The sequence below is a fragment of the Rhodococcus globerulus genome, assembly GCF_019334125.1.
GTDB classification, from domain to species: Bacteria; Actinomycetota; Actinomycetes; order Mycobacteriales; family Mycobacteriaceae; genus Rhodococcus_F; species Rhodococcus_F globerula.
On sequence record NZ_CP079698.1, the window covers coordinates 4,406,041 to 4,462,538 of the forward strand.

The following is a 56,498-nucleotide window of genomic DNA, read 5'->3' on the forward strand; positions in this document are numbered from 1 at the left end:
TCAGGATTGAGCGCCAACTCATCTACTGCGGCAACCCGAATCGCTTCCAACCGAAGGATTTCCGCAGACACACAGACAGCGACATCCCGAACCTCGGACGGACGCAACCGCCACAACCTGCCACGCACACCCGCCGCCGGACCGGCTACAACATCCCCCACCACAGTTGAATCGAAAACCGTCGTCATCAAGGCCTCCCCACCCGTGACCTCAATTATACTCGAACACCTATTCGAATCAAGAGGCATTTCGGACAGGTTAGATCGAGCCCAACTCCCGAGCCCGGGCGACCGCGGAGGTTCGTGACTTCACGCCCAGCTTGCCAAAAATGTGGACCAGGTGAGATTTGACCGTAGTCTCGCTGAGAAACAGTTCCTTGCCGATTTCGCGGTTCGACTTTCCGGCCGCTACCAGCTTCAGAACCTCGATTTCTCGTGGACTGAGGCTGGTTTCGGGTTTTCTGACCCGGGTCATCAACTTGGATGCGATTGCGGGAGAAAGAACGCTGTCGCCCGCAGCGGCAGAGCGGACCGCCGCGAGGAGTTCTGGCGGCGGAGTGTCCTTGAGTAGGTATCCGCTGGCTCCGGCTTCGACGGCGCTGAGGATATCCGCATCGGTGTCGTAATTCGTCACCACAAGTACGTGAGGTGGGTCAGGCAGTGCGCAGACACTTCGGGTGGCGTCGACGCCTGATTTTCCAGGGCCGAACCGTAAATCCATGAGTACCAAGTCGACTGGTGTGGTGGCGCAGAATGCGATGGCCTCTTCGGCGGTTCCCGCTTCACCGATCACTTCGATGTCGGGTTCACTCTCGAGGAGAGCGCGCAAACCGGCTCGTACGATGGCGTGATCGTCGGCCAGCAGTAAACGGATCATTCGTCGCCGATCTCGAGGGGGAAGGTCACGGTGACTGCAGTGTGCCCTGGCTCCGACTCGATGTCGAAAGTGCCGCCTTGCAGTTGGACACGTCGCCGAATTGCGTTGAGTCCAAAAGATTCGGCGGGCCCGCGATCCAGGACCGAGATGTCGAAACCGACACCGTTGTCGACGATGTCGAGGCTGACGGTGTCCGTGGAATACGTGAGTGTCACGGCCATTCGAGTGGCGTGGGCGTGGCGCAGAACGTTCGCCACCGCGCCCTGAGCGATCCGGACGAGGGTTGCCTCGAGCGGCATCGGTAGCGCGATCGGCTCGCCTTCGACTACGGCACGGGCCTCGATGTGAGCGCTGGACGCGCGCTCGCAGATTCGGCCAAGTGCGTCGGACAGTGACTGACCATCCAGCGCTGCGGGTGTCAATTCCGCTATCAGTTGCCGGGTTTCGGCAAGGCTGTCTGCTGCAGCTTCGCGGGCGAGGCTGATCTGACGCACGGCGGGACTGTTCGGATCGGCGCGTTCTGCGGCATGCAGCAGCATCTGGATGCTCGAAAGACCTTGTGCAACAGTGTCGTGAATTTCGGCGGCCAGTCGCTCGCGTTCTGCAAGTTTGCCGGCATCTCGTGACGTCGACGCCAATTCCTCACGCGTGTTCATCAACTCGTCGATCAGGCGACCGCGCTCGGCGGCCTCCCGGTACAGCGCTTGATAGCCGAGTCCGATGGCAACCGCGACAGCGGCGCCGATCATCGGACCGATTGCCCCCGCGATGGACCATCCCCGGTGCAGACCTGTTCCGATCACCGCGACCGACGTCGCGCTCACGACCGCAACCAGGCTCCACGGGCGTCGTAGCAGATGAACGTAGAGGAAGAACAGACCGAAAACGAGGTAGGCAGCCTCGGCGGACAGCGCCATCAGAACTATCCACACGAGGGTCAGCAGGGCCAGCCACCAGCGCGCGGCATTCCCGCGCAGGCGCTTGACCACCCCGAACAGGTAGATCGCGGTGAAGATCACCGTCAAGGCGATGATGTACGGCGTCGCCGCGGTTTCGTCGACGATCGCCCTCAGAAGAACAACGCCGGCCAGCGCAACAACCAGTATGTGCAGGCCGAGTTGGAGGCCGGCAAAGACAGGTGTGAGCGGTGATCGGTGCATCTCGCCCAGCTTAACCAGGTTCGGCGCCGCGCCATCCATCAAAAGTTGTAATCGCGGGTCCTACTTCGGTTGGCCGCGATGTCCGTCCGAGGTGCGATGGAAAGAGTGTGGATCAGCGGGAGTGTAGAGGCAAGCACAGGAAAGGAATTCACAGTGTTTGTCGCAATGAAGGACTTACGGGCAGCGCGAGGTCGTTTCGCGCTGATCTCGGCGGTGGTTCTGTTGGTTGCACTGCTGGTCAGCTTTCTCAGCGGTTTGACCGCCGGGCTACGCCATCAGAATGTTTCTGCCATCGAGTCGATGACGGCGGATACCGTCGTGTTCGCCGATACCGGGGCGGGTGCGTCGTTCGACGAATCGGCACTCACCGCTGATCAACTCGCAGCCTGGACGGCAGGCGCACAGACTGTGGATCCCGTCGGCATCGGCCGCGGTAAGGCCGGTGTGGTGGGCTCGAACCAGAAGTCGGTGGCGCTGTTCGGCGCTGACGGCGGTTTCGGCAACCGGACGCCCGACGCTCCGGGAACGGTGGTCCTCAGCGAGGGCGCCGCCCGGGACTTGGGCGCAGCCGACGGTGACCGAGTCAGCATCGGCTCCGGGGAGTTCACCGTCAGCGCAGTTCGCGGCGATGACTGGTACAGCCACACTCCCGTCGTCTGGACGACACTCGCGGATTGGCAGGACCTGAATCCGCGCGGCGGGGTAGCAACAATTCTGGCTGTATCCGGCGCGTCGGATCCTTCGGCAATCGACGATGCGGCATCAACAACGTCGACGACGGTGACCGGCTCGCTCGATGCCATCGGGTCGTACAAGTCCGAGAACGGGTCGTTGACCTTGATGACGGTGATGTTGCTCGCGATCTCGGCTCTCGTGATCGGCGCATTCTTCACGGTGTGGACGATCCAGCGCATGCCGGATATCGCAACGTTGAAAGCGCTCGGCGCGACGTCGGGTTCCTTGGTCCGCGACGCGCTTGGCCAGGCGTTCATCGTGCTTGTTGTCGGCGTTTCGCTCGGAATCGGCTTGACTGCGATCGCCGGTTCGGTGATCGGCGATTCGATGCCTTTCGTATTGGACGCGTCCACAACTCTGGTGCCCGCAGTGGCGCTCATCGGGCTCGGCCTGCTCGGCGCCGCGTTTGCTCTTCGATTCCTCTTCACCACTGATCCGCTCACAGCACTAGGGAGTTCGCGATGACCTCTGCAGCCGGAAGCACCGTTCTCGACATCCAAAACGTCAACCTGACATTTCCCGACGGACAATCCCGCGTCACCGCTCTCGACGACGTGTCCCTGCGGCTCGATCGCGGGGAGATTGCCGCGATCACCGGCCCGTCGGGTTCGGGAAAGTCCAGCCTGCTCGCGGTGGCGTCGACGCTTATTCGCCCGGACTCGGGCCACGTCTACCTGCGCACCGGCGGCGAAGCCACGGATCTTGCGACACTCGGCCGCCGCGACGCGTCCGAACTTCGACGCACGTCCATCGGCATCGTGTTCCAGCAATCCAATCTGGTGTCGTCGTTGACGGCCCTCGAACAGCTCGAGGTGATGGCGCATCTGGGGCAGTCCGTGTTCACGTCGCGGGCGCGTCGCAAAGCTGCGAAAGCGAAAGCGATGGATTTGCTCGATGCGGTTGGATTGGCAGATCACAGCGGGAAGCGTCCAGGGCAACTGTCCGGTGGTCAGCGTCAGCGGGTGAATCTCGCGCGCGCCTTGATGAACGATCCGCAACTGTTGGTGGTGGATGAGCCCACGAGCGCGCTCGATCAGGAACGTGGCGCGGCGGTCATGGATTTGATCATCGGAGTCGTGCGAGAACACAATGCTGCAACTCTTCTCGTGACACACGACCGCGGACACCTGCATCGGATGGATAATGTTTATCGTGTGGTTGATGGATCCCTGACAGTCGATCGGGAGGTATTCGCGGCCTGACTGCGGGGGCGTGGTCTCCAGTGACCGTCGAAATTCCCCAACCGGAAGTCAACCGACAGATAGCTGGGACGCTAGACTGTTGCGACTGGGCAACATGAGAGGACGTGTTATGGAACGCCGCCGCAATGTTGCGCCGCCGACGCAATCACCGATCGCAGATCTCGAGCAGATGCCGCCGTTGATCCTGCTGGACAGATTGCCGGTCCCGGTGGTGGCTGTCCACCGCGACGGCAGCATTGTTTTTGCCAATCCGTCCTTTGCCGACATGCTCGGCTACCCGAAGAAAGCCGTCGCCGCCTTGCGTCTGCAGGACATCATGTACGACAAGGATGCCGACGACGTCAGTGCGGAGCAGGCTCACCGCGAGTTGAGTTCCGAGCCGGGTTCGATCAAGGAGTTTGTCCACGCCGACAGCACTTTGGTTCGCGCGACGGTCAGTCAATCGTTGCTTCGGCGTGACGACGACACAATCACTCTGGCAGTTTTCCACGACCTGACAGAGCGATTGTGGAACAACCCGCGTCATACCTTGGACAAACCAAACGCCTGATCACACGCGGCGCGGCCTGGACTTCTTCGCTTGGTCCAGGCCGAGGGTGGAGGCAAGTGTGCCGACCACCCATTCTTCGTATTGCTCGCCGGTCCACCCCGACTCGACCACGAGATCGGTATAGGTTTCGGCACTCGTCAAAGTGAGCGCGACGTTGATCGCGGTCTCGAGATCGACGGACGGGTCTTTCTCCACGAGCCCGATCATGAGGTGCTGTTGTACGGTTCTCCGCTGAGCGAGATTGGTTTGCCACAGCAGTGCCGCGTCCTCGTCAGCGGATGCGGCGGCGCGCAAGGCCAGCAGGATGTCTGCGGTTCGTTCGAGGATGAGTCGCCCGTGATGAACCTGAATGCGTAGTTGTCCGAGGGGATGTGGCGCACCGAGTGCCGCCGCCACCCACGGCCGATCCAGAGTGCTTATCCGAGCCTCGTCGCCGGCGACCTCGACTTCCAGCAGCGCCGACAATACGCTCGGCTTGTTGCCGAACACGAAGTAGACGCTTTGGACCGAAACGTCGGCCGCGTCGGCCAGTTGTTTGATAGTCGCTGCCGCGTATCCCGGATTGACGAAGACATGCCGCGCCGCCGCGATGATCTTCGATCGTGCGGTCGCCTGTGCCACTGTTTCTACCCCCACCATGCGCTGGAGTTTAGCTCTAGAGTGAAGCTCCAGCTACTCGGAGGGAACAAGTAAATGAAGGTCCTGGTTCTGGGCGGCTATGGCGCAGTGGGTGTCCCGTTGATGGAGGAGTTCCGTACGAACTCCGCCGTGTCAGCGTTTTCTGCCGGGCGCAACGCTTCTCGCGCCGATGTGGCTGTCGATCTGACCGATCAGAACGTCTACTCTCGGGCCGTATCGGGCTACGACGTGGTGGTCAACGCGTCGGGATTCGAAGACGTCCGGTTGGCGCAGCAAGCAGTTCGCGGTGGAGCTACCTTTGTGGACATCACCGCGACGTCGGAGTACTGCGATGCATTGGAAAACGTCGACGGTCCCGTGCTGCTGGGTGTCGGATTAGCGCCGGGATTGACCAGTGTTCTTGCGGCGGAGGCACATCGACTCGGCAGCGGACCGGTGGACATCATGGTAGGTCTTGGCGGCGGCGAACTTCACGGCCCCGCGGCCACGGCGTGGACGTACGGAATGTTGGGCACCAGATTTCGTGATCCGAGCGGTGAACTCGTCCGCAACTACACGGGAATGAAGGTATTCGACGTCCCGGCCGAGGCGCCTGGCTACCGCAAGGGTCCAGCGGTGCGCGCGGACTTCTCCGATCAACATGCTTTGACGCGTGATCTCGGCGTGCCGGTGAGAACCTACTTGCGTCTGGATACCTCGGCGGCGACGCTCGGTTTGGCCGCGATGACGTGGGCACCGCCCTTGCAGAAAGTAGTTCCCAAGAAGATGTGGGGTTCGGATCGCTGGATTGTCATGGCCCGCACCGAAACCGGCCCGACGCTGTGGGCGTCCGGCCGGAGTCAATCGGCTGCGACAGCCATGATCGCTGCGCGCGCCGTGGACGTCATTCGTCAGTCTCCGATTGCGCGACCGACGTGGCTTCATTCGGTGGAGTCGATTGAGTCGCTACAGGCGGGTATTCCAGCATTGGTGGTCAGGCAGACATAGTAATGGAAATGATTTCCATTACTATGTCGCTGTGCAAACTACGCAATCAACTGCTGCGCCCGGTCAATTCCCTCCGCTTCGCGAGTGGCGTTGTGGAGAACCACCGCTTACAGCTCCGGGTCAGGGTGCTCGGTTCGGAATAGCCAAGTTGCCGTGACACTGCGGAGACCGGGACGTTCGGGTTGGCGAGAAGGCTGAGAGCGAGTTCGCGCCGCGAATCATCGACGAGTGATTCGAAAGTTCTGCCTTCAGAGGCCAGCCGTCTCTGCAGTGTTCGCGGGTGCAGCATCATCAATGTCGCGACTTGCTTCAGTGTGGCCACGCCTGCGGGCAGGGACCGCACGATCAACGCGGACACCGCGTCGTAAAACGCCACATTCGGATCTCGACCCGCCATGAAACGCACAGCAACGCCGTACGCCAACGGATCCACCCGGGGCAGCTGACGATGCATGACTCCGCGCGGAAAGGTCAACAGATTCCGGTCTGAGCCGAACTCGACCGAGCACCCGAAATATTCGATGTACCTGTGTAGTTCGGAGATGCGCGGATGCTGGAATGAGATGTGCGTCGGATGAAAATCCGGGCCCGCCATCATCCTGAACGTCTGGAGCGTCACTCCCATCGCCAGTTCCACGACGTGCGAACGGTACGGCAGTCGATGCAGCACGGTGTCGAGTCCATAGGACACGTCGGTGTCGCCGATCGTCAGATCGACGGCCAACGCCGGGCTGTACACGTGGGCATAACGGGCCACGTCGTGCAACGCGTCGCCGATCGTCTCGGCACTGCGGGCCGCGATGGCGACCGGACCGAGGATGTCCGGGTCTTGTCTGCTTGCAAGCCTGAGGGCGAAATCCGGAACCCCAAGCTCCTGTGCGCATTGTCCGAGCAAGGTGGACAACGCACTGAACGGAACGAAGCTGTCGTAGGTGCCGATCATGGCCGGATCGATGCCCACACGGTCACAGAACTCGTGGGGATCACCCCCGAGTTCGGAGATCAACTCGGGCAATCGTGTCAACGACGAAGCACTGATGAGATCCGCCATGTGTCGAAATGTAAATAAATTGGCGCGTGAAGTCAATTTAATCCTCGCGTGGGCAGTGATGATCGACACAGATGAGTTGTTCAACGTCGAACGCCATCCTCGGAGGAGCCAGAAAATGACATCGCGCACCGACCACACCGCTCTGTTCATCGACGGAGCGTGGAGGACACCGGACAGTTCGGAAACCATCCCGGTTGTCTCACCTCTCACCGAGCAGGAGATAGGTTCGTTCCCCGCATCCACGACGACGGACGTCGACGCGGCAGTGACATCGGCTCGAAACGCGTTGCGGCGGAGCGACTGGGCGGAACTTTCCCCCACCGAACGTGCAGACGCCATTCGCAGATTCGCCGACGAACTCGAGAAACGAGCCGAGGACCGCGCGACGACGGTCACTCACCAGAACGGCATGCCCATCGAACTCGCCCGATTCGCCGAGGGCGCCGCACCCGTCCAACTCTTGCGCTATTACGCAAACCTCGCCGAGTCGACGCCCCCCGAGGAACGACGCGTCAGCCAACCGATGCCGGGCACGACGATCGTGCGACGCGAGCCCATCGGCGTCGTCGCTGCCATCGCGCCCTGGAACTTCCCTGCGGTGCTGTCGATGTTCAAGATCGCTCCGGCTCTAGCGGCGGGTTGCACCGTCGTATTGAAGCCGTCGCCCGAAACTACTTTGGACTCTTACGTATTGGCTGAAGCTGCCATTGCGGCCGACCTTCCTGCGGGCGTCATCAACGTCGTGACGGGTGGACCGGAGATCGGCCGGTATCTCGTGGCGCATCCTGGGATCGACAAGGTCGCGTTCACCGGATCCACCGCAGCCGGTCGACACATCGGCGAGGTGTGTGGCGGAATGCTTCGCCCCGTCACCCTGGAGTTGGGCGGTAAGTCGGCAGCCCTGGTTCTGGACGACGCGGATGTCGAGCAGACGGTAACCGGTCTCGCGACGGCATCTTTGCTCAACAGCGGGCAGACCTGCTACATGTCGACTCGAATCTTGGTCCCGCGCAGCCACAGTCGGACCTACATCGATGCCATCACTGCCATGGCGGCGGGCCTGCAGGTCGGCGATCCGATGGACCCGTCGACGTTCGTCGGCCCCATGGTGAGCGCAAGGCAACGCGATCGCGTGCTGTCCTTGATCGAGCAGGGTCGTTCCGAGGGCGGAACCATCACAACCGGTGGTGGACGTCCTACCGACCTCGACACGGGATTCTTTGTGGAGCCCACCGTGTTCGCCGACGTGAACAACGCCAGCACAATCGCACGGCAGGAGGTATTCGGGCCGGTGCTGTCCGTCATTTCCTATGACGACGTCGATGATGCGCTCGCACTTGCCAACGATTCCGAGTACGGCCTCGGTGGGACGGTGTGGACCTCCGACGAGGAACGCGGAATCGAAATTGCCCGACGCGTCGAGACAGGCTCGTTCGGCGTCAACACCTTCAACCTCGACTGGGGTTCACCGTTCGGTGGAGTCAAAGCCAGCGGTGTGGGCCGCGAACTCGGTCCAGAAGGACTCGCGTCGTACCAGCAGCTCAAATCCATCTTCCTCGCATCCTCTTGAGAATCGAGTCACCATGTCCGACGCAGGACTCGCCGGCGCCCGCGCGCTGGCAGAAAACACAGTCAAAATCGCCGAGCAGTTCGGGACCGCCGAATGGGAAGCCGACAGTGCGTGCCACGGCTGGCGCGTTCACGACCTCGTTGGCCACATGGCGTTCTTCTTCAACTTCATCGCCGATCCGGACCTCGTGTTCCCGCCGAACCCCAGTGGAATGTCCGAGCGGCTCAACGACGCTGCTGTTCGCGAGCGCGCAGATCTACCGCACGAGCAGATTCTGGACTACTACCGGGAACAGTCCGCAGCAGGTCTCGCGACGCTAGCCGCGCTGCAGGGCGAAGAGCTTCGCAACAACACACTCGAGATGCTCGACCTCGGGACCTATCGTCTGCATCAGCTCAGCGATGCGGTGTCGTTCGACCATCTCGTTCATCTGACGTCGGATCTTCTGGCACCGTTCGGACCGATCTCTCGCGGGGATGTCGACGTGGCGGCTGCTATCGACCCGGCGATCGACTGGATGGTCTCAGGACTCCCACAGATGTGCGGCGAAGCCGTCGCCGCCGCATTGACATCGCCTGTGGCACTTCGACTTACTGGTGCCACCGAGCGCACTTTCGTCCTGGCTCGTGGCGGCGAAGGAGTCACCGTCACCGAAACCGGTGACGTGCCCGAGAACATCGCGACGACCCAGGCCACCGATTTCCTGCGATGGGGGACCACCCGATCTGCATGGCGGTCCGCGGTCGATGTTTCCGGCGATCGGAGGACCGTCGCGGCGGTCCTCGATGCCATCAACATTGTGTGATCCACACAGAACTTTCGGTGTGATCCACAGAGAACTCAATTTCGAAGAACAGGAAAATTATGTCTCAATACTTGCAGGACAAGGTCATTCTCATCACCGGCGCGGGCGGGGGGTTCGGTCAGCTCATCGCCGAGAAGGTGGCAGCGCAGGGTGCCAAGGTCGTCGGCGTCGACATCAACGAAGCCGGCTTGAAGGCTGTGTTCGACGGTATCGCGGCAGCGGGGTTCACTGGCACCTACAAGGTTGCCGACGTCACCGATATGGACCAGGTCGTTGCTGCAGCACAGCACGGAATTGCGGAATTCGGAGCGCTCGACGTACTTGTCAACAACGCCGGGGTTATGCCTCTCGCCTACTTTGCCGACCACGAGCGTGCATGGCAGAAGTGGCACAAGGCAATTGACATCAACATCAAGGGCGTCGTCAACGGAATCTCCGCCGTCTACGACCAGATGATCGAACAGGGTCGTGGCCAGGTCGTCAACATCTCGTCGATCTTCGGCAACGCGGGCATCGACGGATCCGGCGTCTACAGTGCGACAAAGGCTGCAGTCACCACGATCTCGGATTCGCTGCGAATCGAGGCCAAGGGCAAGATCAAGGTCACCACGGTCAAGCCAACTGGCGTGACAGGCACCAACTTGGCGAGCTGGATCGTCAACGAGAAAGCGATCCTCGGGCTCACCGGTCAGCGCGCCGGCATCTACATGGAGAACGTCGGTCACCTGACCGAGGGCACCATGCGTCCCGAGCAGAAGGACGTCGACTCGATCGAATACTGGCTCATCAAGCCCGACGATCTAGCCGATGCTGTTGTTCACGTCATCGATCAACCGTGGGGCATCAGCATCAGTGACATTACCGTCCGCGCCAGCGGCGAGGACTACTTGTACTGACGGGCGCTCACAACGCCGACAGACCAAATCGATCTGTCTCACCACTGTCACTGACTCGAAAGACGCAGGAAAGCAATGAAAATCGAAGCAGCCGTCCTCCGTGGCGAAGAAGCCCCCTTCAGTATCGAGGACCTCGAGTTGGCCGACCCGACCCCGCATGAGGTCCTTGTCCGGATCGTCGGTGCCGGCCACTGCCACACCGATGTATTACCCAGGGCCGCAGCAGGGTTCGGAACCCCACCGATTGTTCTCGGACACGAAGGCGCCGGAATCGTGGAAGCCGTCGGATCCGCGGTGCAGACCGTCGCAGTCGGTGACCACGTTGTCCTGAGCTTCGACTCCTGCGGCACCTGCGCCAACTGTCTTGACGCTCACCCGGCGTACTGCGACACCTTCCTGGCCCGCAATCTCGTCGGCAACGCCCTCGACGGCTCCACCCCGCTGACCGACACCGCCGGAAAACCCGTCGCCGGAAGATGGTTCGGTCAGTCGTCCTTCGCCACCCACGCGGTCGTCGACGCACGTAACGCCGTGGTCGTCGACAAAGAACTGCCGCTGGAATTGCTCGGCCCCCTCGGATGCGGAATTCAAACCGGCGCCGGTGCAGTCCTCGAAGTGCTCCAGGTGCGTCCCGGTGAAGGCATCGTCATCGTCGGCGCGGGTGCAGTCGGCCTGTCCGCGGTCATGGCCGCCAAGGTCGCCGGCGCCGGACCGATCATCGCTGTCGACTTGAACAGCGACAGGCTCGAACTGGCCCGCGAACTCGGTGCCACGGACACGATCGTTCCCGGAGTGGGTGATCTGACAGAACAGATCCGCGCGATTGCTCCGGCCGGAGTCCGATACGGCCTCGACACCACCGGGCTACCCACCGTCATCGCGGCTACCCTTGATGCCCTTGCTCTGCGCGGCACTCTGGGACTGGTCGGCGTGCAACAGGGCGATTTGATGATCGCACCACTTGCTCTGACTGCCGGTCGCACCATCACCGGCATCCTCGAAGGTGACGCCAACCCGCACACCTTCATCCCCACCCTGATCGCACTGTGGCGGGCCGGACAATTCCCCTTCGACCGCCTCGTCACTACTTTCCCTCTCTCCGAGATCAATGCCGCCGAAAAGCGCGCTCTCGCGGGGGAAATCGTCAAACCGATACTTCTCCCGGGCATCTAGTTCGCTCGCGCATAAGGTCTCGAAGTAAGGGCTGTGCTCATCCCCGCAATCGGCGGGGATGAGCACGATGACGCTCAGTTCCCGAGAACCCGGGCCTTCTGGGTGTCGAACTCGGCGTCGGTGAGGATGCCGGCGGCTTTGAGCTCGCCGAGCTTGGTGAGTTGTTCGATCTTCGCGTCCATCGATGCTGCCGGCGCAACCTGAGGCGGCAGCGGCGGCAGATCCGGGATCGGTGGAACAGCCTGTGCTGCTGCCTTGGCCTGATCTTCTGCTGCCCAGCGAGTTCGCTGGCGGCGCTGAACATTTCCGTGGATGGAGCTCGCGACAGCTACTCGGCTGGCCCGCCTGAGGAAGCTCATTCGTTGTTCTCCGTTTCATTCAAGGCATCGGCCAGTTCGTCGACTGAAATGTGACCTTCGGTGATCACTCGGGCACCGCTGCGAACCCACGCATCCAGAACGGGGAGCACAGTCAACTCCTCGTAGACGAGAACCGCTGCAACACTTCCGGCGGCGATGTCCTCGCCCACGGCGGCGATGTCGCCGGCGTCGAGCAATCCGGACGCGGCACCGTCGAACTGGGACAGATCAAAGTCTGCGAGGTCGAACGTGGATGCCGGAACCACGCGCAGCGAGTTGTCCGCAGCTTTGACAACAAACTCGAGATCGAGAATGCGGATGGTTCCGTTGTCGACGATCTCGAGCAACTGCTCGAAACCGTCGGCAGTTACTGCGCCATCGGGAAACTCGACGGCAACATATTCGATAGGACCGAACTGGTCTTGACTGGCCATCAGTTCTCTTGTTCCTTCTTCGAGGTCGGTGTTCCGGCCTGGTGAAATGATCATCTGCAACTTTAGTCCGACTGTCTGGTTTCTACGCTTTCACGGTTTCGGCAGCGTCGCGATAGACGATCATCTCGCGCTGCAACGCACGACGGAACCGCGGCTGCTCGGCCAGCAGCACTGCCAGCACCGTCAGGAGTAACCACGTCGCGGCGGCGCTCGCAACCAGCATGAGCACCGGAATCCACGGCCCACCCATCTGCTCGAGCAGCGTCGTCTTGGCCCAAACACGCCAGTACAGCATGAGATTGACGACCAACCCGACACCGTACGAGATGGCGAAGGAGAGCATGAAGGGTTTCCACGTGCCGTCGTAGCGACGTTCGAGAATCGGTTCGGCGCGCAACGGCAAGCTCACCGACATGACGTTGGCGACTCCGAGCCACAGCAGGATCATGGTCAGGACCTGCCCGCAGGCTTTCAACAATTCGGTGCTGTTTCCGGCGCGCCATGACAGAACGACGCTGAGAACAAAGCCGGCGGCGCCGACGAGGATCAGCATCACGATGTTCTTGGCGACCAGCACATGCCACAGGCGGGTACCACCGGAGAGCGCGGCGCGCACCCGACCGGCGTCGAAGCTCAGTGCATTGGTGCAGACCACACTGCCGATGACCCCTGACAATGCGTACAGAGCCAGATAGGGCAGTCGGTCTTCCTTGCTGTCCCACTGGAAAAGTCGGATGAACGCCAGATACGCGAACCCTAGCCCGAGGCTCAGGCCCAGACGGAACGCAATGGATCGAGGTTTCCCGTTGAATACGTGTCGGAATTCCTCGCGAATACGGCTGCCGAGGTCCTGCATGTGCCGAACCGCGGGGTTACCGGCCGCGAGCGGGACATAGCCGCGGATCGCAGCGGCAACGTCGTCACTGTCGCCGGCATCGAGGGCGGCGACACGAGCTTCGAGAACTGCGAGATGTGCTGCTTCGAGCGCAATCCGGGCGGTGGTGACCGCTGCTACCGCGTCAGCTTCTGCTTGAGCTGCAGCGCCGATGCTGGCGTCGGCCGGCAGGGGTGGCTGAAGGCGGGTGATCAGTTCGAGTTGGCGGGCCATGTGCGGTGACGGCGAGAGGCCGCTGTACGTCGGTTGGTTCAGTGCCGCTCGATCCTTGTCCAACACATCCCGGGCACCGATCGCAGCCTTTTCCACTGCAGTTCGGCTCTGCCATCGGACCGAACGTACTTCGGCTTCGGCCGCGAGGGCCCGCGACGCCACTTCGGCCAGATCTTCGACCGCGGTCAACTGCTCACTCCACTCGGTAGTTGTTATGGGGAAATCAGCTCTCCTGCGCACTATCTCACGCAAGGGCAGGCATCGGTGCAACACTGACAGGCATGACAAGCGCGCAAGACAAGGACGATCTGCAGCGATACCTTCAGTCGGCACGGGACGCCTTGCTCTGGAAGCTCGAAGGGTTGTCGGAGTACGAGATCCGGCGACCGATGACGCATACAGGCACCAACCTGCTGGGGTTGGTCAAGCACATGATCGGCGTGGAACTCGGGTACTTCGGCCCGGTGTTCGGACGCCGGGTGCCGGACCTGCCGCAGTGGTTGCGCTCGGACGAGCCCAATGTCGATATGTGGGCCCGCGCAGACGAATCCAGGGATTTCATACTCGACACGTACCGTCGCACCTGGGTCTTTTCGGATGCCACGATCAATGATCTGGATCTGGATGCAGCGGGGGAGGTGAAGACGTGGCCGCTGAAACTCCGTGACGTCACCCTGCACCAGGTACTCGTGCACGTCGTCACGGAAATTCATCGTCATGTCGGCCACGCCGACATCGTGCGCGAAATGATCGACGGCGCTGCAGGTCTGCGATCCGACAACGCCAACGTGGCGCCGGGTGATCAGGCGTGGTGGGCCGAATATCGAGACCGCCTCGAACAGGCAGCGCGCAGCGCCGACCACGCCTGACCCATTTCTACTCGAGAACCGCGGCGGCGCCGATCACGACGACCACGATCACGAAGTTGATCAACAGTAGCGGCCAGACGAAGCGCAGGAACTTGTCGTAACCGACCTTGGCCATTGCGAGTCCACCGACAACGACGACGTTGGTGGGTGCAACCATCAGCATCAGGCCGTGGCCCATCTGGAAGGCCGTGATCACCAAAGACCTACTGACACCGGCAAAATCACCCAGCGGTGCGAGCAGTGGCATTGCGAGGGTGGCGTGTCCGGAGCTGGACGGAATCAGGAAGGCCAGTGGAATGTTCACGAGCATCACGAGGATCGCGAACACACCCGCGGACGCGCCGGACACCAACTGTTCCATCGCATTGAGGATGGTGTCGAGTGTTTCGGTGTTGGTCATGATCACGGAGACGCCGCGCGCGAGCAGGATGACGATGGCAGGCCCCACCATGTCGCCGGCGCCACGGGTGATCAGTGAGACGGTCTTCTTCTCGCCCATCTTGGCGACGATGCCGACGAGGACGGCTGCGAGGATGAACAGCATCGCCAGTTGCGGGAACCACCAGTTCAATTCGAACCAGTATGGCTCGGTGGCGGTGACGTGGTACGCGTCGTACTCGGCCGGCCCGGTTGTACCGCCGAAGATGCTCGACCACGGGATGACGGAGAAGATCATCAAACCGAAGGTGAGTCCGGTGATGACGAGGACCAGTTTCTGAATTCCGGTCAGCTTGCTGTCGATGTCGACAGGTGGTGCTGCCTCTTCTTCCTCGTCGTCGATGTCGAATCCGACGAGCGAGGTGGCCGGATCCTTCTTCACCTTGGCGGCGTAGCGAAGTACGAATACCACTGCCACTGCGGTCAATACGATCCACAGGATGACGCGCAGGACGATACCGTCGCCGATGGAGACGCCGGCTTCACCGGACGCGACGCCGATCGAGAACGGGTTGACGGTCGACGCCATATTGCCGACGAGTGCGCCGAGGATGATCATCGTCGCCGCGACCATGCGGTCGTAGCCGAGAGCCGTCATCAGGGGGATGAGGAGCGCGTAGAAGCCGAACGTCTCGACGGAGAACCCCATGGTCGATCCGAGCAGCGAGAACAGCACCATGATGACGGTGATGAGCAGCCAACCCTTGTCGCTGAGCTTGGTAGCTAGTTGCGAGACAGCGGTTTCGAGGCTGCGAGTGGCGAAACTGACGGAGATGAATGCACCGAGGGCCATGATGAACAGAACGACACCGACAGATCCGAAAAGCCGACCGATGTTATCGGTGTCGACAAATCCCGTGAGTGGATCCTGAACACCGTAGAGGCCGTTGACGGGGGAGAGAATCAGCTGCTGGATGCGTTCGAAGAAAGTCAGCGGGGACGTGACGGTTTCGAAGCTACCGGGGACGGGTGATCCGTCGACGTCGACACCGAAGCGTCCGGCCGGAATGAACAGCGCGGCAATCCATACCAGTACCGTGACGATGGCCAGCATCGTGACGGCGCCGGGAAACTCGAACTTCTTCTTCGCCGGGGTGTGCGCGGCGCCTTCTTCGGTCTTGGTGCTCATTTCTTTCCTTCGAATGTGCGGGCGTACTCCTGGAAGAACAGAGCTTTCGCGACAACGGCCTTTTCGAATTCGTCGAGAAGCACACGCTCGTTGGGGCCGTGAATGTTTGCGTACCCGTCGGTTGCGCCGAAGAGCAGTTTCTCGGCGGTGGGCACGGCAGTGTCGAGAGCCATCACGATCGGGATGGAACCGCCGCCGGCCATCTGTCCGGCTTCGCCGTCCCAGGATTCCGAGAGCGCGAACATGGCCGCGTCGAATGCGGGGCCGCCCTGTTCTGCAGCAAAGCCGTCCCCGGTTTCTCCGGCTTTGACGTCGAGTTCGAGGCCGAACGGGCGTAGTGCCTGTAAGTGCCGGACCAGTGCTGCCTGCGCTTCGGATGCAGGCTGACGCGGATGCACGCGCAGGTTGATCACTGCGCGTGCGGTGCTCGCGACGGCGTTGACTGCGCCGTCGACGGGCGGTGCGTCGATTCCGGTGACGGTGATCGCCGGACCGGACCAGATCCGTTCACCGATTCCGCCGGTGCCGAGGAGGGGGAGTCCGTCACGTACTTCGGCGAGGGTGCGGAATTCTTCGTCGGTGTAGCTGCTTCCTGTCCATTCCTCGCGCAGCAGACCGTCGACGGCGACATCACCGTTGTCGTCATGCAGCGATGCGAGTGCGCGGATGAGCGCGAGGCGCGCGTCGGGAGCGGCACCGCCGTAGAGGCCGTTGTGTTTGTCGGCTCCGAGAGTGGTCAGTTCCACGATCACCTGGGCGGATCCGCGCAATGCGACGGTCAGGGTGGGTGATCCGGGGCGAACACTTCCCACATCGGCGATCACCATGGCGTCGGACTGGAAGAGTTCCGGTGCTTCGGGCGGATAATTGTCGAAGGGGCTGCCGAATTCTTCCTGGCCTTCGATGACGAGTTTGACTGTCACAGGCGGTTTTCCGTCGAAGACGCGAAGCGCCCCGATCATGCCGATCACGTTTGCCTTGGAATCCGCCGTCCCGCGGCCGTAGAGCGCGCCTTCGCGTTCGGTGGGCTCGAAGGGCGGTGTGTCCCACAGCTCGAGGTCTTCGGCGGGAACGACGTCGTAATGCGAGTACATGAGAACCGCGGGCGCCCCGACCGGTCCTGGGATGGTCGCAATGATGACGGGTGCCGTCTTGCCTGGAATCTCGAGACGGTCGATCTGGGTGACCCCGGATTTCTCCAAGAGCGACACGATGAAATCGTGGGCCTCGAAGAGTGGTGCTGCGGGATAGCCATCGGTCGCGATCGACGGTATCCGTACCAGTTCGATCAATTCCGATCGAAGCGCAGGCATCAAATCTGCCGCAGCGTTCTTGATCTGAAGAGGCGTCATCGGCCCAGCGTTTTCGGGCATCGCTTGATCTCCTTCTGGAGCAAAGTGGACAGTGGGTACCTAGCTCTGCGACAAGTCGAGCCGAGCACCCTTCAGACCGGTCAGTCCTTAGTCGGAAAGATTACGGTTGTCTGGTTGATTTCGTGCGGTCGGTGTAGACATTGCGCCCGTTCGTGCCGGGCGGCAGCACGCGAATGGTGCGGGTCGAATTGCGTGATTCCATTCATTCTCGGGCCGCGCGCGCTATGGGATCGCGACGCGCCGTGAGTCGATCAACAGATAGTCGTTTGGTCGATTTGTCACCATTCAGCTATCGGGAAGCACAGCTATCGTCTTGTAACTGTGTCGATTGTTGAATTTGTGACGATTTTCTTCCGGGTTGGGAAATCGTTTCGGGAACTGTTCGCCCTTGTGGATAAATACGCAGGTTATCGCCGGTTTCTCCGTGTATCTGTGACAAAGTGTCACATAACAAACCTTTTGGCTGTTTTGCGACGCTATGGGCGCTTTCCTCCGAATAGTGACGTTTGACAGCAAGCGCACAGCAAGTTTCAATCGTCGAACTGTGTTGGCAATCACATGGCTAATGCCATGTTGGCCTGCTGGGTGCCCCAACTGTTACTTCGCGAGGAGATCGTCCATGAACACATCGTCATCGTCATCAGCCGTGGTACGGCGGAAAAAGGTCGGGCTGGCATCCGTGTCCGCTGTGTCGACGCTTGCACTGGTCGGTGGAATTGTCGCCGGTTTGGCAGGGCCGGCAACAGCGGCGCCGGCGTCGGCGGCGGCCGCCTTCACTGCGCCGATGTGCGAAGGCACGCAGACGTCCGCTGACTATCCCTACGCGGACGACATGGTTATCGATGGTGTGCGCCTGGATTACTACAACGCCGGAAATGTGGTGCCGCTGTACTACAACAACGACCAGCGGTCACCTGCGCCTATCTGTGGTGTGCGCGACGTCCCCGAGGCCAGTGGTCCACAGTCGGAGTGGATGTACTGCACCGACATGAAGGAAGAGACGTGCGATGAGATCTCGCCTGATGGCGAGCCTGGCTACAGCGATGGCGGGCAGTTCAACGTAGTAGGACCGACGCTTCCGGTCGGCGGCAACGATCGTCTGACTCAGGAACAGGAACTGCTCATCAGCTACCTGATTCAGAATCCCCACCCGTTCACGCCGGGTGGCGTCGCTGATGATTCGACGGCTGCGAACAGGGTAAATCGCCAGCTTCTTATCTGGTGTGTATCGGACAAGGAGTACCTCGAAGGAACCGACGCTGTAGTCGATTGCGACGCGGATCTCGGTCCGGCTGAGCAGGCTCGGATTCTCGGGGTCATGAATGTGACACCCGCCCTGAGTATTTCCCTCACGGACCCGGCAAGCGGCACTCTTGCCAGTGGCGGCAAGGCAACATTCACGGTGTCCACCAACATGTACGGCAAGCCACTCACCGTGAGCGCTCCCGCAGGCGCAACTCTGGAACTGTGTGAGCCGAACGCAAATGTGAAGCTGACCGGAAACACCCTGGTTGTCACCGGTGAGGGCAATGATCCGACTGATGTGGCGCTGTGCGTCACGTCCCCGGGTGCAGGCGCGGTCAAGGTATCCGTCTCCGGCGCACCCAGCTCGTTCGAGAGCATCCACTGGAACAACGCCGGCGCCGAGTGCCAGGTTTTTGCAACGTTCAACACCGTCACCCCGGCCAAGCTCCAGGGTGATGCGACGGTGACCTTCGATGCGGCTCCGACCACAACGCCGTCCACGACTGTTCCGACCACGACGCCAGGAGCTCCGACCACGACGCCGTCGACGACTGTTCCGACGACAACCACCAAGCCCAACGTGATCGTTCCGATCATTCCGATTATCCCGATCATTCCGGTGATCCCCGGAGTGCCGGTTGCTCCCGCTCCGACCACGGTTGCGGTACCCACCCCGCGTGTGGTCACGCAAACGACCCCGAAGGCTCCGACGGGTGAGCGTCCGACCTCTATCGACGGTGGCGCAGCTGACGAGACTGCAGGTCCGCACGTCGGAATTGCGATTGCGGGACTCGGCCTGATCGGGCTGGCTGCCTGCGGAGCAATCGCCGTCCGCCGCCGCCGCTCGTAGCAGCGGAAATCTGAACCAGTTTCGATCGAGCAGCGTCCGGTGCCGACTCTCCCCGTCAGCACCGGACGATGCTCGTTCACGACAAAGGAACATCTCTGATGACGTCGATGAATCCGAATCCCGTACCGGATGAGCCAGGCACCAGTTCCGCGGAACCTGTGCGCAGGCGCAAGTCTCGCGTATTTGCTACTGCGGCAATAATTATCTCGGTAACTGTGGGCTTACTCATGACATACCTCGGCTCTCGGTCGGGTGAGAGTACGGCGATACCGCCGGCGCCGACGGCCGGCCAATCGGCGCCGGCGGTACTCGCTCCTGCTGATGCGCAGATGTCGCCTGCCACTTTGTCCCTCGATCCGCTCGGGGTGCAGGCACCGATCGTCGACGCGAGTGTCATCGATGGCGCCTTGACCCCTCCCGACGACGTCAGTGAGGTCGGGATCTGGTTGGACGGTGCGCCATTGGATTCGCAGACGGGCACAACACTGATCGCCGGGCATGTGAATCTTGCCGGTCAGGGTAACGGTGCGTTGTTCGATCTCGGGACAGTCGAGCCTGGGCAGGAGATCCGTACGTCGGATGCCGCTGGGAACAGCACACGGTGGCGGGTGACGGCGGTGGTGTCGCGAGCCAAGGCGGACGGAATCGAGGAGAGTGTTCTGGCCGGGCCGGACGGTCCGCGCAAGCTTGCCGTGGTGACGTGTGGTGGGGAGCTGGAGTTCTCGGACGGGGTCGGCAACTACCAGGACAACGTGTATCTCTACGCCGACGTGATCTAGTGGTGCGGGCGATCCCCCATGCTTGACATTGACGTCAACGTCAAAACACACTGTGGCGGTGACTGACTGCGAAACCTCGGAATGAGACTGCTGATCGCCAATCGAGGCGAGATTGCTCTGCGCATCATTCGAACAGCCCGCGAACTCGGGATCGAGACCGTGTCGGTCTACGCCGAAGATGACGCAACAAGCCCACACGTCGAAGCTGCGACAGAGTCGTTTCCACTGCCAGGCAGCGGCGCGTCTGCGTATCTGGATCAAGACTCGCTGTTGTCGATCGCCCTCGATTCATCGGTCACGCATATCCATCCCGGATACGGATTCCTCAGTGAGAATCCGGATTTCGCACGGGCGTGTGCCAGTGCGGGCCTTGTATTCGTGGGTCCGAGCGCTGAGGTGCTCCGTATCTTCGGGGACAAGTCACGCGCGCGTGGCGCTGCTGTGGAATCCGGCGTTCCGGTGTTGCCGGCCACGGCGGGCGATGCAAGCCTCGACGAGGTGCGGGAGTTCTTTGCGCGGCATTCGCGGGGAATCATGATCAAGGCACTTGCGGGTGGCGGCGGTCGGGGCATGCGTGTCGTGCGCGATCTGCCCTCGCTCGACGATGCTTACCGCGTGTGTGCTGCGGAGGCTCGGGCCGGCTTCGGCAGTGCCGAACTGTTTGCCGAGGTGCTCAGTGAACGTGCTCGCCATATCGAGGTCCAGGTTGTGTCGGCGCCCGGCGCGGCGGGTATCTGTGCGACGGCACTGGGAGATCGCGATTGCAGCGTTCAGCGCAGGCATCAAAAACTTGTCGAAATTGCTCCCGCGCAAGGTCTTTCCGAACCACTGCGCGAGCGTTTGCATGCCGCCGCGGCGAGGTTGTGTGCGGAGGTCGGTTACCGTGGGATCGCAACAGTGGAGTTTCTCGTGGAGGAGCGAGGATTCGTTTTCCTCGAGGTCAATCCGCGTATCCAAGTGGAACACACCGTCACGGAAGAGGTGAGCGGTGTCGACCTGGTTGCCGTGCAGTTGATGATCGCCGACGGCGTGAGTTTCGAATCATTGGATCTTCCTGAGGGGATTACCTGTGCAGCAGGAGTTCCTGGGCATCAGGGAACCGTTGCGGCGGCGTCGGGTATCGCAATCCAGATGCGGGTCAACATGGAAACCATGACGCGCGACGGCGGTGCGCGCGCGGAAACCGGAACGCTTGACGTGTTTGCGCCGCCGAGCGGACCGGGAGTTCGAGTCGACACCTTCGGTGCGGCGGGTTTGTCGCCGAGTGCCCGCTACGACTCCTTGCTGGCGAAGGTGATCACACACACCCGTCGGGCAGATTTTGCTGCGGCGGTGCGCAAGTCGATTGCCGCACTCGACGAGTTTGCGATCGAAGGGGTTGCGACCAACCTTCTTTTCCTGCGGGCGATCCTGTCGGAGAAGGATTTCCGTGACGGCGTCGTCGATATCGACTGGCTCGAGGGACGTATTGCCGATCTCGTCCCGGAAGCCAAGGTTTCGGAGCCTCCCGTTGCAGTGCTGGGTGAGACCGTCCTGCGCGCGCAGATGGCCGGAATTGTCGTCGAGATTGCCGCTGCCGGCGATGCCGTTCACCAGGGCAGTCAGGCCGCTGTGCTCGAAGCGATGAAAATGCAGCATGTCCTGGCTGCCGAGTCCGATGTCGAGGTGATTCGCGTACTCGGCAGGGTCGGCAAGGCAGTGGTTGCGGGTGAGCCACTCATGGTGGTGCGCGATGCCACAGCGGCCGAGCGAGTGGAGCGTTCCGAGGACCTCGACCTGGATCTGGTGCGTCCTGACCTCGCGGAAATCCTTGCTCGACATGAGGTGACCTTGGATGCGGCGAGGCCCGAAGCGGTAGCCAAACGGCACAAGCTGGGTCGTCGGACGGCACGCGAAAATGTCGAGGACCTGATCGACGACGGCAGCTTTGTCGAATACGGCGCCTTGACTTTGGCGGCTCAGCGTAGCCGTCGCAGTGAAGAAGACCTGATCGCAAATACTCCCGCCGACGGATTGATCGGTGGCGTGGCAGCAATCAACGGCGGTGAGAGCGTCGTCATTTCGTACGATTACTCAGTTCTTGCCGGCACTCAGGGCATGCGCAATCATGCCAAGACGGACCGACTGCTCGAGCTCGCCGCCCGTAAACGTGTTCCCGTGGTGCTGTTCGCGGAGGGCGGTGGTGGTCGCCCCGGTGATACGGATGCCGGAGCAGGGTCGGGGCTTGAACTGGGTACCTTCCGGGCGATGGCGGCATTGCGCGGCCGAGTGCCGTTGGTGGCCGTCGTATCGGGGCGCTGCTTTGCCGGCAATGCCGCGTTGGCGGGTGCGTGCGATGTTCTGATCGCCACGCCGGACGCCAATATCGGAATGGGTGGACCGGCGATGGTCGAGGGCGGTGGACTGGGTACCTACCGCCCGGAGGACATCGGGCCGATCGACATTCAACGGCGAAACGGCGTTGTGCACGTGGTTGCCGAGAATGACGCTGAGGCAGTCGAATTGGCAAAGAAGTATCTCGGCTTCTTCCAGGGTGCGGCGCAGCAGTGGACCGCGCCTGATCCTCGGCTGGCTCGGCATGTAGTGCCGGAAAACAGGCTGCGTTCGTACGATGTGCGACGCGCCGTCGAGGCGATTGCCGACGTCGATTCGGTGCTGGAGTTGCGGCGCGATTACGGTCGCGGCGTCGTGACGGCGTTGATCCGGGTGGAAGGCGTACCGGTTGCCGTGCTCGCGAACAGTAGTGAGCATCTGGGCGGGGCAATCGATGCGGAAGCAGCGGACAAGGCGTCGGACTTCCTGGAACTGTGCGAGGCACATCGGATTCCGCTGGTTACGCTCTGCGACACTCCGGGATTCATGGTGGGGCCGGATTCCGAGGAACAAGCGACGGTACGGCGATTCGGTCGCTTTTTCGTGGCCGGTGCGAGGCTCACGGTGCCTTTCGGGACGGTGATCCTGCGTAAGGGTTACGGTCTCGGTGCCATGGCGATGGCCGGCGGGTCATTCCACGCGCCCGAGTTCACGGTGGCCTGGCCGACCGGCGAGATCGGGCCGATGGGTCTTGAAGGCGCTGTCCGACTGGGCTTCCGGAAGGAACTCGAATCAGTCGAAGATCCGGCTGCGCGGGAAACCCTGTTCGGTCAGTTCGTGGAATTGGCCTACGCGCAAGGCAAGGCGCTGATGGCGGCAACAACATTCGAGTTGGACGACGTCATCGATCCGGCGGATACGAGGAAGTGGATCAGGCAGCTTCGCTGCCCGTGAGCCTTTTTGGTAGTGGGCGCTACCAAAAAGGCGCACGGGGCCGAAGGCCCTAAGCGGTAGTGGCAAGGGCCGCTGCGAGCCCGAAAGCAACTGCCATGAGCACAACTTCGCCGATTGCGCGGCGAAGCGATCCGTCGGCGCTCATGCGGTGGGCGGCACTCGCGACGACCCACGTACGACGCCACCACCATCCCAACCCGAGGAGCAGGGCAACGGCAACGAGCTTGGCGAGGACGACGCGGCCGTAGGCAGTGTCGACAAACGCGGTCACAGATCCGAGTCGTACGGCTGCGTTGACAACTCCCGTGATGACCAGCGCAAGAACGCATCGCCACGCGAGAGCAGAGTATTTGGGCAGCCAGAGTGCCCAGGCGCCGCGAGCGGGCATGGCGAGCGCGAGTGCGGCGAGGACGCCGAACCATAAGCCGGCAGCGAGTACGTGGATGGCGTCGAGGATGGATCCGAAGCTCTGCTGCGCCATGTGACCGGTGATGGGTCGGGTGGCGAGAGCGAGTGCGGTGACAACCAATGCCGGTGCGACGGGCGCTGTTTCAGGGTTCTTGAATCCGTAGACGCCGTAGCAGACGACGGCAAAAGCGCACACGATGATGGCTGCTCCGACCCGGCCGACATTGACTTCGCCGACAAAAGTTGCGAAGTGGCCGACGGTCAACGCGGTGATCGGCTGTCCGTCGGCGGCAGCGGCACTCAGTGCGAGCAAGGCGATTTCGGCAACCAGCCACACGGCGGCGATGGCAGTGAGTTGTGTCCACATCGCGCTGTTGGGTGAAGCCGGCCGACGCTCGCCCCGGCCCATCCAGGCGAGTGTGGCGATTCCCAGTGTCACGGAACCACATCCGATGGCGAGGACGCGTACCGTGCTGGACGCTTCAGGGCCGGCGGGACTCGCCAATCCCCACGCGATCAGCACTCCCAGCAGTGCTGTGGGTACGGCAAACAGCAACCACCACCTGTTTGCCGTACCGCTCACGGATCAGCTCGACTTCGGCTTGCGGAGCACGAAGAACAGTGCGCCGCCGAAGACGACAACACCGGCGAGGATGAATCCCCACACCGGGATGCTGCTCGACGACGACTCGGACGACGAACTGTCACCAGCCGACGCGGCCGGGGTGACCGGGGTGCCGGGACCGGCCTCGGTGAGTGTGAAGTTCAACGTTCCCTGAACCGGGTGGCCGTCGGCGGACGTGACGCGATACGCGATCGTGTACACACCGGCGGGTCCCAGATCTCCCAGGTCCACACTCACAGTTGCCCCCTCGACTGAGGGCTCGCCTTTGGACCATTGATCGCGGCTGTCGCCGGGGCCCGTGACGGTCAACGCCGCGAACTGGGCTTGCAGTGCTTCGTTGAAAGTGACGGAAACGTTGTCCGGAGGAATCTGGATGGACGCGCCGTTCTCGGGGTTCGACCCGACCACCGCGGAGTGCGCGCTGGCTGTGCTCACCCCGAGCATGGACGCGAGCATGGCAAGTAGGCCGATAGTGACGACCTTCAGTCGTGTGCTCATGAACGCTTGCTCCTCACAAGTGCACCCAGGCCCAGTGCAGCGCCGAGCGCGCCGAGAACCAGTCCGGCTCCTCCGAGCCAGCGGGCGGTGTTGTCGTTCGATGATTCTGTCGCAGTTGTCTCGTTCGTGGCGTGAGTATCGGCGCTGCTTCCGTGCGCGTCGCCCGTCGAAGCTGCCAAGGTCAAGGACGGCGCCGGCTTGTCGGGCTCACTGCCGTCGGCGAGGGCGGCCTGATCCCAGTTGACGACGTTGCCGTCGCTGTACGTCTGCACCGCATTGAACGAGACCTCGTCCTGCGTGGGTAGCGGGCCGGCGGAGAGAACGAACTGTTGGAACTGGCCGGGGCCGACGCCGACACCGGGATCTGCCGTCCAGGTGACGGACTTGGCGACCAACGACGTCGGGTCCTTCTCGACGACGGCAGTCCAACCTGGCATCGGTTCGGTGCGCGCGGACTTGAGGTCGGGCAGTGCCACCGTCACCTTGGTGGTGGACGCGGTGTCGGATTCAGTGGGTACGCGGAAGGTCAAAACGCTGTACCCGCCCTGGGTCGCTCCCGGAGCTACGACGCTGACGTGCGCCGACGCGATTCCGCCGGCGAGCAGGATTGCCCCGCCGGTTGCTGCTGCCGTGATGAGCGCACGCGAAATCAGGGTGTTCTTCATGTGGAATGTGTCCTCTTGGTCTGGTGAAGGGTTTCAGTGCGAGTTCTTCAGACCAGAGCGGGAGGTCCGCGCGGGGAAATGCCGGCGCGAAGGAGTGCGCCATTGGGGCCGAGGTGGTGCGTCGTCGGGAATCGACGGATCAGCGCTGCGACAAGCGTCGCCGGCGCGGACAGCACAACCTGCACGACGCGGGTGACGACTCCGAACAGTCGCTCGGCAGCCAACACGAGGGTCGCGCAGACGAGCACGGCGACTATGTGTGCTCCGAGCATCGCCAGCCCCGGAGAAGGGGAATGAGAATGCACGGAGAGTGTCATGGTGGTGTGCGCTGCCAGTTGGCCGGCGCCGAGAGCCGCAATGAGCGGTAGCGGTCCGCGGGTCGGAACGGGAAGCGTTCCGGTGATCGCGCCCACGGCCGAACACACGGCTATCAGCAGGGTCAGCGCCGACGCCGGCGGTACATCGCCGCCGGCCAGGCCGTGCGCTGCGATGGCAAGAGCGGTCGACACAGCCCCGACAGCACTACCCCGAAGGAGTGCTGTCGTGGGCGCGTCGGTGGACACTCGAGCAGGTCTAGCGGACGCCGAGGCGTGCGAGCAGATCAGCCTCTACGCCGTCGAGTTCGGAGGAAATAGCGTGGTGAGCGGCCTTGCGGCGAGCCTGCGGCATCTGCTCGGCCGCCCGCACCGCGGTGCTCAGGTCGCTCAGACGCTCACGGATGGCTGCGGCAAAACGCTGCGTCTCGGCGTCGTTCGGCTTGTGGCTGAGGATTTCGGTGACCGAGCTTTCCGCTCCCGCAATGCGGGCGCTCAGCTTGGCTCCGTGGCCGGTGTAGTCGCCCAGTTGGTCGACGGCGATGCCCATCTTCTGAGCGCGCGCGGTATCCAACTGACCACGAACCGCGGTTGCCGCTCGATAGATGATCGGCAGCAGAACCGGAGCCAGTAGCCGAGCGACACCCAGGTACTTGCGCACCTTGGCAACGGTCAGGCCCTGATTCACAGCGGCCTTTTCTTGGGCCTTCAGCGTGGCGATCTGCGCCTTTTCGATCTTGTGCGTCGACTCGATCTCAGCCTTTTCCAGCTTCTTGATCGACTTGGTCTCAACCTTGTCGCGCTTGCGTTGGCTCTTGGCGTTGAGTTTCGCCTCGACCTCGGCCTTGTGCTTGAGAGCCTTCGCCTCCGCCTTGCGGGTGGCACGAGACTTTCGCTTCTTGAACAACCCCATCGAAAAGGACCCCGTTTCCAGGTGTTTGTGCGCTGCCAGGTACCTGCGCTTCGGCTTCAGCCTAGGGGAGCACATAATCTTCGTCATCGTGTGTTCCGATAAAAGCCCCGCGCCCTCGCTCCCTCTGATCGATTCAGGGGCGCTCACGCGTTGCCGTCATCGGGTGCGCCTCGACGCATTGTTTCCGGGCAAGTGGGCGTCGGAGCCTCTCGATACGGGCATCAAACAGCGTCAGGAATCGGCAACGGCCAAGCGTGCGGAGATCGCGGAGCTGGTGATCGGCGCCGCTCCGGATCGTTGGGTGCGGATCAACGCCGATCAGTCGACGGCGGCGCAAGCTCGCGACACCCTGGCCGCATGTGAAGCCGGCGCCGACCGCATCTGGGGCGCCGTGTTGCCCGTCGAACGCGACACCGGCCGCAAAGGTCGATGCGAAATGCTGATCCGCGATACCGACGGCGGCGGCTATATCCCGGTGATCGTCGTCAACCACAAGGTCACCGACCCGGGGCAGGGCGCGATTACATCTGGACTGTTCGAGTGGGAGCCTGCAGTCGATCCGAAGCGCAAGGTACGAGGCCAGGTTCGCGACCAGATGCGCGTCGCGCAGGTCTACCGGATGCTCGAGCGCCGGGGACTGGCGAGTCCGTCGTTGCAGGCGGGTGCGATCGGTTACAACGGCGACTGCATCCTCGTTCACGACCTGAGTGCGATTCTCGAGGACTACGACGAGCGCTACGACGACAGGATTGCCGTGGCGCGCGGCGAGGTGCTGACGTCTCCCTCTCAGGTCAGCGAGTGCAAATCGTGCCCGTGGTGGACGGAGTGCAAGGAAGAGTTGGTCCGCAACCGTGATGTGAGTCTGGTTGCGGTCGGCTCCCGGGCCGAGCTTCTGCGTGACGCCGGATGCAACACCATCGATCAGCTCGCGGCCTGGGAGGGCGAGCCGCTCGAGGATTGGCCACACGGAAACTTCGACGACGCCGTCGTTATCGCGAAGGCGTGGCTGGCGGGCGCTCCGTTGGTACGACGGTTCGACAAGATCTCGGTGACGCGCGCCGATATCGAGATCGATGTCGACATGGAGAGTTACCAGGAGCACGGTGCCTATTTGTGGGGAACTTTGCTCAATGTCGGTGGCTTCTCGATGTATCGGGGATTTGCGACGTGGGATCCGTTGCCGACACGGGACGAGGCGCGATCGTTTGCGGAGTTCTGGGGTTGGCTGATGGCAGAGCGTGCGGGCGCAGCGGTGTCCGGTAAAACCTTTGCCGCCTACTGCTATTCACGTTCGGCGGAGGACAAATGGCTTCTGGATTCTGCGCGTCGATTTGCCGGTGAACCGGGCATTCCGACCAAGGAAGAGATCCGGGAGTTTATCGACAGTCCGCAGTGGGTTGACATCTACCAAGCCGTCAGCGATCAGTTCATCTGCCCGGATGGCAAGGGGCTCAAAAAGATTGCGCCCGTTGCCGGATTCCATTGGCGCGACGCCGAAGCCGGTGGTGAAGCGTCGATGGCGTGGTACCGCGAGGCGGTCGGCTACGACGGTGAGCCGGACGAGACGCAACGGACGCGGATCCTGCAGTACAACGAGGATGATGTCATCGCCACCAAGGTCTTACGTGAGTGGATGACGGACCGCGCGGAGAAGGAAATTCCCCTCGCCTCGGACCTGTAATCCGGCTTACTCGACGTATACTTGGCCCGCGTTGCATGAGTCGGGGGGTCTGACTCGTACGTCCGAGGGGGGATCGTGGGTACGTTTGCGGCCGATATTGCTGAATTGAAAAGCTTGGGCGGGGTGCTACACGGGCTCGCGGATGAAGCTGGTCGGCTGAGCGTGGGACCGTCGGCCGGTGCTCCTCCCGCCACTGGTGGCACGTTTGTCCCCATGGCGCCTGGGCCCTTGCTCGGGAATCTCCCTTTTGCGCCTGCGAATACGGTGCTGACCTCTTTTCTCGAAGCATCAGCGATCTCGCACGAGCTTGTCGAGGGTGTGCTGGTTCCCTCATTGCAGGAACGGTTGGGCGAGACCGGCGACATCATGATCAACGTCGCCGAAAAGTTCCGCAGTTGCGACGAGCAGTCTGCGGCCGAACTTGCCACCGCGTACACCGACGCCACAGGCGCCTGGGTCGCCCAGGAACCCACCGCATGACCCCGACGCGTGCACAGATCGAATCGTGGGATCCAGCGTCGCTCACTGCCGTTGCCGACGCGTGGATTACCTTGGGCAGCAAGGCGGAAGATCTGTTTTCCCGGTACCTCAGCAGTGTTACCACCGTCCACGGTGCTTACTGGGAAGGAAAGACCGCGGAAGCGGCTCAGGACAGGGCCGCCGCAGACAGGAAGACTGCCGGCGAGGTTGTCGATGCTCTCGAAGCTCTGGCAAAAACCGCACAGCAAGGCTTTCACGAGATCGACGCTCCCTTGCAGCGGGCCCGAATGGCTGTTCTTGCAGCAGAAGCGGATAGATTTGTGGTCTCGGACGCGCTTCTTCTCACCGACACCGCGGCCGAACCGGACACAGCCCGTGTTGCCCTGATGGTCGAACGGCAACGTGAACTGACCGACGCCGCAAATGCCACCGAGAATGCGGACAACACTGTGCGAAGCTCCCTGGCAGGCGCTCGTGACGGGCTACGTGTGACATTTGTATCCGCAGCTACCTCGGGTGGGGATCAGGGTAAGAGTGATTCTGACGCTCTAGCCACACATCCGGCGTCGATGACGCCGGAACAATTGCAGCGGATCACGGAAACCGGCCACCTGACACCGGAACAGGTCACGGCGTTGGAGCGTGGTGAAACTGCGATAATCCCGGCGTCGCAGATGGAATACCTCAATCAGCTGGGAAGATCACTGGATGGGAAATCGCCCCAGGAGATCGAAGACCTGCTCTCGAAGTTGCCGCCCGATGCGCAGGCTGCGGTCGCAAACTCGCTGCAGATACTGTCCAACGAGAACGTCAGCGCGACGGTCGAGGGTGATCCGGACGTTCCGACCAAGGGCGGTCTGAACCTTCTACCCGACATGATGCGAGAGTCTCTGACTCGGGATGACTTGGTGGTAAACAGCTTTGAAGTAGCTGGCGGATCCGGCCTTCCCAGCATCGCACTCAACGGGGTTGCCGACAATCAGGCGATCGCCGACATCGTTTCGATGGGCGACGATCAGTACAAGAGCGGAAGCACCCTGGACAGTGCGCTTCTCGACGTGGGGCAGAAATACCTGGATGCGCAGGTCGCTCATGAACAGAACCCGGAACACAAGTTCGAGTACTTCATGGTCGATGGGCGTGGTACCCAGGACATGGCTGTCACCGAGCAGATCTTCGCCGCTGTGGGACATGACAAAATTGCCGTCGATGCCGTTGTCAACAATCCAGAGATCGGCAGCGACTTCGTGAAGGATGTGCTGTCCCACAACTGGACTGACGACGGTAAAGCCGCGTCGACGCTCTTCGACTTCCCGGATGGTGATGCCACTGTGGAGAATCCGAATGATCCCACCGATGTGGCCACGGCAACTCGTACCGGCAGCATCATGTCAGCTGTTGGGGAAGCGGTTAGTACTGACGACGCGTGGAAGTTGCTGTCCAATATCCCTGAAGCCGACGGCCAGTCGACTGGCCAGCTCAATCCCGATCTGTTGCAGACAGTTTCGAATAGTATGAGTCCCTACGTTTCTGATCTGGCTGGTGAAGATCCTGAGAATCATCCAGGTTTCAGCATCGGAGGGTGGACTGATCCCGACGGGTTTCGTCACTACACTGGCTCGGCAAACGTGTTCGCTCTGATGAATACCGACGAAACGGCTGGCACGAACTTTACCCGAGCGGCATACCAGGAGATGCTCGCGAGGCAGGGTGCATATGCGCTGAACCCTATGGGGGAAAGTGCAGCCAACAATTTGGATACTGCGGGAAGGCTGGCGGGGCTGACAGACTACGGATTGATGCGTGGCACTCAGGATGGTTACGACGACAAGGCGGCGCAGGCAGCCGAAATATATGCACGCAAGAACAATGCATATGGCGCCTTGATGAGTCTCGGAACCTTGGGAATCGGAAACCTCCCTGGCGGGGATTACATCAACGCCATGATCGGTGCCGGGGGTGATCCGTTGAAGGAGTCGGTAATCGGTGCCCAGCCTTCAGGGCCTGAAACCGCTAAACTCGCAGGTTTCGATTCAGCTAGACAGGCTTACAATATTCTGAATGCGGCACCGGAATTACCACCTGAATTCAAGGAAGTTTACCGGTGGGCATTCGATGATGGAGAATTGAGATCTTGGGATCAAATTAAGGAGGCGACCAACGAAAAACCTTATAGGCTGGGTGATATTGACACAATGTTTTCGACGTTTGGTTCCTCAACTGATTTCCATGCGACGCGGATGCTGGAAAAATATAATGCGGTGGCGTGGAATGCTCCCTAACAGAGCACTTTCGGTGGCGGTAGCGCTGATATGTGTGGCCTCTATTTCAGCGTGTGGCAGCGACAGATCGCCGACGAATTCTGCCGATGTCGCACCGGCGTCGGAGTTTCCGCACACAACGGTGTGGTCGGCTGATCCTGGTGTCGACTTATTCGGTCGCGGTGCTGAATTGATTCGAGCGACTGCCGAAGCCGCTGCGTACACCCATACCGGCGGACCAGAGTTTACTTATCCGGGCTACATCGATGCGATTCGTGACATTTCCAGGGATCGTTCTTCAATTAGTTCGTGGATCGTGAATCAGACTCCCGACTACGATAATAGGTTTACTTGGTTCCGGAATATTGTCGATTTTTCGGAGAGTTCAGATTCGGTGTCGGCAATTGTGTGTGACTATTTGGTTCACGAGAAGCCGTCGAAATTTGACAGCTCGGTTGTTCTCGATGGTTCAGTGCGTATAGTTTTGGAGAATGCTGCTGAACTTGCGGGCAGTTCGGGAATCGTAGACACCGATGTGGGAGGTCATGATCCACGTGCCCAACGCCCACCCTCGTGGAATGTTTTCGGGAACTGGAAAATCGTGGAGGAAAAATCGATTCCGGGCAATGCGATCTCGCAAGGGTGCGTCGATTGGTGGAAACAAGAGTTCCCGACGTTCACCGTAGACACCCAAGGGAGTAGAGCGCTGATTTCGCCTCCCGGGTATGTCATGCCGACTATGCCGATGGCTGTGCAGTATCCGGAGTGGATCGGTCCGTCGCTCGGCGTCGCCTAATTGGACCGTCTTCGTGCGACGGGGATCGCAATTGCGTTGGACGACTTCGGAACCGGCTACTCGTCTTTCGAGAGTTTGAAGAAACTGCCCGTGGGCATTCTCAAAATCGACAGATCATTCATCACTGAGCTCAGTGAAGGTGATTCGCCGGCTGTGAGTTGGTTCAGGGCTATTACATCAGCGAGCCGATACCGGCGGCGGACGTCGCCGAATACCTCAAACGGTCATAGCCCTTGTGCGCCTTTGTTAACCGCGGGCGGTTGACAAAGGCGCACAAGGCAACAGAAACCTACCGCGGTGTCATACGGAGAGCGCCGTCCATGCGGATGGTCTCGCCGTTGAGGTAGTCGTGCTCGACGATCATCTGAGCGAGCTGCGCGTACTCGGACGGCTGGCCCAGACGCGACGGGAACGGAACGCCGGCTTCGAGGCCCTTGCGGTACTCGTCGGTGACGCCCGCGAGCATCGGGGTGTCGATGATGCCGGGAGCGATCGTGTTGACGCGGATGCCGAACTGAGCCAGGTCGCGGGCAGCCGGAACCGTCATGCCGTGCACGCCGCCCTTGGATGCGGAGTAGGCGATCTGTCCGATCTGGCCTTCGAATGCGGCAACAGATGCGGTGTTGATGACAACGCCGCGCTGGCCCGACTCGTCGACAGCCTCGGTCTTGGAGATGGCGTCGGCGGCCAAGCGCATGACGTTGAAGGTGCCGAGCAGGTTCACGGTGATGACCGTGCGGAACAGTTCGAGGTCATGCGGGCCGTTCTTGGACAGGATGCGTCCGGCCCAGCCGACGCCGGCGCAGTTGACGACGATTCGCAGCGGAGAGCCGGATTCGACGATCTGGTTGATGGCAGCTTCGACCTCTTCGCCGCTGGTCACGTCGGTGGGGATGAGGGTGACACCGGCGGGGACGTTGTCGCCGGCGCGTTCGATCGACGCGGGCAGATCCAGGCCGAAGACGGTGGCGCCGGCGTCGGCGAGGCGCTTGGCCGTAGCTGCTCCCAGTCCGGAAGCTGCTCCGGTGACCAGTGCTGCGGTTCCCTTGATTTCCACTTCGTATGCTCCTCGAGTTAGCGATCGGTAAGGCAGTGGTACGTGTTGAGAACCATAACGCGGCGCTCTATGTGAGGGCGAACGCGCGAGGGCCCCACAGCGCTGGGTACCTTTGATGCGAGGTGAGACGTAAGGTTTCGACCTCATCGGACGAGAGGGGGCCGCGGTGAGCAAAGCACCTGTGCGCCCCGCCGCCTCGGTCGAGAACTTCGAGCGATTGCAGGGCGACCCACTCTTCGAGGATCTCGCCGAGTTGATTGCAGAGGTTCTTTCCTACGCATTCGATGCTCCGGCGGCAGTCGAGATCGAGCAGTGGACGATCAGCTGCCTGCCGTCGACAAACCGATCCGCGGATCGCCATCGATTGTTCACCCTCAACATCGGTCCGATGGAAGTGCTGAGCGTCGAGTGTCATCTTGTCGGCGGGCAACCGATCGAACACGTCATGTCGGTCTTCGTGTCGAGTTCGGCGTTGGAATCCCGAACGGGTTGCAGTATCGAGGAACTTGCTGCAAAACACGATTTGCTCGGCATCCGGCGTACTGCGTTAGCTTCAGCCGACGGTGACGGGACCATGATCGACTGCAGCCTCGAGGACTCGGATGCGTTGGAGCAGTTCGCCGAACTGCCCGTCGACGCGTCGACCGTTCGGCCGCTGGCGGAGCATCTCGTAGCCAAGGGCAAAGGGCCTTTCCGGCAGTACCACAACCCCGGATTTGCCAAGTACGTACTCGAAAGGTCGGTCGATCATGGTTGAGCAAATGTCCATCCGCTTGCCGCGTGTGCTGCGAGACGGTGACGATGCCGGCGCCGTCGACGTGTTGCAGGAGTACTTCACGAGGCCGCTCCGAAAGACAGGGTATCTCCGTACCGGTGCGTTGTGGGATTCCTGGGATCCCAGTGGTAATCGTGATCGCGACGCGGACGTCTTCACTGCGGAAGATCTTGTCGCAGTGACACTTCTCGCAGTTCAGGTTCCAGCCCAGGGCGCATTGTTCCTGCTGGGGGAGAGCAACGCTTCACTGAACGCGCTCCTGGCTGATGTAGGTCCAGATCGCGATCTGGTGGACGAAGTTGATCCTTTGACACCGGAATCTCCGGTGTGGCGGCTGGAGACAGCGCTGCGCGAGATCCACGGCGTCGGCCGCACGATGGCATCCAAGCTGATTGCTCGCAAACGCCCGCGGCTCTTCCCGATCTACGACGACGTCGTCGGTCGAGAACTCGGAACGAAGGCCGCCCATCTGGAGCCGGTGCGCAGCGCCTTGCGCGACGGGGAACTCCAATCGCGATTGCAGGGCCTACGCGATCTGGCAGGTCTGGGCGAAGTTGTGCCCGCAGTGCGGATCCTCGACGTTCTGGCGTGGATGCAGGGCAAGGGTTACAAGCCCGCTTCGGAGTAGACGGGTTCTTTCGAATCGTTGCATGATTGGGCACGATGGCAGTGCGCAACTGTGGGTCACGGTTCATTGAATATTCTTGTACGTCAACAAGTCTCGAGCACAGATTCGCTTAAACGTGTCCGATATGTCCCTAGGAATCGAAATTATGTTCGACTAAAATTAGTTCATGGGCAGTCGGGAAGCGTGGCAATACGACGGCGAGGGCCTCAAGACCGAGGTTCTCGACCTCGCTCGCGCCCGGCACGAGATGCAGTCCCGCATGGTTGTGATGATCACGGAAATGTTCACCCGCGACACCCTCGGCGGCAAAGGATTCCGCGCTATCGCACAGTGGCTGCACCTGTCCACCAACCTCGAGATCGGTGAATGCAGCCAGTTGGTGGGCCTGGCGCGGTTGTTCATGCTCGAACCTGTTGTCGGACAATCCTTTCACGACGGTGATATCGACGCGTTGAAAGCGCGTCAGGTCGCCCACTTCTGCCAGCACCCGCCCAAGAACATGAGCCTCGCCGACGTCGAGAAAGCCCGCGAGATCCTCCTGGCCCTCGCCTCGAAAAAGGTCACCGACTGCGATTCCGTCCGCGCCGCCATTCGGCGGATTCAGAAGCAGTACGGCAACCGCGCCGACGGAGTGCCGGCCGGTGAAGACTCCGAGCTCAACGAGTTCTACGCCTCCCGCGGTTTGTACGGGCGAGTCAGCGTGAAAGGTGACCTCGACGCCGTCAACGGTGCCCGTCTCATCGCACTACTGTCCGCCCTCTCGGCGCCCACCCCGGAGAAGGACGGTGTGAAAGACGAACGCACCCCGGCACTTCGACGCGCCGACGGATTCTGCGAAATGCTGCGCCGCTACGAAGCCGCGGGCCTCGGTCCCGTCGAAGGCGGCATGAAACCGCACCTGACGATCACCGCCACCGCAAAAGACATGACCGATCTTCAGGCCCTCAAAGACATGTTGCCTTCCACCGAGGAACTCGGGTACGCGATCACCAACTGGGCCGGTCCCATCAGCCTCGACACCGCCCGAATGCTGGCCTGCGACTGCGAGGTCACCCGAATCCTTCTCGATAGCAACGGTGTTCCGCTCAATCACGGCATGAAGGCACGCCTTGCCAGCGTCCCGCAGCGGCGGGCCCTGACGGTTAGGGACGGTGGATGCGCCTTCCCCGGTTGTGGCACTCCACCGGGCTGGTGCGACGCCCACCATCTGATCCACTGGCTCGATGACGGCCCCACGGACCTCGACAACCTGATCTTGTTATGCGGTCACCATCATCGGATGATGCATCACACGCAGTGGCGTGTCGACATCGGAGACGACCGAAAAACCCGGTTCTATCCACCGATGTCCGTGGATCCGTATCAAGTTCCCGTTCCCGGGAACACGCCGCCAACAGCGGCCTGAAAAACAAACGTGTGCACCGGGGATCAAACATGCTCCGGTGCACTTTGCTGCCTACAACTCCGATATCGGCGTCTCCAAAGTGATGTCCACACCCATCCGTCGCAGATTTCCGTCGAGAACCTGCCAGATGGAAATCTCGAGGAACTCGGCCAATTCAGTGCCGGACACGTCGGAACCGGGTTGGCTGAGCCAACGATTGACGCTGACGTCGACCAAGCCGATGACGCCGAAAGCCAAGGGCTCTGCCATCTTCGACGGTTTGCCGCGGCTGGCGAGGATCGCACCCAACAGGTTTCCCAACTGGACGGCGATGGCTGTCTTGGTTCCGGTCACCACTTTCGAACCGGTAGCTCGGGTGCTCGGCGAGCCCTTGCCTAGAAAGTGGTGTAGCCGTGGGTATTTCACAATCCACTGGAGGTAGGTCTCGACTGCCCGCGAGATAGCCTCACCGACCGTACCCTGCGGCGTGAGGGTGGGTGTCAGGTCGGTCATCATCATCTCGAGAATGCGGACTCGCAGCTGCTCGTCGAGGTCGGCTCGATCCTTGAAGATCCGGTAGACAACGGAACGGGGGACGTCGGCACGTTCGGCGATCTGCTGGACGCCGACATCGGCGCCACCTTCGTTGACTGCATCGAGTGCTGCGTCGAGGATCCGCGCTTTGCGCTGCTCCTTGTGATCGTTCCAGCGAGTGCTGCGCCCGTCGGGCTGCGCCGACTCGGCTGTTTTTGTCATAAATCGAACGATACTCACCCGGCCATTGACTGGACAAGATGTCTCACATACTTTGGTGGGACAGCGTGTCACACACAGATACCGTTCTCTTCAGGAGTGGCAATGAGTAACAGGGTTTTTGTCGTCGGCGTCGGCATGACGAAGTTCGAGAAGCCGGGAGCCCGCGAGTGGGACTACCCCGACATGGCACGCGAGTCGGGTACCAAGGCGCTCGAAGACGCGGGTATCGACTACACCGAGGTTGAGCAGGCGTATGTCGGCTACGTCTACGGCGAGTCCACCGCAGGTCAGCGCGCTGTCTACGAGCTCGGTCTGACAGGCATCCCCATCGTCAACGTCAACAACAACTGTTCGACGGGATCGACCGCGCTCTATCTCGCCACGCAGGCAGTCAAGAGCGGTCAGGCCGACTGCGCACTGGCGCTGGGCTTCGAGAAGATGCAGTCCGGGTCCCTCGGATCCACCTACGACGACCGTGAACAGCCACTCATGCGGCACCTCCTCGCTCTCGCCGAGCTGCAGGAGTTCGCGATGCCGCCAGCTCCGTACATGTTCGGCGCCGCGGGCGTCGAGCACATGGAACGCTTCGGGACCACTGCAGAGCAGTTCGCGAAGATCGCCGTCAAGAACCACAAGCACTCACTGAATAACCCGTATGCCCAGTTCCAGGACGAGTACACCCTCGAGCAGATCCTCGAAGCACGCCAGATCCACGGGCCGCTCACCAAGCTCCAGTGCTCGCCTACCTCGGACGGATCCGGCGCGGCGATCATCGCCAGCGAAGCATTCGTCGAGAAGCACGGACTCGCTGCTCAGGCGATCGAGATCGTCGGGCAGGCCATGGTCACCGACATGAACAGCACCTTCGAGGACAAGAGCGCGATCAGTCTCGTCGGCGCGGACATGACTCGTAAGGCCGCTGAGAAGGTGTACGCGCAGGCCGGGATCACCGCCGACGACGTCGACGTCATCGAACTCCACGACTGCTTCTCCACCAACGAGTTGCTGACGTACGAGGCGCTCGGACTGTGCGCAGAAGGTGACGGCGGCAAGCTCGTCGACGCCGACGACACCACCTACGGCGGACGCTGGGTGGTCAACCCGTCCGGCGGCCTCATCTCCAAGGGACACCCCCTCGGCGCAACCGGCCTCGCCCAGTGCGCCGAACTCACCTGGCAGCTCCGCGGAACCGCCGACAAGCGTCAGGTCGACGGCGCGAAGGTCGCGCTCCAGCACAACATCGGACTCGGCGGCGCAGTTGTCGTGACCGCATACAAGCCCTACGCACGCTGAATCACACCCACAACCCGCTAGCTACCCACTAGGAGTTTCATCATGGCTTCCGTTTCCGTCTCCGCTGTACTGCCCGCATCCCCCGAGAAGACCTGGGATGCGCTCTCCGATCTGTCTCGCTGGGAAGAGTGGCTCACCATTCACCAGGGCTGGAAGAGTGAACTCCCCACCGAGGTTGCGTTGGGCGCCAAGTTCACCGAGGTCGTCTCCGTGATGGGGATGGCAAACAAGATCGAGTGGACCGTGGAAGAGGTCGAGGTTCCGAAGATGGTCAAGATTGCCGGTACCGGAATGGCCGGCGTCACCGTCGAATTCGTTCTCTCGGTCGAGGCCGACGGTGCGGGTTCGAAGGCAACCGTCGACGCCAGCTTCAAGGGCACCATGATCGTCGGGCCGATCGGCAAGGCAGTTGCCAAGAACGCCAAGGCTGATCTCGAGGCCTCGCTGGCTAAGTTCGCCGAGCTGGTCGGGTAACGGCTCAATGACAACACCGAAGACCAACGCGGTCGAATTCGATACGTCCGGGCTGGACGTATGGACCGATCCGGAGCACTTCGAGGTGACAGCCGAGCGCATCGCCGAATACGCCGCTGCCACCAACGATCCCATCGAGCGACACCTGAAGGGCGAGATCGCTCCACCGGTCTTCGCGGTGGTACCCGTCTTCATGTCGATGGCACCCGCTGCGCTGTCGGTGGCGCCGGTCGAACTGCTGATGAAGCTCGTTCACGGTGAGCAGGACTTCCTGTTCCACCGTCCGATCTACCCCGGTGACCATCTGGTCGCTCGTGCCAAGCCCATCGGATTCGAGGGCCGGGACAACGGCTCCACCGTCGTCATCTACGTCGAAACCAAAACCGACAAGGGTGAATTGGTCAACGAGCAGTGGATGACGGCCTTCTTCCGCAAGGTCGACGCAGGCCCCGGCCTGGGTGAGAAGGCTCCCGAACACCGATTCGACGAAGCTCTTCGCGCGGGTAGTCCCGCAGCGGTGGTGAACCAGCATATCGACGAGGACCAGACGTTCCGGTACTCACCGGCTTCCGGCGATCCGATGCCAATCCACCTCGACGAGGAGATCGCTCGGATGTCCGGGCTCCCCGGAATCATCAATCACGGGCTGTGCACGATGGCGTTCACGTCGTGGGGAGCCCTGACCGAACTGGCGGGCGGAGAGACCGAGCGGTTGCGCCGTCTCGCAGTGCGATTCGCGAAGCCCGTGCTCCCGACCCAGGACATCGAGACGGTGTTCTACAAGTCGGGTTCGGCAGACGGAGCCACGTCGTACTCGTACGAAACCAGCGCGCTCGGTGACCTCGTCATCAAGGACGGCCTCGCGGTCATCGCCGACAACTGAGTCTTCATGTCCGACAACTGAACTGATGGGAATCTGAACTGATGGGAAGTCTCGACGGTCGCGTAGCGATCATCACCGGAGCAGGACGCGGCATCGGCCGTGAGCATGCGCTGCTCTTCGCTCGTGAGGGTGCGAGCGTCGTGGTCAACGATCTCGGCGGCGCAAACGACGGATCGGGCGCAGATGCCGGCCCGGCGCAGCAGGTAGTCGACGAGATCGTTGCCGCAGGCGGAAAGGCGGTCGCCAACACCGACAACATCGCCACCTGGGACGGCGCCGAGGGCCTCGTCAAGCAGGCCGTCAGCGAGTTCGGCCGACTCGACGTTCTGGTCAACAACGCGGGCATTCTCCGCGACGCCTTCATCGCCGGTATGGACGAGAGCCAGTGGGATGCAGTCATTGCCGTGCACCTCAAGGGTCATGCGGCGACGCTGCACCACGCTGCCGCGTACTGGAAGGACCAGAGCAAGGCAGGCGAGACCGTCAACGCTTCGGTCATCAACACCGCTTCGGCTTCGGGTACCTTCATGCCCAACGCGGGCCAGGGCAACTACGGCGCCGCCAAGGCGGGCATCGCAGCCCTGACTCTGGTGGCCGCTGACGAGCTCGATCGATACGGTGTGCGTGTCAACGCTATTGCGCCGATCGCGCGTACTCGGCTGACGCTGGCGACACCCGGTATGGGCGCGTTGTTCGCCGCCGAGGTCCCCGAGGGTGAGTTCGACGCGTTTGCGCCGTCCAACATCTCCCCGTTGGTGGCCTATCTTGCGGCAGCGGACTGCAAGCTGACCGGCAAGGTGTATGCCGTTCAGGGTGGGGCCATCACGGAACTTGCCGGCTGGCACGGTGTGAACACCATCGAGAGCGAGGGTCCCTGGACCACCGCCGACCTCGCAGAACGTCTGTAAGCGCATGGCACGCAACGCATACGAACTCGGCCTCGGGCTGAGTGAGGAGCACACGGCACTCGCAGATTCGGTACGCTCCTTCGCCGACCGCACCATCACTACCGAGCAGGTTCGCGCGGCGGTGGAGTCACGGACCGAGGACAAGTTCCCCGAGTTCTGGACGGCATTGGTCGGGCAAGACCTTCTCGGGCTCGCGGTTCCGGAAGAACAGGGTGGTCACGGCGCCGGTCTGCTGACCTTGGCGGTGGCACTGGAAGCATTGGGCCGCGCTGTCTCTCCCGGCCCGTTTGTTCCGACGGTATTGGCAAGCGCCGTTCTCGGTGCTGCCGATTCCAAGGCGGGCCCCGAGTTCCTGCCCGGTCTGATCGACGGAAGTCGTACGGCAGCAGTCGCCTTGGGTGCTCCGTTGGCGGCCGAGTCGTCGGACGGCGGATACAAGATCACGGGCGCACTCGACGGTGTGCTCGGCGGTGAACATGCCGACGTGCTGCTGGTCCCGATCCAGTTGCCCGAGGGTGTTCGCTACGCGGTGCTCGAGAGCAGCGCAGTCGCGATCACCGTGCAGGACAGCATCGACGTGCTGCGCGGCAGTGCGCGGATCGAAGCTGATGGAGCGCAGATCAGCGCCGAACGGGTACTCGACGGTCTCACCGAGGCGCGGGTACGGTCCATTGCCGCAGTCGTTCTCGGCGCCGAAGACGTCGGCGTCATGTCCTGGTGTGTTTCCACCGCGTCGGAGTACGCCAAGACCCGTGTGCAGTTCGGGCGACCGATCGGCCAGTTCCAGGGCGTCAAGCACAAGTGCGCGCAGATGGGCATTGCGCTCGAACAGGCGCGAGCCGTTGTGTGGGATGCAGCAAGCGCACTGGACAAGGGCGACGACACGGCAGATTTTGCCGCCGACATCGCCGCTGTGATCGTGCCGGACGCCGCAGTGCAGGTGGCGCAGGACTGCGTGCAGGTCCACGGCGGCATCGGATTCACGTGGGAGCACGACGCCCACCTGTACTACCGGCGCGCACTCTCGATCCGCGGCATTCTCGGTACTCGCGAGGATCGCGCCAATCGTGTTGCGCAGCAGGCACTTGACGGTGTCAGCCGGGCTTCGGTTCTCGAACTGCCGCCAGAGGCAGAGGAGATCCGCGGCGACATCGCGGCTGAGCTTGCCCAGTTGGTCGATCTCGACGAGGACGACCAGCTGATCGCACTCGGCGACGGCGGCTGGGTTCAGCCTCACCTGCCGAAGCCGTACGGGCGCAGCGCCGCTCCGCTCGAGCAGATCGTCATCTCCCAGGAGATCAAGGCTGCGGGTATCTCGATGCCGCAGCTCCTGATGGGTACCTGGGCCGTGCAAGCCGTCGTGGCGCATGGTTCGGACAAGCAGAAGCAAGAACTGGCAGTACCGACCCTGCAGGGTGAGCTGGTGTGGTGCCAGCTCTTCAGTGAGCCCGGTGCTGGTTCCGACCTCGCGTCATTGTCCACGAAGGCCGAAAAGGTCGACGGCGGTTGGAAGATCACCGGTCAGAAGATCTGGACCACGGTCGCTCAGTTCTCCGACTGGGCAATGCTGATCGCCCGCACGGACGCCACCAAGCCGAAGCATCAGGGCATCACGTACTTCGTCCTGGCCATGTCGACACCGGGCATCACCGTCCGCCCGCTGCGTGAGATGACGGGCTCGGCTCTGTTCAACGAAGTCTTCCTCGACGACGTATTCATCCCCGACGAGAACGTGGTCGGCGAGGTCAACGACGGCTGGAACGTCGCACGTACGACGCTGGCAGGCGAGCGCGTCGCACTGAGCCAGAAGATGGAGGCGTACGCCTCGGACTCCGATCTACTGAAGTTCGCGAAGTCAGCAGACCTGAGCCCGATCGGACGCTACCGCGTCGGTGAGCTGGTGGCCGAGAGCCAGGCGATCGACCTCATCGGCTCCCGCGTTGTGCTCAAGCAACTTTCGGGAATCGACGTGAGTACGACGTCGAGCGTCGGCAAGCTGTTGGCGATGAAGATCAGCCAGTCGATCGCCGAGTTCGTCGTCGCCGAACTGGGTGCTGCCGGAGCGGTCAGCATCCCAGGTCAGCCAAGCGACAAGGCGATGGAGCAGCTCATTTCGGGCCGTGCCACCACCATCTACGGCGGCACAACCGAGGTGCAGCTCAACGTGATCGGTGAGCGCATGCTCGGATTGCCGCGAGACTGAGGGTATTAATCGGGTGGGGCTCAGTCCTGGATTCTTCTCCAGGGCTGAGCCTCTTCCAGTTCGAAGGCCAATTCGAGGAGTGTGCGCTCGTCGCCGAGATCGGCGGAGAAATGCGAAGCCAACGGCAAACCGTTGCTGGTCTGGTGCATCGGTAGCGAAATCGCGGGACCACCGGAGATGTTGTTCAGCGGCGTGAACGATGTGTACGCGATCAGCTTGTCGAAGAGTTCCTCGAAAGGCTGAGCAGGAGAAAGGTATCCGAGCTCGGGGGTGGTGTGCCCCAGAGCCGGCGAGAGCACGACGTCGTACTTCAAGAACATGGCGCTGTATTGCTGCTGGAGCCGTCGCAGGCGGTAGAGCACGCGCGGCGTCTTCACCAGGTTCTTCCGGTACAGCGTGTAGAGGCCCTTCGTGAGGTTGTCGGTCGCCGACTTGTCGAAGTCGGGCCCGAGCATCTGTTTGCCACCGGTGGAGATGGCAAACGACAAAAAGCCCCAGTAGATGCTGAAGTCGTCGATGAATTCCGGGCCGACGGGCAATGCCGCGTCCTCGACGTGATGGCCAAGGCCGGCAAGGAGTTCAGCCGTAGCTTCGACGGACTTGCGTGTCTCGTCGTCGGTCTTGGTGACCGTCACGGAATCGGTGATCACGCCGACGCGCAGGCGGGTTGAGCTGGGTCCTTCGATCAGGCGAACCGGTGCGAGTCGTGGATTGCGGTAGTAACTTTCGGCCGCTGACATCCATCGTGCAGTGTCACGAACCGTGCGGGTGACGGCGCCCTGAGCGATCAGCCGGATCGGCATCGACTTGTCGGCCGGATCGGCGATGGTACGGCCGCGAGTTGGCTTGAGTCCGACCAGTCCACAGGCGGCGGCGGGAATGCGAATCGATCCACCACCGTCGTTGGCGTGCGCGATCGGGAGGACACCGGCAGCAACCAGTGCGGCAGCGCCACCCGAGGAAGCGCCGGACGAGTAAGCCGGGTTCCACGGGTTGTGGACGGGTTCTTCGGTCATGTACTCGGTGGACGCACTGAATCCGAACTCGGGCAGTCGGGTCTTGCCGATCGAAATGGCCCCGGTGGAGAGGAACTGCTTCGCGAAATCGCTGTCAGCCTTGGCGGGGACTGCTGTGAAGGCGGTGCTGCCCTGCTGGGTGGGAAGGCCGGCGCTGTCGGTGTTGTCCTTGATCGCGGTGGGGACGCCGGCGAAGATGCCCGCGGCCGGCCGGTTGCTCCTGGCAAGGGCGCGATCGAAGTCTGTGCAGGCCAGACCGTTCAATTGCCCCTGCACTGCCTCGGCGCGCGCGATCGACGCCTCCATGACTTCCCGTGCGGTCACCTCGCCTGATTCGATCCGGGCGGCGACGCCGGTGGCGTCGAGATCGCCCAGGGCATCATCGGTGAATGCGTGGACGGGGGTGTTGGGGCTCATGGGGATCCTTGTCAGGCGGAGGCACTCAGGTCGTCCGTCCAGCATATTGGACGGACGACCCCTGAGTGGCGCTATCTGTGGATTGCGGTATCAGCTACCGAAGATCGTCACAGCCTGCTCTGCTGCCTGCGGTGCCTGCTGGAACAGGCCCTGAGGGATGAACTGCTGAGGAATGAACTGCTGGGGACCCAACTGCTGGAAGTTCGTGACCATCGGGTGGATGACGTTGTTGAATACATCGTTGAACATGTGTTGTGTCCTTCGGTTACAGCGTTTTTCGAACTTCTGACTCCATCGACACTAAGCACGGTTCGAGTGGTTTTCAACGAAAATCGCTGATACACAGTCAAGTTCAAGTTCATTGCCAGCTGGGGGCCAGGAATCGGCGTTTCTTCACAGCTTCGACGCGGTGCCGTGCAGGTTCTTGGCCGTCGGGGATGTCTCGACGGATTTGGGATCGGGGTACGTGCCCAGCACCCGATCAGCAGTTCCCGCGGTGGTGACGGTGAACCAGTAGTGCTCGTTCTTGAAGTGATGGTTGCGATGGTTGCGCCAAACCGACCGGTAGAGGGCAGTTTTCGGCTTGTAGTCACTGTGGATGAGGAAATGAGTCCACTCGTAACCGAGGCCGAGTACGGAAATACAGGTCAGGAAGGTCAGACCAAGTTCGACGCGGGGAAACGCCAGGAGTGCGACAGCGGTCAGGACGGGAATCACGATCAGGAGTGTCTGCCACGGAATAAAGATGAGTGAGACGGTTCGCGGGGCGAAATGGTGCTCCCGATGGCTGCGCGCCAGGCGTGAATCGAGTGTGACGCCGGCAATGGTCCGCGGCTTCCAATGGAGAACGAAGACGTGAATGATCCACTCCACGAAGGGGAATGCGGCAAGCATCACGAGCGGAACAAGTGCGTCGGTGATCTGCCAGTTGCCCAGCGCGATGCGAGTCGCCGCTGCAGCCACCAACATGGTGCCGATCATCCACGGAGTCGGTGACTTGCGGAACGTTCGTGCGGCATCGGCGAGAGTGATGGGCTTGCTCATGGTTTCAGGCCTTCCAGGAAGGTGAGAGCGTCGCCGATTGCCGTCGTGCCGGTGTGAAGGAGCTGTGCGGCTGACGCCTCGGCAGTTGACTCGTCGTGTGAAGTGATGGCGGAGGCCAGTTTTCGATACAGGTCGGTCTGGCCGACTTCGGCCACCATGACGGAGGCAAGTGCCGTCATGGCCGGTTCGTAAGCGGTGCGCAGGCTGTTGAAGATCAAGCGGAAGGCAATGGACTCTGCGCTGTCGACAACGACGTCCCAGAAGGCCAGGGCCCGCGCTTGCAACTCCACCGGATCTTCGGTGGCGCCTAGATGATTCACGGCCATGTCGAGTTCCTGGGCAGATTCCGCGGAGATGCGACGGGAGGCAAGCACCGCGATCTGCGGTCCCATCAACTCACGAGTTTCCAGGACACTGCGCACCACGGCCAGGTCGGGGACACCGTCGCGTATCAGCAATTGGGGGAGAAGCTCGGGTCCGGCCTGGCGTCGAAAATCACGCACTGACGTCGATTCGCCCTGGCGGACCTCGACTAGTCCCGCTTGGGCGAGCTTCTGAATTGCCTCTCGGACCGCGGGCCTCGAGACGCCGAACGCCTCGGCGAGCTTGCGCTCGCTGGGGAGATTTTCGCCCGCCGCAAGCTCTCCGGCCAGCACTTTCACCGAAATCTGGTCGAACACTGCGCCGGAAGCCGAGGTACGTGCAACGGGTTGGAACATGTACTGACGATAGGCCACCTTCTGGCAAGAGGTCAAGTGGTCAATTGGTCAGACCAGTTGTCTGTGGCGTGAAAGAGACAACCCTTGACCGATACTCTTCACCGTAACCCCGCAGGTGAGGATATTTTTTAGGTCACCCTAATTTCAGTTACTGTCAGGACACTTAATGACATCACTTCTGCTGCCGGCACTCGATACCGATGCCGAATTCGCTCGCATCACCGCCGCACTCACCCGGCGAGGTTTCCTCGGGGCCGGTGCTTTAGCCGGGATCGGATTGCTTACCGCCTGCGGAACCAGTTCGGGCGAAACGGCCGAGGGCGAGATGCGCACGATCACCACCGTTAACGGCCAGGTGGAGGTGCCCGTTAATCCGCAGCGGGTGGTCAGCGCCGATTACTACACGGGCCCCGCGATGTTCGACGCCGGATTCACACCCGTCGGACTGCCGGTGGACTACGAGAACGCGGACGGCGTCCCGGAACCCTATGCGTCCGCGCTGCGGTCTCTCCCGAAGGTGGGACGCTGGTACGAGCCCAACGCCGAGGCGATAGCGGCTTTGTCTCCCGATTTGATCGTGATGACCAACCTCCTTTCGGAGAACAACCCGGATCTTTTCGAGCAGATCCGGTCCATCGCACCCACCGCGGTTTTTGCCGAAGACGGCCAGTACGCGTGGAAGGAGCGTGCCCTCGGGGTCGCGGACGCACTCAACCAGAGTGCGAAAGTTCAGGAGTTGGCAGACCGGTACGAGGCGCGGATTGCCAAGTTCCGCAGCGACAACGCGGACGTGCTGAGCAAGGTGAAGGTCGTCTACACCACGTACTTCGAGGAGAGCGGCTTCTCGCTGTACTCGCCGACCAAGTATCAGACGACGGTCATCAGCGAGGCCGGGTTCCAGTTCAACGACCGCTCACTCGCAATTCCCGCCGGCAGCAACGAGTGGTTCCCGAAGGAGCAGTTGGAGTTACTCGACGAGGCCGACGTCATCATCACCAACAGTGGTAAGGGTCCGATCAACGAGAAGTTGGCGAACGACACCATCTTCCAGCGTCTGCGCGCCGTCAAGAACGATCAGGTTTACTCGTTCGACTACGAGGGCGTCGCGTCATTCGGTTGGGCGCTTACCTTCGTCGAGCAGTTCCAGCCGATTGCTGAGGAGATCAGAACCAAGCTCTGAAGGAGGCTTCGGATGGGAGCGCTTCCAGACCATCCGGGCCAGCGCACCCACCACGGACATTGCCAGGACAACTCCGCCGCCGATGATGCCGGCGGACGAGTCCGGGAAGATACCTTCGAGCAGCAGCCAGACACCGAAGACGAAGAACAGCACCGCGGCACCGATCTTGATGAATCCCTCCGGGAGGTGCTTGCCCAGCACCGAGCCGACGATGATGGCGAGAGCGTCGGCCGCCACCATGCCGACGGTCGATCCGATCCAGATGCCGATCCAGTTGTTGTCGGTAGCGAGGGTGATGGTGGCGAGCATGGTCTTGTCGCCGAGTTCTGCCAGGAAGAAGGCCGACGCGACGGCGATGAAGGCGGAGCGCGTGACGCGTCCGGCCTTGTTCTGCTCGTCCTCGGTGAGATCGTCACCGCGCAGGGTCCAGAGGCCGAAGACCAGGAAGGCGATACCGCCGACGATGGAAATTGCCGCCGTGGGCAGTGCGACGCCCAGGTAGTGCCCGACAGCCACTGACACCAGGTGAACAAGGGTGGTGGCTACGGTGATTCCGCCGAGAACAACCCACCAGCGATAGCGCAGGGCAAATGTCATTGCCATCAGCTGGGATTTGTCGCCGAGTTCGGCGACGAAGATGACGCCGAAGCTCAAAAGTATTGCGGCTAGCAAGATTAACTCCTCCGGTCCGTATCGGTCGGAGGAAATATGGGGCCTCCGGCCTGGACAGACGCAACGGGTGCGTTTGTCCGGCCGAAGGTCTCGCCCACCGAGGTCAGAAACCTTCGGTTCGCCAGGCCGGGTGCTTCGCGATCCGCACCAGGCGGAACGCGTTGAACCAGTATGTCGACACAGGCGATTGGGGGCTACTCCCCTTCGTTGTTACCGAGGTTAGCCTGCGTTTCGCGAATTGGCAAAGCGCACAGCAAGTTTGGGAGCCCGAACTTATCGCTTACCGTTGCCGTCAGCAGGCGAGGAGCATTGCCAAAACTGCGGTGTCGGGATCGCTGATCGGATCGATGCCTACCCGGCTGATCATCGAGACGACCGTCCCGTCGGCCTCGGCTTCCACCCAGGCCGCGCGATGGTCCAAGCCGAGGTACGGCAGTCCGGGAAGCAGAACACACCCAGAGGCGCTGCCCTCACATTCCGGCAGGCTGGGAGTCGTTTCGGAGGGTGGGTGCAGCATGATCAGCGCCGGCGGTTGATGCTCGGAAAAACGTCCAGGTGGCAGAGCAAAATCTCCGAGAACTGGACCTTCGGCCATCACCAATCCCACAGTGCCCGGTTGTGGATCATCCGGGACGTCCTCGCGCACGCCGAAAACCGTCGAGGTGGGCAACAGACCGGGGAGTGACGCGACCCGCACAGCCAATGCGAGCAGTTGCGCCCATTCTTTGGTGGTGTCGGGCCAACGCCCCGAAATGACAAAACCCTGCAACGCTCCGGCTTGCTGGAACGGTGAGATGCCTATCGCTTCATTTCTATTCATCTCTGTTCCTCCCCGAGGTGATGACAGGTAAATCCGGCACACGTCGTTGGGTAGGTAAAATATGCGCCTAAACACTGCTGGCACACAAGAGTAGGAGAGTGCCAGCGGTGATGAGCGCAGGTGCCGGCGGTGGTTTGCGCAGGTGAGAGCGGTGGTATCCATCACGCATGACTGCCTCGAAGCGCTCGTCGTTGGATGATTTGGCAACGCAGGCCTGGATATTCGGATATCCACTGTTGATCGCGGCGGTCTCACGGGACGTGATGACGGCAACGGCGACACCACAGGGCATGAAAGCGCCGCTCAACCAGTTTGCGTACGCGCGGGAAACCCCGGATGCGTCGTTCACGGATGTGGTCTCACCCAACGCGGACACTCTCTACTCGTCGGCGTGGTTGGACCTGCGGACCGAACCGCAGGTCCTGACGTTGCCGGACTTCGGGACGAGGTACTGGCTGGTTCCGATTCTCGACGCGTGGAGCGATGTCTTCACCGTGCCCGGTTCCCGCACGGTAGGTCGTACCGGCGGACCGTACGTCGTGGCGGGTCCGACATGGAAAGGCGAAGTGCCGCGGGGTACGACGCTTCTCCGCTCGCCGACGGCGATGAATTGGATAGTGGCGCGCTACGCCACATCGGGCGGCACCGACCTCGCCGCAGTACACACGTTGCAGGACGGAACCCGGCTGACACCACTGTCGCAGTGGACGGACAACAAGGCGGGATACACGGCTCCCGAAGGCTCGCTCGACCCGACAGTCGATACGTTCACACCCCCGGTCGACCAGGTTGCCGCGATGGACGGACAGGCGTTCTTCACCGCACTCGACGCGTTACTCGACGACAATCCACCGCGTCCCGAGGATTCCGAGATCATGAAGCAGCTCGGCGACATAGGAATCGGGTCGGGACTCGCGTGGGCGTCGCGGCCACCCGAAGTGCGCGACGCATTGGACCGCGCCGCACGCAGCGGCATGGACCTGCTGCACACGATCGCGGCCGACGCCGAAAGTTCCCCGAAGAACGGCTGGACCATGCACCGCGGGTTGGGGCACTACGGAACGCACTATGCGCAGCGGGCTTTGATCGTATGGCTGGGATTCGGCGCCAACCTCGACGCGGACGCCGTGTACCCGCATGCCACCACTGACATCGACGGTAATGCCCTGACCGGGGAGAAGAACTACGTACTGCACTTCGACGAGGACGAGCTTCCGCCGGTCGAAGGTTTCTGGTCGCTGACAATGATGAACGAGCGACAGTTCTTCGTGGACAATCCGATTGATCGATACGCCATCGGTGACCGAAGTGACTTGGGATTCGAGGACGACGGCTCCCTGAATATCTACATTCAGCACGAGTCTCCCGGCGGCTCGAAGGAAAAGAACTGGTTACCCAGCCCGGCAGACGGATTCAACGTATTCTTGCGACTGTATTGGCCCAAGGCTTCGGTGCTCTCGGGATCGTGGACGGCACCGGGTATTCGTCCGACGAACTGAAATGCTCGGAGGCTACTGATGGTCGCAACGAACCCGTTTGTGTTGTACGGCAAAGAGATCTGGTGGATGATCCTGGTCCGTGGAATCTTCGGCGTGATTTTCGGAATCATCGCCCTCGTGTGGCCGGGAATAACCGTGGTGGCCTTGGTCTTCGTTTTCGGTATCTACTCCATCGTGGACGGTGTGGTCACCCTGGTGCGGGCAATCCGCGACCGAGCGCATCTCAGTTCATGGGGATGGTTCGTCTTCACTGGCGTGGTCTCGGTGGCAGCCGGTGTTGTCGCATTGGTATGGCCCGGAATCACTGCGGTGGTACTGCTGTACATCATCGCGTTCTACGCCATCCTGTTCGGAATCCTCGGCGTGGTTGGATCTTTCAAGCTCAAGGGCTTGTCGGGCTCCGGGTGGGGATGGCTACTCGCCGCGTCGGTGCTGGCCGTGATCTTCGGAATAATCCTGCTCATCTTCCCTGGTGAAGGCATCATCGGGTTGACCTGGTTGCTTGGTTGGTACGCAATATTCTTCGGCATTCTGATGATCGTCGGTGCGTTCCAGATCAGGAGTCGGGCAAAGGAAGCTGGTGTTCTCTAAGCGGGCTCCCGCTCCTGTTCCCGTCCCCGCCCCGGCACCGACTGTCACAGGCAGCGAACATTGGTCGATTCCGCGCGGGCTGATCGTGCTGCTCGGCGCTGCCGCAACAGTGGTCGCGGTTGCCGGGATGAAGGGCTTCAGTGGAATTCTCGGTCCCGTATTTCTGGCCTTGATGCTGACCGTTGCCGTTCAGCCGATTCAGGATTGGGCGCAGAAGCACGGCTGGCCGAAGTGGCTCGGCATGCTCGGCGCCCTGGTCACGGTGTATTTGATCCTGATCGGCTTGGCCGCGTCGTTGGTTGTCTCGACTGCTCAATTGGCCACGATCCTGCCGGAGTACTCAGACAAGATGGGTGCGCTCCTGGACGAGGCTCGAAGTAGTCTGGCTAGCTTCGGAGTTGATACCGAGCAGATCCAAAACACGGTCAGCAGTATCGATCTCACCAAGGTTTTGGGAGTGGTCGAGACAGCTCTCGAGGGCCTCCTCGGAGTGTTCTCGGACCTCGTGTTCATTTTGGCGCTACTGCTGTTCATGGCCTTCGACGGCATGAGTATCCGGTCGAGACTGCATATCCTGGCCGAAGAGCGCCCTGAAATCTCTTACGCTCTTTCCACTTTTGCCAAGGGAACCCGCAAGTACCTGGTGGTGTCTACCGTCTTCGGTCTGATCGTCGCGGTGCTGGACGGCGGCGCACTGTGGTTGATGGGGATCCCTCTGCCGATTCTGTGGGCGTTGTTGTCGTTCATCACCAACTACATCCCGAACATCGGATTTGTGATCGGTGTGATCCCGCCGGCACTGCTCGGACTCCTCGAGGGCGGACCATGGTTGATGGTGTGGGTGATCGTCGTGTACTCCGTGATCAACTTCGTCATCCAGTCCATTATCCAACCCAAGTTTGTCGGCGACGCCGTTGGTCTGTCGGTGACGATGACCTTCCTCTCGCTCATCTTCTGGTCGTGGGTGTTGGGCGCGCTCGGTGCGCTGCTGGCTATTCCGCTCTCACTTCTGGTGAAAGCCGTCCTGCTCGACATCGATCCGTCTACCCGGTGGGCCGACATCTTGATCAGTGGTCCGAAAGAGGTTGCAAAGCCACCAGATGCTGTCGAGGAACCGGAAGTGGACGAGGAGCCGCCTGAAGAGCAGTCACGGGTGAACACCGAGCCAACTTCAGGTTGACGCAACCTTTCTTCGAGATTGACAGGAACTTGGCAGCTTTACTCCAGGATTACCAAAGCCTGGTGGAGTGGACTGTTTCCCAGTCGACGAAGAAAGGCCACGTCATTGGGAACGCCCGAACGATCTCTGCACACGGCTAGTTCGCTCCATGCGTTCAACCGGTATGAGATCAAGTATCTAGCCCACGAACGAGACGTTCCCGCATTGCGCGAGGAACTGAATGCACACATGGACTCCGATGTGAATTCGCCGATCGGTGGATACCCGGTGACCAGCCTGTACTACGACACACAGAGCCTTCGCTTCTACTGGGAAAAGATCGAAGGACTCAAGTTTCGCCGGAAACTCCGAATTCGCCTGTACGGTCGCCCGTCCGACGCAGTTGACGAGACGCCTGTGTACGTCGAGATCAAGCAACGGGTCAATCGTGTGACTCAGAAGCGGCGCGTTCAGGTTTCCTACGATGTTGCGCGGCAATTGTGTGACGGCCGACGCGACATCGACGTGGACAGAACGGCGCAGCCCTTTGTCAACGAAGTGTCCACGCTGATCGGCAATCTCGACCTCCGGCCGTCGGTCACGACCGGATATCTGCGTGAAGCGTTTGTCGGTATCGACGCCGACCTCGGCTTGCGGGTGACCATCGATCACAAAATTCACGGCCGAGATCGCGACTTCCACTTCGCGGCCGAAGCGCAGAATCGCTTCATCATTCCACCGCACCTGTGCATCGTGGAGATCAAAGCCAATGAGCGTGTGCCTTATTGGGTTACGGATATGGCAGCACGGATGGACATGTCAGTCGTGCGAATCTCCAAATACTGCCAGAGCGTCGAAGCCTTCGGGATGGCGCCGCGCTCGCGCCTGCATGCCCGTGAAGAACTGCTCACGCCCTCGATTCCATTCGAGAGCTCCCTCGTCACATCAGGACTGTAAATGAATTTCGATCTACAAGATCTCAGCGGCACCTTTTCGACCTTCGACATCATTGTCTCGCTTGCACTTTCCTTCGTGCTGTCCGCGACCATCGGCTACGTGTACCGATTGACGCACAAGAACGTTTCGTACAGTCAGTCGTACGTGCAGACATTGGTGATGGTGGGCATGGTCATCAGCCTCATCATGCTGGTTGTCGGATCGAACGTCGCACGGGCGTTTGCGCTCGTCGGCGCGCTCTCCGTGGTGCGATTTCGCAACGCGATCAAGGAAACTCGCGACGTAGGCTTCATCTTCCTCGTCATGGCAATCGGAATGACCACGGGTACAAGGTTTTACCTCCTGGCAATTGCCGCAACCATCGCCATCTGCCTGGTCTTGGTCCTGATGAGCAAATTCAACATGTTCAAGCTCGACGTGCAACGTCAGGTAGTGAAGGTCCAGGTTCCCCCGGAGCCCGGATACACCGCACTGGTCGAAGACATTCTGATCGATTACACCAAGGAATTCGAACTGGTTTCCACCGAATCGGTACGTTCGGGCGCTCTCACCGAGCTGTATTACACCGCCCAACTGAAGCCGGGTAAGAAACCGGCAGAACTGATCTCGGCACTCAGTGGCGTCAACTCCGGCCAGCGAGTCACAGTCCTGACCGGTTACGACCAGACTGATATCTGATGGGCGAGAATGCAGCGCCGGTTGCACCCCGTAGGCGGCTGATCCACAGGGTGCCAACGCCTCTGCGTCAGCATTGGAAGTTGGCTGCTGCGTTCGTCGCGTTTGTGGCTGTGCTTGCCGGCGTATTCGGTCAGACTCGGGTGCGTCCGTACATAACCGGCGACGCCACGGTCATCGCGTCGCAGGTTACCGAGAACATCACGGGCTCAGTTGATTTCTTCGACACATCGGTTGAACACACCTTCAGTGTGGAGTTCAGCGAATCCGACTACGACAAGATGATCGATGCTTACGCAACCGACGGTGAGAAGGAGTGGATCGAGGCCGACATCACGATCGACGGCACCCTGGTCACCGATGTCGGCTTGCGACTGAAAGGTAACTCCACGCTTCGTGGCCTGAGTAGTACTGAATCCGGCGGACGCGGGATGCAAATCCCGGACGGCGCGGTGGTAGCTGATGCGACAGTACCGGCGGCCGCACCCGAGTGGGGTGGCGGGGGCGGCGACATGGTCAGCCTGTCAGCCGATGATCCGGCGTCTCTGCCTTTCCTGATCAGCTTTGACAAGAATGTGTCCGGGCGGGCCTACCAAGGTATGACGCAGCTGTCGATCCGGCCGGGAAGCCCAGTGCTGAACGAGGCGATGGCGCTGTCGCTCACCGCTGAATCCGGCCAGCCAACACAGCGATACAGCTATGCGGTGTACTCGGTGAACGGCTCCGAAACCCAGACGCGGTTGATACTCGAGCATCCAGACGAGGGCTATGCGAACTCACTGTTCGACAGTGACGGAGTGCTCTACAAGGCCGATGCCAACTCGAGCTTCACCTATCAAGGTGACGACCAGACGACCTACGTCGACCAGTTCAAGCAGATCAATGCTGAAGGTTCGCAGGACCTTCAGCCGATCATCAGCTTCCTGAAGTGGCTGGATTCGGCGACCGACGAGCAGTTCGACTCAGAACTCGCAAACTGGGTCGACGTCGATTCCTTCGCCAGATACGTTGCGACGCAGAATCTTCTGGTGAACGGTGATGACATGGCGGGGCCGGGCAAGAACTACTATCTGTGGTACGACCTCGAGTCGAAGAAAATCTCTGTCGTTGCGTGGGATCTCAACATGGCGCTGAGCGGTAATTCCGAAGCGGGACCGCATGATTCGATCAGTATGGGAGGTGGCGGTATGGGAGGCGGCGCTCAGCAGGGAGCCGCGACGGACGGCGCCGCACCACAGGGCACAATGACAGCAGGAACAATGCCCCCCGGTCGTGCAGCGCGCGGTGCAGGACAGATGGACGCGGGACAGATGGGCACGGGAGAGTCGGCTGCTGGACAGGAAGGCGCCGAGCAGGCGCCCGGCGGGGCCATGGGCGGGGGCATGGGCGGCAACCAACTCAAGGAACGGTTCCTCGCGTCGACGGCCTTCACCGAGACCTATGACACGGCGTACCGCGAACTGTACGAGCAGCTCTTCTCGAGTGGCCGCGCGCTGGGAATTCTGGACGATGTCGCGTCGTCGATTCCGCTCAGTGACGGTTTGACGGAGGAGGCTCTTGCCGCCCAGGTAGAGACGATGAGGACGCGGTTGCAGGCCAGGACGGATGCGCTGGCGGACGATCCGGTGATCGCCGGCTGAGGTAACTCTCAGTATTTCTACAAGATCGCCATCTATCGTCTCGGCCATGAGCACCGCGAACAACACCGAAAACACCCACCGCCAGCCGTCGCTACTTGGTCGACGGCTGGCGGTGGGTGGTTTGGCAGCTGTTGTGGTGGGTGCGGTGGCCGGTACGGGCTGGGTGTGGTTCTCGGGCGGCGAGAACAACTCGCGGGCAGTTGCGATAGTCAACACCGATGCCGGAACCATGCTGGACGGCGAGGAACTGCGCGCCGGTGACACACTGGTCGAGACACTGAGCGCGAGTGAAGACTTCGACTTCCACGTCGTGGACAGCCCCGGCGGTAACTACTTTGCGACTCTCACCGTGCCCGAGAATTTCAGTGAGTCGGTTGCCTCGATGCTGGGCCCGGAGCCGCAGCAGGCAAGTATCGACCTCGACGTTCAGGGCGCAGACGGAGCGAAGGCGGTGGCACTGACCAGCGCGGTGTCGGCCCAGGTCAGTGCCGACGGTATCAAGGGTTTGATGTCACAGACGTCCGCTGCTCGTCGAGCATTCGATCAGAATCTGGTGACCGCGCAGATGCTGGTAGCGGGAACAGCGGGCGCCGAGAAGTCGATCGACCAGGTGAAGGCCGGGGCAGACACGATCCTGCCGTACCTGGAAACAGCGCGCGCTGGTTCGTTGGAGTTGACGAGTGTCGCGGAGCAGGTTTCCGGCGTCGTGGATCAGGCTGCCGGGTCGGCGGAGGAATTGGCCACGCGCGCAGACTCGCTCGGCTTGACGTTGGGTGAGGCGTCGTCGTCCACCGCAGATCTCAAGTCGCGCATCGACTCGCTGACCGGTGCGTTGAGCGGATTGCCGGTGCCGCAGGATATTACGGCGCAATTGGCGAGCGTGAGTACCGACTTGGGTGCCGTGACTGCGCAATTGAACGCGGTGCCGTCGATGTTGGGTGGGTCGGTGGGCCCCGATACGGCGCTCGGCGATTTGGTGCGTACTGCCGTCGGCCAATTGCAGGGCGCCAGTGCGCAATTGAACAGCGCTGCCGGTCAATTGAGTGACGGTTTGATTCCGATCGCAGACCAGGCTCCGCAGATGCTCGAAGATGTGACCACTCAGATCACCCAGGGGTTCGGGACTCTCAAGTCGGTTGCGACGTCGTTGGTGACCGGGTTGGACACCGCAAAATCCGGGCTGCCGGCGTTGACAACTCCGCAGCAGGTTCAACTGATGTCGGTGCTGTCCGATCCTGTGGCGGTGAATCAAACCACTGCGCCGGGAAGTGGATCGGATTCGCGCACAATCGCTTTGGTGTTCGGCGTGGCGACAGCTCTTCTTGCTGGTGCCTTGCTGATGCAAACGGCGGCGCCCCTGGTGAAGGAGCGCCGCCGCGTAGAGCAAGAAGAACGTGATTAGACGATCAGGCCCGCGGTCTGCGTACGAGCGCGCTCGAAGCGTGCCGTGACGTCGTTCCAGTTCACGATGTTCCAGAATGCCTTGACATAGTCGCCCTTGACGTTCTGGTAATCGAGGTAGAAAGCGTGCTCCCACATGTCCAGCATCAGCAGCGGCGTGAGGCCGATGGAGATGTTGCCCTGCTGATCGTAGAGCTGGACGATGACGAGG

Annotated in this window: 58 protein-coding genes (2 of these 58 only partly in view); 33 read left to right on the top strand and 25 right to left on the bottom strand. The window is 61.5% G+C overall.

All coding sequences use genetic code 11. The features are described 5' to 3' along the window. The 3 genes from KYT97_RS20050 to KYT97_RS20060 all read right to left on the bottom strand — a co-directional run. A protein-coding gene (locus KYT97_RS20050) for an HNH endonuclease signature motif containing protein (RefSeq protein ID WP_219110520.1) crosses the window boundary here: on the bottom strand, positions 1 to 188 show its 5' end (the start). It extends 1,153 nt beyond the left edge of the window; only the first 188 of its 1,341 coding nucleotides appear in the window; it begins with the start codon at positions 186 to 188; its stop codon lies off the left edge, out of view. A gap of 70 nt (positions 189 to 258) precedes the next feature. Beyond that, complete coding sequence (locus KYT97_RS20055; RefSeq protein WP_033235378.1) at positions 259 to 876, bottom strand: LuxR C-terminal-related transcriptional regulator; 618 nt, start codon at positions 874 to 876, stop codon at positions 259 to 261. Further along, positions 873 to 2,075 carry a sensor histidine kinase gene (locus tag KYT97_RS20060; protein ID WP_219110521.1) on the bottom strand — a complete coding sequence of 401 codons (1,203 nt, stop codon included), beginning with the start codon at positions 2,073 to 2,075 and terminating at the stop codon, positions 873 to 875. Before KYT97_RS20060 ends, KYT97_RS20055 begins: the two co-directional genes overlap by 4 nt. Before the next feature lie 114 nt (positions 2,076 to 2,189). Between KYT97_RS20060 and KYT97_RS20065 the strand changes: the two genes are divergently transcribed. From KYT97_RS20065 to KYT97_RS20075, 3 genes are all read left to right on the top strand, one after another. Then, positions 2,190 to 3,236: an ABC transporter permease gene (locus KYT97_RS20065; protein WP_033235440.1), complete on the top strand. Its 1,047-nt coding sequence runs from the start codon at positions 2,190 to 2,192 to the stop codon at positions 3,234 to 3,236. Continuing rightward, positions 3,233 to 3,973, top strand: a complete 741-nt coding sequence (locus KYT97_RS20070; RefSeq protein WP_033235380.1) for an ABC transporter ATP-binding protein — start codon at positions 3,233 to 3,235, stop codon at positions 3,971 to 3,973. Before KYT97_RS20065 ends, KYT97_RS20070 begins: the two co-directional genes overlap by 4 nt. Positions 3,974 to 4,082: 109 nt before the next feature. Further along, a complete protein-coding gene (locus KYT97_RS20075) occupies positions 4,083 to 4,523 on the top strand; it encodes a PAS domain S-box protein (protein WP_033235381.1) in 441 nt (146 codons plus the stop codon). Here the strand turns inward: KYT97_RS20075 and KYT97_RS20080 are convergent, their stop codons facing one another. Beyond that, the gene (locus tag KYT97_RS20080) at positions 4,524 to 5,162 is read right to left on the bottom strand and encodes a TetR/AcrR family transcriptional regulator (RefSeq protein ID WP_033235382.1); all 639 of its coding nucleotides are present in this window, start codon (positions 5,160 to 5,162) and stop codon (positions 4,524 to 4,526) included. Positions 5,163 to 5,216: 54 nt separating this feature from the next. Here KYT97_RS20080 and KYT97_RS20085 point away from each other — a divergent pair, with 54 nt between their 5' ends. Beyond that, entirely contained in the window at positions 5,217 to 6,149 is a 933-nt protein-coding gene (locus KYT97_RS20085) for a saccharopine dehydrogenase family protein (protein WP_219110522.1), read from the top strand. Positions 6,150 to 6,195: 46 nt separating this feature from the next. On the opposite strand, the gene KYT97_RS20090 is transcribed toward KYT97_RS20085, so the two are convergent. Beyond that, positions 6,196 to 7,200, bottom strand: a complete 1,005-nt coding sequence (locus KYT97_RS20090) for an AraC family transcriptional regulator (RefSeq protein ID WP_033235388.1) — start codon at positions 7,198 to 7,200, stop codon at positions 6,196 to 6,198. Positions 7,201 to 7,315: 115 nt separating this feature from the next. Here KYT97_RS20090 and KYT97_RS20095 point away from each other — a divergent pair, with 115 nt between their 5' ends. The 4 genes from KYT97_RS20095 to KYT97_RS20110 all read left to right on the top strand — a co-directional run bounded on the left by KYT97_RS20095 (position 7,316) and on the right by KYT97_RS20110 (position 11,644). Then, the gene (locus tag KYT97_RS20095; protein ID WP_045066833.1) at positions 7,316 to 8,770 is read left to right on the top strand and encodes an aldehyde dehydrogenase; all 1,455 of its coding nucleotides are present in this window, start codon (positions 7,316 to 7,318) and stop codon (positions 8,768 to 8,770) included. 13 nt (positions 8,771 to 8,783) lie between these two features. After that, a complete protein-coding gene (locus KYT97_RS20100) occupies positions 8,784 to 9,575 on the top strand; it encodes a maleylpyruvate isomerase N-terminal domain-containing protein (RefSeq protein ID WP_033235390.1) in 792 nt (263 codons plus the stop codon). Between the two features lie 59 nt (positions 9,576 to 9,634). After that, positions 9,635 to 10,471, top strand: coding sequence for an SDR family oxidoreductase (locus KYT97_RS20105; RefSeq protein WP_033235391.1), 837 nt, complete (start codon positions 9,635 to 9,637; stop codon positions 10,469 to 10,471). A gap of 75 nt (positions 10,472 to 10,546) precedes the next feature. After that, the gene (locus KYT97_RS20110; protein WP_033235392.1) at positions 10,547 to 11,644 is read left to right on the top strand and encodes an NAD(P)-dependent alcohol dehydrogenase; all 1,098 of its coding nucleotides are present in this window, start codon (positions 10,547 to 10,549) and stop codon (positions 11,642 to 11,644) included. A 74-nt stretch (positions 11,645 to 11,718) separates the two neighbouring features. On the opposite strand, the gene KYT97_RS20115 is transcribed toward KYT97_RS20110, so the two are convergent. The 3 genes from KYT97_RS20115 to KYT97_RS20125 are packed head-to-tail and all read right to left on the bottom strand — an operon-like array spanning position 11,719 to position 13,734. Beyond that, positions 11,719 to 12,003 carry an SHOCT domain-containing protein gene (locus KYT97_RS20115; protein ID WP_033235393.1) on the bottom strand — a complete coding sequence of 95 codons (285 nt, stop codon included), beginning with the start codon at positions 12,001 to 12,003 and terminating at the stop codon, positions 11,719 to 11,721. Next, positions 12,000 to 12,491, bottom strand: a complete 492-nt coding sequence (locus KYT97_RS20120; RefSeq protein ID WP_245005879.1) for a DUF6325 family protein — start codon at positions 12,489 to 12,491, stop codon at positions 12,000 to 12,002. Before KYT97_RS20120 ends, KYT97_RS20115 begins: the two co-directional genes overlap by 4 nt. Positions 12,492 to 12,519: 28 nt before the next feature. Next, on the bottom strand, positions 12,520 to 13,734 hold the full coding sequence (locus KYT97_RS20125; protein ID WP_033235394.1) for an ABC transporter permease: 1,215 nt from the start codon (positions 13,732 to 13,734) through the stop codon (positions 12,520 to 12,522). 92 nt (positions 13,735 to 13,826) lie between these two features. Between KYT97_RS20125 and KYT97_RS20130 the strand changes: the two genes are divergently transcribed. Then, entirely contained in the window at positions 13,827 to 14,414 is a 588-nt protein-coding gene (locus KYT97_RS20130; RefSeq protein WP_033235395.1) for a DinB family protein, read from the top strand. Positions 14,415 to 14,421: 7 nt separating this feature from the next. Here the strand turns inward: KYT97_RS20130 and KYT97_RS20135 are convergent, their stop codons facing one another. After that, positions 14,422 to 15,981, bottom strand: a complete 1,560-nt coding sequence (locus KYT97_RS20135; protein ID WP_095887602.1) for a YfcC family protein — start codon at positions 15,979 to 15,981, stop codon at positions 14,422 to 14,424. Continuing rightward, on the bottom strand, positions 15,978 to 17,354 hold the full coding sequence (locus tag KYT97_RS20140; protein ID WP_219110523.1) for a M20/M25/M40 family metallo-hydrolase: 1,377 nt from the start codon (positions 17,352 to 17,354) through the stop codon (positions 15,978 to 15,980). Before KYT97_RS20140 ends, KYT97_RS20135 begins: the two co-directional genes overlap by 4 nt. 619 nt (positions 17,355 to 17,973) lie before the next feature. Here KYT97_RS20140 and KYT97_RS20145 point away from each other — a divergent pair. Further along, a complete protein-coding gene (locus KYT97_RS20145; RefSeq protein ID WP_219110524.1) occupies positions 17,974 to 19,449 on the top strand; it encodes a hypothetical protein in 1,476 nt (491 codons plus the stop codon). A gap of 76 nt (positions 19,450 to 19,525) precedes the next feature. Here the strand turns inward: KYT97_RS20145 and KYT97_RS30985 are convergent, their stop codons facing one another. Then, positions 19,526 to 19,846, bottom strand: coding sequence for a hypothetical protein (locus KYT97_RS30985; protein ID WP_245005880.1), 321 nt, complete (start codon positions 19,844 to 19,846; stop codon positions 19,526 to 19,528). A 10-nt stretch (positions 19,847 to 19,856) separates the two neighbouring features. Here KYT97_RS30985 and KYT97_RS20150 point away from each other — a divergent pair, with 10 nt between their 5' ends. After that, positions 19,857 to 20,228 (top strand): class F sortase, encoded by a 372-nt coding sequence (locus tag KYT97_RS20150; protein WP_245005881.1) that lies wholly within the window; start codon positions 19,857 to 19,859, stop codon positions 20,226 to 20,228. Between the two features lie 81 nt (positions 20,229 to 20,309). After that, positions 20,310 to 23,495, top strand: coding sequence for an acetyl-CoA carboxylase family protein (locus KYT97_RS20155; RefSeq protein WP_219110525.1), 3,186 nt, complete (start codon positions 20,310 to 20,312; stop codon positions 23,493 to 23,495). Positions 23,496 to 23,544: 49 nt separating this feature from the next. On the opposite strand, the gene KYT97_RS20160 is transcribed toward KYT97_RS20155, so the two are convergent. The 5 genes from KYT97_RS20160 to KYT97_RS20180 are packed head-to-tail and all read right to left on the bottom strand — an operon-like array spanning position 23,545 to position 26,918. Then, entirely contained in the window at positions 23,545 to 24,486 is a 942-nt protein-coding gene (locus KYT97_RS20160; RefSeq protein ID WP_045066226.1) for a CopD family protein, read from the bottom strand. 3 nt (positions 24,487 to 24,489) lie between these two features. Further along, on the bottom strand, positions 24,490 to 25,026 hold the full coding sequence (locus KYT97_RS20165) for a copper resistance CopC family protein (protein ID WP_219110526.1): 537 nt from the start codon (positions 25,024 to 25,026) through the stop codon (positions 24,490 to 24,492). After that, a complete protein-coding gene (locus tag KYT97_RS20170) occupies positions 25,023 to 25,691 on the bottom strand; it encodes a YcnI family copper-binding membrane protein (protein WP_045066227.1) in 669 nt (222 codons plus the stop codon). The genes KYT97_RS20165 and KYT97_RS20170 overlap by 4 nt, the downstream gene beginning before the upstream one ends. Positions 25,692 to 25,738: 47 nt before the next feature. Beyond that, complete coding sequence (locus tag KYT97_RS20175; protein ID WP_219110527.1) at positions 25,739 to 26,254, bottom strand: hypothetical protein; 516 nt, start codon at positions 26,252 to 26,254, stop codon at positions 25,739 to 25,741. 10 nt (positions 26,255 to 26,264) lie between these two features. Further along, complete coding sequence (locus tag KYT97_RS20180) at positions 26,265 to 26,918, bottom strand: DUF6474 family protein (RefSeq protein ID WP_045066229.1); 654 nt, start codon at positions 26,916 to 26,918, stop codon at positions 26,265 to 26,267. Between the two features lie 124 nt (positions 26,919 to 27,042). On the opposite strand from KYT97_RS20180, the gene KYT97_RS20185 reads away from it, so the two are divergent. The 5 genes from KYT97_RS20185 to KYT97_RS31130 all read left to right on the top strand — a co-directional run bounded on the left by KYT97_RS20185 (position 27,043) and on the right by KYT97_RS31130 (position 32,400). Next, positions 27,043 to 28,599, top strand: a complete 1,557-nt coding sequence (locus KYT97_RS20185) for a TM0106 family RecB-like putative nuclease (RefSeq protein ID WP_219113039.1) — start codon at positions 27,043 to 27,045, stop codon at positions 28,597 to 28,599. Between the two features lie 75 nt (positions 28,600 to 28,674). Further along, positions 28,675 to 29,079 carry a hypothetical protein gene (locus tag KYT97_RS20190; protein ID WP_245005882.1) on the top strand — a complete coding sequence of 135 codons (405 nt, stop codon included), beginning with the start codon at positions 28,675 to 28,677 and terminating at the stop codon, positions 29,077 to 29,079. A 71-nt stretch (positions 29,080 to 29,150) separates the two neighbouring features. Beyond that, positions 29,151 to 31,361, top strand: coding sequence for a TPR repeat domain-containing protein (locus KYT97_RS20195; RefSeq protein ID WP_245005883.1), 2,211 nt, complete (start codon positions 29,151 to 29,153; stop codon positions 31,359 to 31,361). Positions 31,362 to 31,374: 13 nt separating this feature from the next. After that, positions 31,375 to 32,136 (top strand): hypothetical protein, encoded by a 762-nt coding sequence (locus tag KYT97_RS20200; RefSeq protein ID WP_219110529.1) that lies wholly within the window; start codon positions 31,375 to 31,377, stop codon positions 32,134 to 32,136. Between the two features lie 36 nt (positions 32,137 to 32,172). Further along, positions 32,173 to 32,400, top strand: a complete 228-nt coding sequence (locus KYT97_RS31130; RefSeq protein WP_280639066.1) for an EAL domain-containing protein — start codon at positions 32,173 to 32,175, stop codon at positions 32,398 to 32,400. Between the two features lie 25 nt (positions 32,401 to 32,425). Here the strand turns inward: KYT97_RS31130 and KYT97_RS20210 are convergent, their stop codons facing one another. Continuing rightward, positions 32,426 to 33,193: an SDR family NAD(P)-dependent oxidoreductase gene (locus KYT97_RS20210; protein WP_092805447.1), complete on the bottom strand. Its 768-nt coding sequence runs from the start codon at positions 33,191 to 33,193 to the stop codon at positions 32,426 to 32,428. Positions 33,194 to 33,359: 166 nt separating this feature from the next. Between KYT97_RS20210 and KYT97_RS20215 the strand changes: the two genes are divergently transcribed. The 3 genes from KYT97_RS20215 to KYT97_RS20225 all read left to right on the top strand — a co-directional run bounded on the left by KYT97_RS20215 (position 33,360) and on the right by KYT97_RS20225 (position 36,001). Continuing rightward, positions 33,360 to 33,950 (top strand): hypothetical protein, encoded by a 591-nt coding sequence (locus KYT97_RS20215; RefSeq protein ID WP_033235407.1) that lies wholly within the window; start codon positions 33,360 to 33,362, stop codon positions 33,948 to 33,950. After that, entirely contained in the window at positions 33,943 to 34,596 is a 654-nt protein-coding gene (locus KYT97_RS20220) for a DUF6308 family protein (RefSeq protein ID WP_045066235.1), read from the top strand. Before KYT97_RS20215 ends, KYT97_RS20220 begins: the two co-directional genes overlap by 8 nt. Positions 34,597 to 34,762: 166 nt before the next feature. After that, on the top strand, positions 34,763 to 36,001 hold the full coding sequence (locus KYT97_RS20225; protein ID WP_219110530.1) for an HNH endonuclease signature motif containing protein: 1,239 nt from the start codon (positions 34,763 to 34,765) through the stop codon (positions 35,999 to 36,001). A gap of 51 nt (positions 36,002 to 36,052) precedes the next feature. Here the strand turns inward: KYT97_RS20225 and KYT97_RS20230 are convergent, their stop codons facing one another. Beyond that, complete coding sequence (locus KYT97_RS20230) at positions 36,053 to 36,736, bottom strand: TetR/AcrR family transcriptional regulator (protein WP_045066237.1); 684 nt, start codon at positions 36,734 to 36,736, stop codon at positions 36,053 to 36,055. 102 nt (positions 36,737 to 36,838) lie between these two features. Between KYT97_RS20230 and KYT97_RS20235 the strand changes: the two genes are divergently transcribed. Genes KYT97_RS20235 through KYT97_RS20255 form a run of 5 tightly spaced genes read left to right on the top strand, consistent with a single transcriptional unit; the run spans position 36,839 to position 42,497 of the window. Then, on the top strand, positions 36,839 to 38,029 hold the full coding sequence (locus KYT97_RS20235; protein ID WP_007735955.1) for a lipid-transfer protein: 1,191 nt from the start codon (positions 36,839 to 36,841) through the stop codon (positions 38,027 to 38,029). Positions 38,030 to 38,071: 42 nt separating this feature from the next. After that, a complete protein-coding gene (locus KYT97_RS20240) occupies positions 38,072 to 38,503 on the top strand; it encodes a type II toxin-antitoxin system Rv0910 family toxin (protein WP_003944139.1) in 432 nt (143 codons plus the stop codon). Positions 38,504 to 38,510: 7 nt separating this feature from the next. Further along, positions 38,511 to 39,386: a MaoC/PaaZ C-terminal domain-containing protein gene (locus KYT97_RS20245; RefSeq protein ID WP_045066244.1), complete on the top strand. Its 876-nt coding sequence runs from the start codon at positions 38,511 to 38,513 to the stop codon at positions 39,384 to 39,386. A gap of 41 nt (positions 39,387 to 39,427) precedes the next feature. Continuing rightward, positions 39,428 to 40,294, top strand: coding sequence for an SDR family oxidoreductase (locus tag KYT97_RS20250; RefSeq protein ID WP_007735961.1), 867 nt, complete (start codon positions 39,428 to 39,430; stop codon positions 40,292 to 40,294). Between the two features lie 4 nt (positions 40,295 to 40,298). Further along, the gene (locus KYT97_RS20255; RefSeq protein WP_219110531.1) at positions 40,299 to 42,497 is read left to right on the top strand and encodes an acyl-CoA dehydrogenase family protein; all 2,199 of its coding nucleotides are present in this window, start codon (positions 40,299 to 40,301) and stop codon (positions 42,495 to 42,497) included. Positions 42,498 to 42,517: 20 nt separating this feature from the next. Here the strand turns inward: KYT97_RS20255 and KYT97_RS20260 are convergent, their stop codons facing one another. The 4 genes from KYT97_RS20260 to KYT97_RS20275 all read right to left on the bottom strand — a co-directional run bounded on the left by KYT97_RS20260 (position 42,518) and on the right by KYT97_RS20275 (position 45,693). Further along, on the bottom strand, positions 42,518 to 43,930 hold the full coding sequence (locus KYT97_RS20260; RefSeq protein WP_219110532.1) for an amidase: 1,413 nt from the start codon (positions 43,928 to 43,930) through the stop codon (positions 42,518 to 42,520). A gap of 90 nt (positions 43,931 to 44,020) precedes the next feature. Then, positions 44,021 to 44,179 (bottom strand): hypothetical protein, encoded by a 159-nt coding sequence (locus tag KYT97_RS20265; protein WP_020905720.1) that lies wholly within the window; start codon positions 44,177 to 44,179, stop codon positions 44,021 to 44,023. A gap of 144 nt (positions 44,180 to 44,323) precedes the next feature. Continuing rightward, positions 44,324 to 44,974 carry a sterol desaturase family protein gene (locus KYT97_RS20270; RefSeq protein ID WP_219110533.1) on the bottom strand — a complete coding sequence of 217 codons (651 nt, stop codon included), beginning with the start codon at positions 44,972 to 44,974 and terminating at the stop codon, positions 44,324 to 44,326. Next, entirely contained in the window at positions 44,971 to 45,693 is a 723-nt protein-coding gene (locus KYT97_RS20275; RefSeq protein WP_219110534.1) for a FadR/GntR family transcriptional regulator, read from the bottom strand. Before KYT97_RS20275 ends, KYT97_RS20270 begins: the two co-directional genes overlap by 4 nt. A gap of 166 nt (positions 45,694 to 45,859) precedes the next feature. Between KYT97_RS20275 and KYT97_RS20280 the strand changes: the two genes are divergently transcribed. Continuing rightward, positions 45,860 to 46,873, top strand: a complete 1,014-nt coding sequence (locus KYT97_RS20280; RefSeq protein ID WP_219110536.1) for an ABC transporter substrate-binding protein — start codon at positions 45,860 to 45,862, stop codon at positions 46,871 to 46,873. On the opposite strand, the gene KYT97_RS20285 is transcribed toward KYT97_RS20280, so the two are convergent. Together KYT97_RS20285 and KYT97_RS20290 are read right to left on the bottom strand one after the other, a co-directional pair. Further along, entirely contained in the window at positions 46,802 to 47,545 is a 744-nt protein-coding gene (locus tag KYT97_RS20285) for a TMEM165/GDT1 family protein (protein WP_245005884.1), read from the bottom strand. The genes KYT97_RS20280 and KYT97_RS20285 overlap by 72 nt on opposite strands. Positions 47,546 to 47,837: 292 nt before the next feature. After that, entirely contained in the window at positions 47,838 to 48,365 is a 528-nt protein-coding gene (locus KYT97_RS20290; protein WP_095887617.1) for a peptidase, read from the bottom strand. 167 nt (positions 48,366 to 48,532) lie between these two features. On the opposite strand from KYT97_RS20290, the gene KYT97_RS20295 reads away from it, so the two are divergent. The 7 genes from KYT97_RS20295 (at position 48,533) to KYT97_RS20325 (ending at position 56,288) form a co-directional block, all read left to right on the top strand. Further along, positions 48,533 to 49,864, top strand: a complete 1,332-nt coding sequence (locus KYT97_RS20295; RefSeq protein ID WP_033235198.1) for a DUF1254 domain-containing protein — start codon at positions 48,533 to 48,535, stop codon at positions 49,862 to 49,864. An 18-nt stretch (positions 49,865 to 49,882) separates the two neighbouring features. Further along, complete coding sequence (locus tag KYT97_RS20300) at positions 49,883 to 50,455, top strand: HdeD family acid-resistance protein (protein WP_033235197.1); 573 nt, start codon at positions 49,883 to 49,885, stop codon at positions 50,453 to 50,455. After that, complete coding sequence (locus tag KYT97_RS20305; RefSeq protein ID WP_095887618.1) at positions 50,445 to 51,635, top strand: AI-2E family transporter; 1,191 nt, start codon at positions 50,445 to 50,447, stop codon at positions 51,633 to 51,635. The genes KYT97_RS20300 and KYT97_RS20305 overlap by 11 nt, the downstream gene beginning before the upstream one ends. Before the next feature lie 72 nt (positions 51,636 to 51,707). Next, complete coding sequence (locus tag KYT97_RS20310) at positions 51,708 to 52,571, top strand: polyphosphate polymerase domain-containing protein (RefSeq protein ID WP_372472286.1); 864 nt, start codon at positions 51,708 to 51,710, stop codon at positions 52,569 to 52,571. Continuing rightward, a complete protein-coding gene (locus tag KYT97_RS20315) occupies positions 52,572 to 53,249 on the top strand; it encodes a DUF4956 domain-containing protein (RefSeq protein ID WP_033235194.1) in 678 nt (225 codons plus the stop codon). Continuing rightward, positions 53,249 to 54,886: a CotH kinase family protein gene (locus tag KYT97_RS20320; RefSeq protein ID WP_219110540.1), complete on the top strand. Its 1,638-nt coding sequence runs from the start codon at positions 53,249 to 53,251 to the stop codon at positions 54,884 to 54,886. Before KYT97_RS20315 ends, KYT97_RS20320 begins: the two co-directional genes overlap by 1 nt. A 46-nt stretch (positions 54,887 to 54,932) precedes the next feature. After that, positions 54,933 to 56,288: a YhgE/Pip domain-containing protein gene (locus KYT97_RS20325; RefSeq protein WP_219110541.1), complete on the top strand. Its 1,356-nt coding sequence runs from the start codon at positions 54,933 to 54,935 to the stop codon at positions 56,286 to 56,288. On the opposite strand, the gene KYT97_RS20330 is transcribed toward KYT97_RS20325, so the two are convergent. Continuing rightward, positions 56,285 to 56,498, bottom strand: the end of a protein-coding gene (locus KYT97_RS20330; protein WP_033235191.1) for a superoxide dismutase. The gene runs 410 nt beyond the window's last position; only the last 214 of its 624 coding nucleotides appear in the window; its start codon lies beyond the right edge, outside the window; it ends in the stop codon at positions 56,285 to 56,287. The genes KYT97_RS20325 and KYT97_RS20330 overlap by 4 nt on opposite strands.

Bases quoted from the DNA above. Each gene is read 5' to 3' on its own strand.
- KYT97_RS20280 (WP_219110536.1), top strand. From the start codon at position 45,860: ATGACATCACTTCTGCTGCCGGCACTCGATACCGATGCCGAATTCGCT.
- KYT97_RS20095 (WP_045066833.1), top strand. From the start codon at position 7,316: ATGACATCGCGCACCGACCACACCGCTCTGTTCATCGACGGAGCGTGG.
- KYT97_RS20100 (WP_033235390.1), top strand. From the start codon at position 8,784: ATGTCCGACGCAGGACTCGCCGGCGCCCGCGCGCTGGCAGAAAACACA.
- KYT97_RS20120 (WP_245005879.1), bottom strand. From the start codon at position 12,491: ATGATCATTTCACCAGGCCGGAACACCGACCTCGAAGAAGGAACAAGA.
- KYT97_RS20115 (WP_033235393.1), bottom strand. From the start codon at position 12,003: ATGAGCTTCCTCAGGCGGGCCAGCCGAGTAGCTGTCGCGAGCTCCATC.
- KYT97_RS20070 (WP_033235380.1), top strand. From the start codon at position 3,233: ATGACCTCTGCAGCCGGAAGCACCGTTCTCGACATCCAAAACGTCAAC.
- KYT97_RS20270 (WP_219110533.1), bottom strand. From the start codon at position 44,974: ATGAGCAAGCCCATCACTCTCGCCGATGCCGCACGAACGTTCCGCAAG.
- KYT97_RS20135 (WP_095887602.1), bottom strand. From the start codon at position 15,981: ATGAGCACCAAGACCGAAGAAGGCGCCGCGCACACCCCGGCGAAGAAG.
- KYT97_RS20300 (WP_033235197.1), top strand. From the start codon at position 49,883: ATGGTCGCAACGAACCCGTTTGTGTTGTACGGCAAAGAGATCTGGTGG.
- KYT97_RS20165 (WP_219110526.1), bottom strand. From the start codon at position 25,026: ATGAGCACACGACTGAAGGTCGTCACTATCGGCCTACTTGCCATGCTC.
- KYT97_RS20275 (WP_219110534.1), bottom strand. From the start codon at position 45,693: ATGTTCCAACCCGTTGCACGTACCTCGGCTTCCGGCGCAGTGTTCGAC.
- KYT97_RS20145 (WP_219110524.1), top strand. From the start codon at position 17,974: ATGAACACATCGTCATCGTCATCAGCCGTGGTACGGCGGAAAAAGGTC.
- KYT97_RS20155 (WP_219110525.1), top strand. From the start codon at position 20,310: ATGAGACTGCTGATCGCCAATCGAGGCGAGATTGCTCTGCGCATCATT.
- KYT97_RS20295 (WP_033235198.1), top strand. From the start codon at position 48,533: ATGACTGCCTCGAAGCGCTCGTCGTTGGATGATTTGGCAACGCAGGCC.
- KYT97_RS20075 (WP_033235381.1), top strand. From the start codon at position 4,083: ATGGAACGCCGCCGCAATGTTGCGCCGCCGACGCAATCACCGATCGCA.
- KYT97_RS20180 (WP_045066229.1), bottom strand. From the start codon at position 26,918: ATGGGGTTGTTCAAGAAGCGAAAGTCTCGTGCCACCCGCAAGGCGGAG.
- KYT97_RS30985 (WP_245005880.1), bottom strand. From the start codon at position 19,846: ATGACACTCGCGTCGACGATCGGTGCCTGCACCCCGAGCGGATCGAGG.
- KYT97_RS20255 (WP_219110531.1), top strand. From the start codon at position 40,299: ATGGCACGCAACGCATACGAACTCGGCCTCGGGCTGAGTGAGGAGCAC.
- KYT97_RS20260 (WP_219110532.1), bottom strand. From the start codon at position 43,930: ATGAGCCCCAACACCCCCGTCCACGCATTCACCGATGATGCCCTGGGC.
- KYT97_RS20220 (WP_045066235.1), top strand. From the start codon at position 33,943: ATGGTTGAGCAAATGTCCATCCGCTTGCCGCGTGTGCTGCGAGACGGT.
- KYT97_RS20130 (WP_033235395.1), top strand. From the start codon at position 13,827: ATGACAAGCGCGCAAGACAAGGACGATCTGCAGCGATACCTTCAGTCG.
- KYT97_RS20140 (WP_219110523.1), bottom strand. From the start codon at position 17,354: ATGCCCGAAAACGCTGGGCCGATGACGCCTCTTCAGATCAAGAACGCT.
- KYT97_RS20080 (WP_033235382.1), bottom strand. From the start codon at position 5,162: ATGGTGGGGGTAGAAACAGTGGCACAGGCGACCGCACGATCGAAGATC.
- KYT97_RS20320 (WP_219110540.1), top strand. From the start codon at position 53,249: ATGGGCGAGAATGCAGCGCCGGTTGCACCCCGTAGGCGGCTGATCCAC.
- KYT97_RS20265 (WP_020905720.1), bottom strand. From the start codon at position 44,179: ATGTTCAACGATGTATTCAACAACGTCATCCACCCGATGGTCACGAAC.
- KYT97_RS20230 (WP_045066237.1), bottom strand. From the start codon at position 36,736: ATGACAAAAACAGCCGAGTCGGCGCAGCCCGACGGGCGCAGCACTCGC.
- KYT97_RS20245 (WP_045066244.1), top strand. From the start codon at position 38,511: ATGACAACACCGAAGACCAACGCGGTCGAATTCGATACGTCCGGGCTG.
- KYT97_RS20055 (WP_033235378.1), bottom strand. From the start codon at position 876: ATGATCCGTTTACTGCTGGCCGACGATCACGCCATCGTACGAGCCGGT.
- KYT97_RS20240 (WP_003944139.1), top strand. From the start codon at position 38,072: ATGGCTTCCGTTTCCGTCTCCGCTGTACTGCCCGCATCCCCCGAGAAG.
- KYT97_RS20085 (WP_219110522.1), top strand. From the start codon at position 5,217: ATGAAGGTCCTGGTTCTGGGCGGCTATGGCGCAGTGGGTGTCCCGTTG.
- KYT97_RS20225 (WP_219110530.1), top strand. From the start codon at position 34,763: ATGGGCAGTCGGGAAGCGTGGCAATACGACGGCGAGGGCCTCAAGACC.
- KYT97_RS20105 (WP_033235391.1), top strand. From the start codon at position 9,635: ATGTCTCAATACTTGCAGGACAAGGTCATTCTCATCACCGGCGCGGGC.
- KYT97_RS20250 (WP_007735961.1), top strand. From the start codon at position 39,428: ATGGGAAGTCTCGACGGTCGCGTAGCGATCATCACCGGAGCAGGACGC.
- KYT97_RS20315 (WP_033235194.1), top strand. From the start codon at position 52,572: ATGAATTTCGATCTACAAGATCTCAGCGGCACCTTTTCGACCTTCGAC.
- KYT97_RS20060 (WP_219110521.1), bottom strand. From the start codon at position 2,075: ATGGATGGCGCGGCGCCGAACCTGGTTAAGCTGGGCGAGATGCACCGA.
- KYT97_RS20170 (WP_045066227.1), bottom strand. From the start codon at position 25,691: ATGAAGAACACCCTGATTTCGCGTGCGCTCATCACGGCAGCAGCAACC.
- KYT97_RS20235 (WP_007735955.1), top strand. From the start codon at position 36,839: ATGAGTAACAGGGTTTTTGTCGTCGGCGTCGGCATGACGAAGTTCGAG.
- KYT97_RS20090 (WP_033235388.1), bottom strand. From the start codon at position 7,200: ATGGCGGATCTCATCAGTGCTTCGTCGTTGACACGATTGCCCGAGTTG.
- KYT97_RS20110 (WP_033235392.1), top strand. From the start codon at position 10,547: ATGAAAATCGAAGCAGCCGTCCTCCGTGGCGAAGAAGCCCCCTTCAGT.
- KYT97_RS20325 (WP_219110541.1), top strand. From the start codon at position 54,933: ATGAGCACCGCGAACAACACCGAAAACACCCACCGCCAGCCGTCGCTA.
- KYT97_RS20290 (WP_095887617.1), bottom strand. From the start codon at position 48,365: ATGAATAGAAATGAAGCGATAGGCATCTCACCGTTCCAGCAAGCCGGA.